The organism is Rhizobium sp. SRI_017, assembly GCF_057586295.1.
This window is the reverse complement of the sequence record NZ_JBYCZP010000023.1, coordinates 1-57671: the sequence shown is the minus strand read 5'-3', so window position 1 is coordinate 57671 and position 57671 is coordinate 1. Positions and strand designations below refer to the sequence as shown.

50 protein-coding genes and 1 pseudogene (1 of these 51 running past the window's edge) are annotated in these 57671 nt (G+C 57.6%); 26 read left to right on the top strand and 25 right to left on the bottom strand.

The features are described from left to right. The 7 genes from AC2YI2_RS31340 to groEL form a co-directional block, all read left to right on the top strand. Positions 1–804, top strand: the end of a protein-coding gene (locus tag AC2YI2_RS31340; RefSeq protein ID WP_487390462.1) for an aromatic/alkene/methane monooxygenase hydroxylase/oxygenase subunit alpha. It extends 864 nt beyond the left edge of the window; 804 of the gene's 1668 nt are visible here — the last part of the coding sequence; the start codon falls outside the window, past its left edge; the stop codon is at positions 802–804. A gap of 98 nt (positions 805–902) precedes the next feature. Beyond that, the gene (locus tag AC2YI2_RS31335; RefSeq protein ID WP_487390461.1) at positions 903–1988 is read left to right on the top strand and encodes a 2Fe-2S iron-sulfur cluster-binding protein; all 1086 of its coding nucleotides are present in this window, start codon (positions 903–905) and stop codon (positions 1986–1988) included. 69 nt (positions 1989–2057) lie between these two features. Further along, a complete protein-coding gene (locus AC2YI2_RS31330) occupies positions 2058–3116 on the top strand; it encodes an aromatic/alkene monooxygenase hydroxylase subunit beta (RefSeq protein WP_487390460.1) in 1059 nt (352 codons plus the stop codon). Between the two features lie 17 nt (positions 3117–3133). Continuing rightward, on the top strand, positions 3134–3502 hold the full coding sequence (locus AC2YI2_RS31325; protein ID WP_487390459.1) for an MmoB/DmpM family protein: 369 nt from the start codon (positions 3134–3136) through the stop codon (positions 3500–3502). 69 nt (positions 3503–3571) lie between these two features. After that, a complete protein-coding gene (locus AC2YI2_RS31320) occupies positions 3572–4594 on the top strand; it encodes an amidohydrolase family protein (protein ID WP_487390458.1) in 1023 nt (340 codons plus the stop codon). Positions 4595–4599: 5 nt separating this feature from the next. Further along, on the top strand, positions 4600–5409 hold the full coding sequence (locus AC2YI2_RS31315) for an iron-sulfur cluster assembly protein (protein ID WP_487390457.1): 810 nt from the start codon (positions 4600–4602) through the stop codon (positions 5407–5409). Positions 5410–5472: 63 nt separating this feature from the next. Continuing rightward, on the top strand, positions 5473–7104 hold the full coding sequence (gene groEL / locus AC2YI2_RS31310; protein ID WP_487390456.1) for a chaperonin GroEL: 1632 nt from the start codon (positions 5473–5475) through the stop codon (positions 7102–7104). 65 nt (positions 7105–7169) lie between these two features. Here groEL and AC2YI2_RS31305 read toward each other — a convergent pair whose 3' ends face one another. Continuing rightward, positions 7170–9242 carry a sigma-54-dependent Fis family transcriptional regulator gene (locus tag AC2YI2_RS31305; RefSeq protein WP_487390455.1) on the bottom strand — a complete coding sequence of 691 codons (2073 nt, stop codon included), beginning with the start codon at positions 9240–9242 and terminating at the stop codon, positions 7170–7172. Between the two features lie 76 nt (positions 9243–9318). Further along, positions 9319–9801, bottom strand: a complete 483-nt coding sequence (locus AC2YI2_RS31300) for a hypothetical protein (protein ID WP_487390454.1) — start codon at positions 9799–9801, stop codon at positions 9319–9321. A 541-nt stretch (positions 9802–10342) separates the two neighbouring features. Here AC2YI2_RS31300 and AC2YI2_RS31295 point away from each other — a divergent pair. Next, a pseudogene (locus AC2YI2_RS31295) lies at positions 10343–10786 on the top strand (sugar phosphate isomerase/epimerase family protein); the annotation flags it as partial. A gap of 43 nt (positions 10787–10829) precedes the next feature. Here AC2YI2_RS31295 and AC2YI2_RS31290 read toward each other — a convergent pair. The 3 genes from AC2YI2_RS31290 to AC2YI2_RS31280 form a co-directional block, all read right to left on the bottom strand. Next, entirely contained in the window at positions 10830–11612 is a 783-nt protein-coding gene (locus AC2YI2_RS31290; protein WP_487390497.1) for an ATP-binding cassette domain-containing protein, read from the bottom strand. After that, the gene (locus AC2YI2_RS31285; RefSeq protein WP_487390453.1) at positions 11612–12607 is read right to left on the bottom strand and encodes an ABC transporter permease; all 996 of its coding nucleotides are present in this window, start codon (positions 12605–12607) and stop codon (positions 11612–11614) included. The genes AC2YI2_RS31290 and AC2YI2_RS31285 overlap by 1 nt, the downstream gene beginning before the upstream one ends. Positions 12608–12677: 70 nt before the next feature. Next, positions 12678–13634: a substrate-binding domain-containing protein gene (locus AC2YI2_RS31280; protein ID WP_487390496.1), complete on the bottom strand. Its 957-nt coding sequence runs from the start codon at positions 13632–13634 to the stop codon at positions 12678–12680. A 412-nt stretch (positions 13635–14046) separates the two neighbouring features. Between AC2YI2_RS31280 and AC2YI2_RS31275 the strand changes: the two genes are divergently transcribed. The 4 genes from AC2YI2_RS31275 to AC2YI2_RS31260 are packed head-to-tail and all read left to right on the top strand — an operon-like array spanning position 14047 to position 18590. Further along, entirely contained in the window at positions 14047–16509 is a 2463-nt protein-coding gene (locus tag AC2YI2_RS31275) for an alpha-ketoacid dehydrogenase subunit alpha/beta (protein ID WP_487390452.1), read from the top strand. Between the two features lie 23 nt (positions 16510–16532). Further along, positions 16533–16766, top strand: a complete 234-nt coding sequence (locus AC2YI2_RS31270; RefSeq protein WP_487390451.1) for a lipoyl domain-containing protein — start codon at positions 16533–16535, stop codon at positions 16764–16766. Between the two features lie 3 nt (positions 16767–16769). Beyond that, positions 16770–17534 (top strand): alpha/beta fold hydrolase, encoded by a 765-nt coding sequence (locus AC2YI2_RS31265; protein WP_487390450.1) that lies wholly within the window; start codon positions 16770–16772, stop codon positions 17532–17534. Between the two features lie 48 nt (positions 17535–17582). Next, complete coding sequence (locus tag AC2YI2_RS31260) at positions 17583–18590, top strand: sugar-binding transcriptional regulator (RefSeq protein WP_487390449.1); 1008 nt, start codon at positions 17583–17585, stop codon at positions 18588–18590. Here the strand turns inward: AC2YI2_RS31260 and AC2YI2_RS31255 are convergent. The 5 genes from AC2YI2_RS31255 to AC2YI2_RS31235 all read right to left on the bottom strand — a co-directional run bounded on the left by AC2YI2_RS31255 (position 18572) and on the right by AC2YI2_RS31235 (position 24278). Next, entirely contained in the window at positions 18572–20041 is a 1470-nt protein-coding gene (locus AC2YI2_RS31255; RefSeq protein WP_487390448.1) for a mannitol dehydrogenase family protein, read from the bottom strand. The genes AC2YI2_RS31260 and AC2YI2_RS31255 overlap by 19 nt on opposite strands. A 50-nt stretch (positions 20042–20091) precedes the next feature. Further along, positions 20092–21090: an ABC transporter ATP-binding protein gene (locus AC2YI2_RS31250; protein WP_487390447.1), complete on the bottom strand. Its 999-nt coding sequence runs from the start codon at positions 21088–21090 to the stop codon at positions 20092–20094. Positions 21091–21099: 9 nt separating this feature from the next. Continuing rightward, positions 21100–21930: a carbohydrate ABC transporter permease gene (locus tag AC2YI2_RS31245; RefSeq protein WP_487390446.1), complete on the bottom strand. Its 831-nt coding sequence runs from the start codon at positions 21928–21930 to the stop codon at positions 21100–21102. A gap of 4 nt (positions 21931–21934) precedes the next feature. Beyond that, entirely contained in the window at positions 21935–22804 is an 870-nt protein-coding gene (locus AC2YI2_RS31240) for a carbohydrate ABC transporter permease (protein WP_487390495.1), read from the bottom strand. A 166-nt stretch (positions 22805–22970) separates the two neighbouring features. Beyond that, on the bottom strand, positions 22971–24278 hold the full coding sequence (locus AC2YI2_RS31235; RefSeq protein ID WP_487390445.1) for an ABC transporter substrate-binding protein: 1308 nt from the start codon (positions 24276–24278) through the stop codon (positions 22971–22973). 295 nt (positions 24279–24573) lie between these two features. Between AC2YI2_RS31235 and xylB the strand changes: the two genes are divergently transcribed. Next, positions 24574–26025: a xylulokinase gene (xylB, locus tag AC2YI2_RS31230; protein WP_487390444.1), complete on the top strand. Its 1452-nt coding sequence runs from the start codon at positions 24574–24576 to the stop codon at positions 26023–26025. 39 nt (positions 26026–26064) lie between these two features. Here the strand turns inward: xylB and AC2YI2_RS31225 are convergent, their stop codons facing one another. Then, entirely contained in the window at positions 26065–27033 is a 969-nt protein-coding gene (locus tag AC2YI2_RS31225) for a sugar-binding transcriptional regulator (protein WP_487390443.1), read from the bottom strand. Between the two features lie 679 nt (positions 27034–27712). Here AC2YI2_RS31225 and tal point away from each other — a divergent pair. Together tal and AC2YI2_RS31215 are read left to right on the top strand one after the other, a co-directional pair. Continuing rightward, positions 27713–28669 carry a transaldolase gene (tal, locus tag AC2YI2_RS31220; protein WP_487390442.1) on the top strand — a complete coding sequence of 319 codons (957 nt, stop codon included), beginning with the start codon at positions 27713–27715 and terminating at the stop codon, positions 28667–28669. 42 nt (positions 28670–28711) lie between these two features. Then, positions 28712–29482 (top strand): L-iditol 2-dehydrogenase, encoded by a 771-nt coding sequence (locus AC2YI2_RS31215; protein ID WP_487390441.1) that lies wholly within the window; start codon positions 28712–28714, stop codon positions 29480–29482. Between the two features lie 520 nt (positions 29483–30002). Here AC2YI2_RS31215 and AC2YI2_RS31210 read toward each other — a convergent pair. Continuing rightward, positions 30003–30863: an SDR family oxidoreductase gene (locus tag AC2YI2_RS31210; RefSeq protein ID WP_487390440.1), complete on the bottom strand. Its 861-nt coding sequence runs from the start codon at positions 30861–30863 to the stop codon at positions 30003–30005. Between the two features lie 76 nt (positions 30864–30939). On the opposite strand from AC2YI2_RS31210, the gene AC2YI2_RS31205 reads away from it, so the two are divergent. Next, positions 30940–31839: an AraC family transcriptional regulator gene (locus tag AC2YI2_RS31205; RefSeq protein WP_487390439.1), complete on the top strand. Its 900-nt coding sequence runs from the start codon at positions 30940–30942 to the stop codon at positions 31837–31839. A 342-nt stretch (positions 31840–32181) separates the two neighbouring features. Here AC2YI2_RS31205 and AC2YI2_RS31200 read toward each other — a convergent pair whose 3' ends face one another. After that, positions 32182–33609 carry an aldehyde dehydrogenase family protein gene (locus AC2YI2_RS31200; RefSeq protein ID WP_487390438.1) on the bottom strand — a complete coding sequence of 476 codons (1428 nt, stop codon included), beginning with the start codon at positions 33607–33609 and terminating at the stop codon, positions 32182–32184. Positions 33610–33775: 166 nt separating this feature from the next. Beyond that, entirely contained in the window at positions 33776–34186 is a 411-nt protein-coding gene (locus AC2YI2_RS31195) for a winged helix-turn-helix transcriptional regulator (protein ID WP_487390437.1), read from the bottom strand. A 648-nt stretch (positions 34187–34834) separates the two neighbouring features. Here AC2YI2_RS31195 and AC2YI2_RS31190 point away from each other — a divergent pair. Beyond that, entirely contained in the window at positions 34835–35647 is an 813-nt protein-coding gene (locus tag AC2YI2_RS31190) for a sugar phosphate isomerase/epimerase family protein (RefSeq protein ID WP_487390436.1), read from the top strand. After that, positions 35644–36471: a shikimate dehydrogenase family protein gene (locus AC2YI2_RS31185; protein ID WP_487390435.1), complete on the top strand. Its 828-nt coding sequence runs from the start codon at positions 35644–35646 to the stop codon at positions 36469–36471. The genes AC2YI2_RS31190 and AC2YI2_RS31185 overlap by 4 nt, the downstream gene beginning before the upstream one ends. 52 nt (positions 36472–36523) lie before the next feature. Here the strand turns inward: AC2YI2_RS31185 and AC2YI2_RS31180 are convergent, their stop codons facing one another. Both AC2YI2_RS31180 and AC2YI2_RS31175 read right to left on the bottom strand, forming a co-directional pair. Next, a complete protein-coding gene (locus tag AC2YI2_RS31180; RefSeq protein WP_487390434.1) occupies positions 36524–37333 on the bottom strand; it encodes a shikimate dehydrogenase family protein in 810 nt (269 codons plus the stop codon). Next, the gene (locus tag AC2YI2_RS31175; RefSeq protein WP_487390433.1) at positions 37327–39300 is read right to left on the bottom strand and encodes an FG-GAP repeat domain-containing protein; all 1974 of its coding nucleotides are present in this window, start codon (positions 39298–39300) and stop codon (positions 37327–37329) included. Before AC2YI2_RS31175 ends, AC2YI2_RS31180 begins: the two co-directional genes overlap by 7 nt. A gap of 86 nt (positions 39301–39386) precedes the next feature. On the opposite strand from AC2YI2_RS31175, the gene AC2YI2_RS31170 reads away from it, so the two are divergent. The 4 genes from AC2YI2_RS31170 (at position 39387) to AC2YI2_RS31155 (ending at position 42885) form a co-directional block, all read left to right on the top strand. Next, a complete protein-coding gene (locus tag AC2YI2_RS31170) occupies positions 39387–40325 on the top strand; it encodes a dihydrodipicolinate synthase family protein (protein WP_487390432.1) in 939 nt (312 codons plus the stop codon). Between the two features lie 141 nt (positions 40326–40466). Further along, positions 40467–41354, top strand: coding sequence for a ribokinase (locus tag AC2YI2_RS31165; protein ID WP_487390431.1), 888 nt, complete (start codon positions 40467–40469; stop codon positions 41352–41354). Positions 41355–41429: 75 nt separating this feature from the next. Continuing rightward, the gene (locus tag AC2YI2_RS31160) at positions 41430–42002 is read left to right on the top strand and encodes a LysE family translocator (RefSeq protein ID WP_487390430.1); all 573 of its coding nucleotides are present in this window, start codon (positions 41430–41432) and stop codon (positions 42000–42002) included. Positions 42003–42108: 106 nt separating this feature from the next. After that, positions 42109–42885, top strand: a complete 777-nt coding sequence (locus AC2YI2_RS31155; RefSeq protein WP_487390429.1) for a 2-keto-4-pentenoate hydratase — start codon at positions 42109–42111, stop codon at positions 42883–42885. 21 nt (positions 42886–42906) lie between these two features. Here the strand turns inward: AC2YI2_RS31155 and AC2YI2_RS31150 are convergent, their stop codons facing one another. The 4 genes from AC2YI2_RS31150 to AC2YI2_RS31135 form a co-directional block, all read right to left on the bottom strand. Then, positions 42907–43839: an SMP-30/gluconolactonase/LRE family protein gene (locus AC2YI2_RS31150; protein WP_487390428.1), complete on the bottom strand. Its 933-nt coding sequence runs from the start codon at positions 43837–43839 to the stop codon at positions 42907–42909. A gap of 190 nt (positions 43840–44029) precedes the next feature. Then, positions 44030–45022 (bottom strand): dienelactone hydrolase family protein, encoded by a 993-nt coding sequence (locus AC2YI2_RS31145; protein WP_487390427.1) that lies wholly within the window; start codon positions 45020–45022, stop codon positions 44030–44032. Positions 45023–45161: 139 nt separating this feature from the next. Further along, the gene (locus AC2YI2_RS31140) at positions 45162–46241 is read right to left on the bottom strand and encodes an aldo/keto reductase (RefSeq protein ID WP_487390426.1); all 1080 of its coding nucleotides are present in this window, start codon (positions 46239–46241) and stop codon (positions 45162–45164) included. A 139-nt stretch (positions 46242–46380) separates the two neighbouring features. Then, a complete protein-coding gene (locus AC2YI2_RS31135; RefSeq protein ID WP_487390425.1) occupies positions 46381–47688 on the bottom strand; it encodes an ABC transporter substrate-binding protein in 1308 nt (435 codons plus the stop codon). A 428-nt stretch (positions 47689–48116) separates the two neighbouring features. On the opposite strand from AC2YI2_RS31135, the gene AC2YI2_RS31130 reads away from it, so the two are divergent. Both AC2YI2_RS31130 and AC2YI2_RS31125 read left to right on the top strand, forming a co-directional pair. Further along, positions 48117–48923, top strand: coding sequence for an SDR family NAD(P)-dependent oxidoreductase (locus AC2YI2_RS31130; protein ID WP_487390424.1), 807 nt, complete (start codon positions 48117–48119; stop codon positions 48921–48923). Next, positions 48916–49992, top strand: a complete 1077-nt coding sequence (locus AC2YI2_RS31125) for a Gfo/Idh/MocA family protein (RefSeq protein ID WP_487390423.1) — start codon at positions 48916–48918, stop codon at positions 49990–49992. The genes AC2YI2_RS31130 and AC2YI2_RS31125 overlap by 8 nt, the downstream gene beginning before the upstream one ends. A gap of 222 nt (positions 49993–50214) precedes the next feature. Here AC2YI2_RS31125 and AC2YI2_RS31120 read toward each other — a convergent pair whose 3' ends face one another. From AC2YI2_RS31120 to AC2YI2_RS31100, 5 genes are all read right to left on the bottom strand, one after another. Continuing rightward, positions 50215–51510, bottom strand: a complete 1296-nt coding sequence (locus AC2YI2_RS31120) for an ABC transporter substrate-binding protein (protein ID WP_487390422.1) — start codon at positions 51508–51510, stop codon at positions 50215–50217. Positions 51511–51545: 35 nt separating this feature from the next. Beyond that, positions 51546–52394, bottom strand: coding sequence for a carbohydrate ABC transporter permease (locus AC2YI2_RS31115; protein ID WP_487390421.1), 849 nt, complete (start codon positions 52392–52394; stop codon positions 51546–51548). Positions 52395–52407: 13 nt separating this feature from the next. Continuing rightward, positions 52408–53346 carry a carbohydrate ABC transporter permease gene (locus AC2YI2_RS31110; RefSeq protein ID WP_487390420.1) on the bottom strand — a complete coding sequence of 313 codons (939 nt, stop codon included), beginning with the start codon at positions 53344–53346 and terminating at the stop codon, positions 52408–52410. Positions 53347–53412: 66 nt separating this feature from the next. Continuing rightward, complete coding sequence (locus AC2YI2_RS31105; protein ID WP_487390419.1) at positions 53413–54471, bottom strand: ABC transporter ATP-binding protein; 1059 nt, start codon at positions 54469–54471, stop codon at positions 53413–53415. A gap of 140 nt (positions 54472–54611) precedes the next feature. After that, positions 54612–55442 (bottom strand): IclR family transcriptional regulator, encoded by an 831-nt coding sequence (locus AC2YI2_RS31100; protein WP_487390418.1) that lies wholly within the window; start codon positions 55440–55442, stop codon positions 54612–54614. Positions 55443–55682: 240 nt separating this feature from the next. Between AC2YI2_RS31100 and AC2YI2_RS31095 the strand changes: the two genes are divergently transcribed. After that, the gene (locus tag AC2YI2_RS31095; RefSeq protein ID WP_487390417.1) at positions 55683–56693 is read left to right on the top strand and encodes a Gfo/Idh/MocA family protein; all 1011 of its coding nucleotides are present in this window, start codon (positions 55683–55685) and stop codon (positions 56691–56693) included. A 46-nt stretch (positions 56694–56739) separates the two neighbouring features. Next, the gene (locus tag AC2YI2_RS31090; RefSeq protein WP_487390416.1) at positions 56740–57540 is read left to right on the top strand and encodes an alpha/beta fold hydrolase; all 801 of its coding nucleotides are present in this window, start codon (positions 56740–56742) and stop codon (positions 57538–57540) included. Positions 57541–57671 lie beyond the last annotated feature (131 nt).

The following is a 57671-nucleotide window of genomic DNA, read 5'->3' as shown; positions in this document are numbered from 1 at the left end:
AATCGCGACAAGAATAAGGAATCCTATGCGGAAATGTGGCACCGCTGGATCTTCGAGGACTACTACCGCACCTATATGCTGCCGCTGGAAAAATACGGCATCAAGGTTCATCACGACGACGTTCACGAAGCCTGGAACCGCATCACCAAAAAGCACTACGTCCACAAGGTCGCTCAGTTCTTCGCAGTCGGCTGGCCGGTCAACTTCTGGCGCATCGAGGCCCAGCGCGACGCCGATTTCGAATGGTTCGAGCATAAGTATCCCGGCTGGTACGCGCAATTCGGCGACTTCTGGAAATGGTATGACAAGCTCAGCCATCGCGGCGAGAAGGTCGTCACCTTCAACGAGGAAGTCGGCTATGTCTATCCGCATCGCTGCTGGAGCTGCCTCGTCCCCTGCCTGATCCGCGAAGACATCGTCGTCGATGAAATCGACGGCCAGTTGCATACCTTTGCCCACGAACTCGATCGCTGGACCGCCGTCGAAGCCTTCTCGGACGAATACCAGGGACGTCCAACGCCGGCGATGGGCCGTTTCAGCGGCAAGCGCGAATGGGAGACCCTCTATCACGGCTGGGATCTCGCGGACGCAATCAAGGACCTGAACTTCGTTCGTTCCGACGGCAAGACGCTGGTGCCGCAGCCGCATCTGCGTTTCGACGGCAAGGACATGTGGACGCTGGACGACGTGCGCGGCCACACCCTGATGTCACCGCTGAAGATTCTGCGCGACATGACACCAGACGCCCGTGAAAAGCACCTCGCCGAATATCGTGCAGGCTTCACCATCACGCCTTTCAATTAAGACGTCGACCCGCGGGGGCCGGTTTAGGCCTCCGCGACCTCATGGGAAGAGGCCGTTTCCTCAACAGGGAGACGCGCAGCAATTGGGAGATTGGGTACATGGCTGACGCACAAAAAGCACATCAGCACGCGCATACGGTGCGTCTCGAACCGGTCGGCGTCGAATTCGAGGTCGAAAACGGCGAGACGGTTCTGAACGCCGCCTTTCGGCAAGGCATAGCGCTGCCGCATGGCTGCAAGGAGGGGCAGTGTTCCGCGTGCAAATGCGTGCTGCTGGAGGGCGAAGTCGACATGCTGAAATACTCGACCTTCGCACTCAGTGAAATTGAAAAAGATTCAGGCCATATCCTGCTGTGCCGGGCGATTGCCTATTCGGACATGGAGGTCGAGCTCCTCAACTACGACGAGGAACTGCTCGCAAAGGCGATTGCTGTCAAGAGTTACAGCGGCCGGATCTCACGTTTCGAGAAGCTTACCCACGATATCAGAGGCATCGAAATCGAACTCGGTTCGCCAATCAAGTTCTGGGCGGGACAGTATGTCGACATCACGGTCACCACGGAAGAGGGGGAGACGATTACGCGCTCGTTCTCCATGGCAAATACGCCGAGCGAAACCCAGAAGCTCTCCTTCATCATCAAGAAATATCCCGAAGGAAAATTCTCCGGCGAGCTTGATTCCGGAGGCATCCGGGTTGGAGCCGAAGTCAGCGTTGTCGGACCCTACGGAACCTGCTTTCGACGAGAAGACCGGCAGGGACCATTAGTGCTCGTGGGAGCGGGATCGGGCATGTCGCCGGTCTGGTCGATTCTTAACGATCATCTCGCCAGCGGTGAGAAGCGGCCCGTCTATTTCTTTTACGGTGCTCGGACGGAGGATGATTTGTTCCATCTCGACCGGATCGCGGCGTTGGTCGGCCTCCATCCTGAACTCACCTTCATTCCGGTGCTGTCACATGCCCCGGAAGACGGCGGCTGGACTGGCGAGCGCGGCTTCGTGCACCAGAGCGTCGATGCCAAGCTGAAGGAACTGGCGGTGGATGGAGAGGGCGACGTCTACGCCTGCGGCCCGCCGCCGATGATCGATGCGCTGCAGCCTGTGCTGTTCATGAACGGCTTCGAGTCAGAGCGCATTTTCTTCGACAAATTCACCACTTCGTCCGGCGGAGGAACCCCAAGTCACTAGGGGTTGGCCATTGAGGCTGGACGAAGCACGGACAGCAATATCAGCAACTGCAACAAGGGAGTGAGAACTATGGCAGCATTATCGAGTTCAGTCGGGTCGGGCGCGGCGGGGGCGGCAATATTCGCCGATTCCGACAGCCGGAAATACCGCTACTTCGACCCGAAGGGTCAGCGGGCCACCCATTATGAAGACGTCACGGTCGATGTCCAGCCGGACCCCGAACGCTATTTGATCCAGAATTGGATCATTTCGTTCGCCAACGGCAAGGGCGCCTATGTCAAGGACAACACCGCAGCTCAGAGCTCCAACTGGCACGCCTTCCGAGCGCCGGACCAGGAGTGGGAACGTACCCACTATCAGCGTCAGTCCAAGATCGAGACCATGGTGCAGAGCGTCATCACAAACGCCCGCCGGGCCGGAGCGCCAAAAACCTTCGACAAGGTCTGGGTTAAGATCCTGCAGGCCCATCTGGGGGCATGGAAACATGCCGAATTCGGTCTGGGCACCTCGCTGATGCAAGCGCAGCGCTATGGTTACACCCAGATGATCAACAATGCCACGCTAACCAATTCCTCCTACAAGCTCAGGCTTGCCCAGGACATCACGCTTTATCTCGCCGAAATCGGCATGGATATTGCCGGCTGGGACGATGAACTCGGCAAGAAGCATTGGCTCGAGGACGGTGTCTGGCAAGGCACGCGCGAAGCCATCGAGACGATCATGGGCACGACCGATTATCTCGAACAGTATTTCGCCATCAACCTCATCTTCGAACCGCTGGTGGGAGAACTGTTTCGCTCGGGCTTCCTGATGCAGGCAGCTGCCGCCAACCATGACTTCATCACCCCGCCGGTAATTTCGGCCGCCGAGGCCGATTACGAACGCAATCTCGCCAACACGATCGACCTCGCCTACCTGCTGGTCCACGACGAGACATATGGCGCGGCCAACGCCAAGCTGTTCCAAGGCTGGGTCACCAAGCATGCCGCACTCGCCGACAAGGCGGCGCTCGGCCTGCAGCCGATCTGGTCCATGCCGCATTCCAAGCCGATCTCGTTCCCCGACGTCCGCGCCCAGTCCGAAGAACGGCTCGGCAAGATCCTCGGCGAACTCGGCCTCAAGCGTTAAAACCAGGAGATATCAATATGTCATCAGTCGCACGCGACGCGTCGCAGTCCAACATCTTCAAATCGATGAAGGACATCACTTTCGAACAGACGATTTCCCACCAGTGTGGCGTGACCATGAGTGACTCGGTCGAGGCTCGGGCCATTGCCGAATTCATGGGCACGAAGCCAGGCGTCACCGTTACCTATGCGCCGGCAATGATCCGCATCGACGGCAACGGCAAGCTCATCTTTAAGATGGACGATATCAGCGATTATCTCGGCCGCGAAATGACCGCCGAGATCTTCGAAGTCAACACCTCGACCCACTATGGGCGGATGGTTCGCATCGACGACAACGAGGTCATCCTGTTCGGCGATATGGACGAAGTCTTCAAATATATTTGAGGCAACCAGGCGGGCGGCGCGCTGACATATCGGCGCGCCGGAATTTCAACGATTGCAGCGGAGGCAACAATGTTCATCACACCAGAAGGCAAGGAAATATTCATCGTCGACGGCCACACCCATTTCTGGGATGGCAGCCCGGAAAACCAGCGCAATATCCACGGCAAGCAGTTCGTCGAGTGCTTTTATGGCTACCACACAGCGTTGAGCCCGAAGGAGCAGCTCTGGGAAAAAAGCAAGTTCGAGAAATACAGTGCCAATGACCTCTATCAAGACCTGTTTATCGATGGCCCGGATGACGTGGCGATCATTCAGTCAACCTATCTCAAGGATTTCTACAAGGATGGCTTCAACACGATCGAGCGTAATGCCGAGGTGGCCAAGCGGTACCCGGAGAGGTTCATCGTCAACGGTTCGTTCGATCCGCGCGATGGTGACAAGGCACTCGAATATATCCACTGGATGAAGGAGACCTATGACATCAAGGGCGTGAAAATGTACACGGCCGAATGGAATGGCGCTTCCAAGGGATGGCGCCTTAACGATCCAGCCGCCTACAAGTGTTTTGAGCTTTGCGAAAAGCTGGGTATCAAGAACATCCACGTCCACAAAGGACCGACGATCATCCCGCTCAACAAGGACGCGTTCGACGTTCATGATGTCGATTACGCAGCCACCGATTTCCAGGGCCTCAACTGGATCGTCGAACATTGCGGCCTGCCGCGTCTCGATGATTTCTGTTGGATCGCGGTGCAGGAAACCAATGTCTATGGCGGCCTCGCCGTCGCACTGCCCTTCATCCATTCAAGGCCGCGGTATTTCGCCGAGATCATTTCCGAACTGCTGTTCTGGGTCGGTCCGGAAAAGATCCTGTTCGGATCCGATTATGCGATCTGGACGCCGCGCTGGCTAGTCGAAAAGTTCTGGGCGTTCGAATTGCCCGAAGATATTGCGAAGGAGCGAGGTGTGCAATTGACACCGGAGATCAAGGAAAAGATCCTCGGCCTCAACGCAGCGCGCCTCTACGATATCGATATCGAGGCAAAGAAGGCGGCGCTTGCCAATTCACCCTTCAGCGTTGCTGCGGAGTGATCGAAATGACCTCTGCCACTTTGTCAGAAAGCCGCCAGGGAGAACTCTGGCGGCGCCTCGAAGAGGTAAACGACCCGGAACTGGATGAGCCGGTTACCGATATGGGTTTCATCGAGCGCGCCGAGATTGCCGCCGATGGCCGGGTCGATATCGGATTCCGCCTGCCGACCTACTGGTGTTCGCCGAACTTCGCCTTTCTGATGCTCGACGACGTCAGGAACGCGCTCGAGGCCCTTAGCTGGGCGCCAGCCTATCGCATCAATCTGCATGACCACATGTTTGCTGAGGAAGTGAACAAGGGCATTGCGGAGGGCAGGGTCTTTGCCGAGATTTTCCGGGGACTTGCGGAGGACACGAATCTCGACGAATTGCGGGAGAAGTTTCGCCTCAAGGCGTTCAAGCGCAGGCAAGAAGCGGTCATCCTCGACCTTAAGGGTATTGGTATCGCGGATAGCGAGATCATCAGGATGACGCTCTTCATGCTGGACGCCATCATCACCAACAGTGAACGGGCGCGCAAGAACAAGCTCCGCTATCGCCAGGCGTTGATGCAGCGCTGGCCCGATCTTGGTCCGCGTGATGCGGTTATCGTCGACTATGACGGTAAGCGGATCGCGCGCGACGCATTGCCAGCGCATATCGCCGATCTCCGCAGTGTCCGGATCAATATGGAGTTCAACGGCGCGCTCTGCCGGGGACTCAAGCAGACACGCTATAAGGAAATGGAAATGGTCGATGGCGAGCCGACGCTCGTCGATTTCATCCTCGACCGGGTTCCCGTTTCCGAAACGTGTGCATCACCGAGCCGCAACTGAATCAACGGCCTTACCGAAGAAGGCCCAAATCAACAAACCGCCCGTCAGGCGGATGGAGGACTTATGCCCAAATTGATGTTGCACAACTCCGAAGCACGTCGCGCTCTGGCGCGAGGGGTAGCCAGGCTGGCAGCCGCGGTCGAACCGACCCTCGGTCCAAGAGGCATGAATGCGATGATCGACCGGCCGCTAGGCACGCCGATGGTGACCCGCGACGGCGTCAGCATCGCCTCAGAGATCGAACTGCATGACCGCTTCGAGAACATGGGTGCACAAGTGGTCCGTGAAGTCTCGATGCAGACCAACGAGATCGCCGGCGATGGTACCACGACGGCGATCGTGCTTGCCAATGCGCTGGTGCAACGCGGCATCGAGGCCAATGAGCGTGGAGTGAAGTCCGTCGATCTCTGCAAAGGGATCGATCTGGCGGTGGACAAGGTGGTCGAGGCGTTGAAGGCCGGCGCCAAGCCGGCCAAGGGCAATGGTACACTCGCCGCCGTCGCCAATATTGCCGCCACTGATCCGAAACTCGGCGCGTTGGTCGCGGAAGCCTATGAACGGGTCGGTTCAGACGGCATCATCACAACGGATTTCAGCGTGACCACCGAAACGGTGCTGGACGTGGTCGAAGGCATGTCCTTCGAGCGTGGTTATCTCTCACACCATATGGTCACCAATCAGGAAAAGATGGAGACTGTTCTCGAACGCCCGCTGATCCTGATGACCGATCTCAAGATCCGGGAGCCTGCGTCCCTGGACGCCGTGCGCAGCATCGCCGACAAGGCTGAGCGCCCCTTGCTGATCATAGCGGAAGAAATGTCCCCCGAAGTTGTCGTCACGCTGCTCGGCAAGCAGGGGCCAGGAAAATACCTGGTCGTTCATCCGCCGGAATACGGCCATTGGCGCAAGTCGATGCTGGAAGACCTGGCGATCCTGACCGGCGGCAGGGTGATCGCCCGCGATCTCGGTGGCCGGATCGAGGATGCGACAGCTGAAGATCTCGGCTCCGCAGAACGTGCCATCACCAGTTCGACCTATACGACGATCGTCCGTGGGGGTGGCGATCCCGCGGCCATCTTTGCGCGCCGAGCGCAGGTTCAACGGCAGTTCGAGGCAGCGCCACCGAATATCGAGCAGGACAAGCTGCGCGAGCGTTTGGCAAAACTTTCCGGCGGTACGGCGGTTCTCTATGCCGGTGGGGTCACGCCGGTCGAGCAGAAGCGCACGATCCAGCTGATCGAGGATTCGCTGCATGCGGTGCGCGCTGCGGCCGAGGAAGGCGTGGTGGCCGGCGGTGGTTCGGCTTTGGCCCAGGTCGCGCCGGTGCTTGACGCATTACTCTCGACAGTGACTGGCGATGTGGCCGAAGGCATTCGCCTCGTAAGGTCGGTGCTGACACGACCATTGTGGCGGATCGCGACCAATGCCGGTGGCGATGCCGATGCGATCATTGCCGAAGTCACGCGTGTCAACAGCGGCTATGGCTACAATGCGGCAACGGGGACATACCAGAACATGATCGACGCCGGAATCATCGATCCGGTGCGCGTAACCTACACGGCGCTCCGCAACGCTGCCTCGGTCGCAAAACTGATCCTGACAACAGAAACGCTCATCGGCGATCTCGCCGAGAACGAGGATCCGACAGCAGGTCCGGCACTCGGCGGCGGTGCAGAGAAGCTCGGACGCGCTTAAGGAACAGGCGGTGTATTCGATGAGACCCGTGGCATGCGTTGCCACGGGATCCGCCGATGGCACGTTCAGACGAAGCTTCGTTTGATTCCAAACTGCTCTAGTTTGCGGTAAAGCGTCGGGCGCGATACGCCAAGCCGTTGGGCGACTTTGCTGAGATTGCCGTGTTCCGCTACTAGCGCATTCCTGATCGCTTGCCGTTCCGCATCCTCGAAGCTGTGAACCTGCTGTTCGGAGTCTGACGCGGCGCCGGCCGTTTGTGCGGTCGCGGCATGATCCGGTCGATCGATGATGTCGGCAGGCAGGTCATCGAGCCCGACGAAGCCGTGGCGGGATAGGATATGCAGCCTTTCGACGAGGTTGCGTAATTCCCGTACATTGCCCGGCCAGTGATAGGCAAGCAGCGCATCACACGCCTCGTTCGAGAAATGCAGTGGAGCGCTGTTCTTGCGGGCTGCCATTTTCTGGTTGAAGTGTTCGACCAATAGCAGGCTGTCACTGCCACGGTCCCGCAGCGGCGGCACGTGGATCGACACCGTACTAATGCGGTAGAATAGATCGCGGCGAAACCGACTTGCATCCACTTCGCGCTTCAAGTCGCGATTGGTGGAGGCAACCAGCCTGACGTCAATCGGTCGCGACCGGCTCTCGCCCAGGCGATTGACTACCCGCTCTTCGAGGACGCGCAGCAAGAATGGTTGGATGTCCAGTGGCATTTCGCCGATTTCGTCGAGGCTGAGTACGCCGCCGTTGGCGAGTTCGAAAACTCCGGGCTTTCCCTCGCGCGATGCGCCGGTGAAAGCGCCGCTGACATGGCCGAACAACTCGCTTCCGAACAATTCCTTAGTGATGGCGCCGCAATTTAGGGCGATGAACGGGCTGGCCGAAGGCTTCGTGTTGCCGGCATGGATGAGCCGGGCAAATAGCTCCTTGCCGACGCCAGTCTCGCCTTCGATCAGAAGCGATGTCACATCTTCGGTCTCCGCCACCCGGCAGGCGATATCGACGGCTTCACGCAAACTATCGCTCTCGCCGATAATCAGGGCGGCCTCATCGTGAAGTCGCCGCGATTCCCTCCGGCTCGACAAGGCAGTTCGGCCGACCGTCTTGGGGAAGACGAGAGCCGCGCCGCGAACGTCGCCATCGAGTTCGAGCGCGCAGACATGACAAGATTGCATCTCCTCCGGCAGCGCGATCGCGACACTGTCGAGAAAGCCGGAGTTGCTCAACTCCGGCAACCGACAGTTTCGATTGCCCTGGCGCAGAGTTTCGCCGAACCGTGTTCTCTCGGCGATCGGAACATTGTTACTGTAGATTGCCCGCCCGTGCCGATCGACAATCATCAGGCCGTCGCTGGAACGATAGTTGCCTGCCGATGCGATGAAGGCTTCCAGCAGCCGCATGCGCTCCTCGTTCTGGGAATCCGAGAGCGCCCGCTCGATTTCGCGCGCCGCAGCCGCGACAAGGGCAATATTGTGCGGTCGGAAGATGTCGGGGTGCCCGGAAAGATCGACCACGCCGATGATCTTGCCGTCGAAAGGATCGCGGATCGGTGCGCCGGCGCAAGTCCAAGACTTTATGCCCGCGCAGAAATGCTCTGCGGCGTGAACGAATACCGGTTCGCCCGTCCACAGCGCCGTGCCGATGCCGTTCGTGCCAACGACATCCTCCGTCCATTTTCCTCCTACTCCGAGGTGAATATCCATACCATCATAGATCGTCCGCTTGTCGCCAATGGCATTGATCAGTACGCCCTCGCTATCGGCAAGCACCAGCATGGCGCCAGTTCCTTCAAGCATTCGACCGATCGCAGAAAACGGCCGTTGCGCGGCATCGAGCAGTTCGGAATTGCCTCTCGTCAGGGCCTCCACCGCATCCTTGTCTGTTTCGAGCGGTGCGTCGTGGCGTTGAGCGTCGATACCACCGGTCGCGCACCGATGCCAGGAATCGTGGATGGTCGATCTCACAAGGGGTGACGACCTGGATGGCTCTGCACGACCTTCCAGCAGCGTCTCCCATGCCTTCATAGTCTGCAACTCGTCGTAAGCCTGGTGCAGCACAACGTCGCCAGAGAAAAGCCCTGCCAATTGCGGCGGCGGAGCGTTATCGGAATTTCCTGGCGTGTACGAATTGTGTCTCATGCGATTACCACACTCCACGCTCGAGGGAACTGGACGTCAACACGCGGTCTTGAGCGCGAGAACAAGCCTCTCATTCTCAGGTTTCGGGAGGAATATCGAGCCGGAGACCGATGTCGGTGGCCAAATCCCTGTTGCTGTAGGAAGAGCCTAGTGGGACGCCATCGATATCGCCAAGCGTCTCGATCGTCGCTTCGTCCAGCGGCGCAATGAAGCCGTTGGCCTTCGTTGCCAATCTGAAGATCTTCAGGCCACGTCCCTCGCGGATGTCTCCGAAATGCTGCAACTGCCGTCCCGAACCGACATCGACCGATATCACCCGGCCATTGGTGGTCACCCGGATTTTCGGCTCTGGTGCCGGCGCGGTTTTTGCAGCGCCGCCAATATGGATAATGAGCCCTTCGGCCTGCGGCGCCACTTTCGGCTTTCTCGATTCCGAGTATCGACCGCCGCTGAACTGGTCGGCCAGCTTTGTGATGATGCCGCGGTTCTGCTGTATCAGCCGTTTGAGTTGCGCATCCTCCCGACGCGGACCGTCCTTTTTCGAAAAGATCTCGACCATGAATCCTCCCAGATCCTGTCAAATTGCCATTATGCACGAATGTGCTCAATGGCATAACAGATTTTCTTACATGCGCTCCTGTAGTCTATTCTACGCGGCGACGGGGGCACCGTGGTAGTAGCCTGGTGTGGCGACCCATATGAATTCCACGATCTATGTCGTCCCAACTCGCCTCATTTGACGCTGCTGATCTTGGAAGGGGCTTGATGAGGTGGACGGCCTCCGGCGCCGGCACGTGACGTGCCACGATGCGGTTGTTAGGACCCGCAATGGGGGGAGCCGTCCATGAAGGAAGTTATCACAGTCGAAATTGACTTAGCCAAGAACGGCAACACATCGACATCGGCGCGGCGTTGGGCGCTCCTCTGATGATCCTGACAACTCCGTTTTGGGGTTGGGAGCCTCAGGGCGACAACCTTGTTCATACGGCTTCGAAACAGATGGGACAGGTTATCGAGTCATTCTCCGTTGCTCGCCCGCAGGGCGCGGGACGCAGGCATCGACCTGGCTGTCGAGCCTCTGACCGCATTGGAAACGAAATCTTGTCGAAACCCTGGACGACACTCTGGCGATGCTGGAAGGCGTTGGCTCAAGCCATCTCAAAGTGATGCTGGATACAGGGCACCTCAACGTCACGGCGCGAAAGCTGGGTGTCGATTTGATCGACTATCTTTCGGACAACATAACCGCCCTCGGCAGCAAGCTTTGCCACATCCATATCAGTGACAATGCCGGCACGCTCGACAGCCGTCTCCTGCCCGGGGAAGGCAGTTTCGATTTCAATCGTGCGATTGATCCCCTTAGCAAGACGGACTACGACGGTTTCCTGTCTGCAGATCATGATCTTCGGGCAGAATCCTGTCCCCCCGACACCCGCCTGACTTCTTGCGCAAACGAAAGAATATCTGAACAAGGCTGCAGAACGCATCGATCGCCCGTAGCGCTGAAGCAGAGCGAGTCTTCGCCCCGTCAGCCAGCCTTTTGATCGCATTTGCCCGTACCCGATCGAGACTGACGAGGCACGCGCCTTATGCGGTCTCGATTTCAAGTGGCGGCAACGCTCCAGTCATGATACCTACGACCTCCTGCATACTGTGTTCCGCCGGGGAGGTTAGTGCCACTCTTCGGCCCAGTCGCTGGATATGAATCCGGTCCGCGATTTCGAAGACGTGAGGCATATTGTGGCTTATGAGTATGACCGGAAGGCCACGGTCGCGAATGTTCCTGATTAAATCGAGAACCCGCCCGGACTCGCGTACGCCGAGCGCTGCGGTTGGCTCGTCCATAATCACCAGCCGTTTGCCGAAAGCGCCCGCGCGCGCCACCGCCACCCCCTGGCGCTGGCCGCCGGAGAGCACCTCGACCGCGTTGTCGAGCGATGGAATATTGAACTTGAGCCTCTCCATGTTCTCGGCGGCAATCTTGCGCATCAAGGGCTTGTCCAGCATGCCGAACCATCTCCCCATGAAGCCCGTCCGACATAGCTCGCGTCCGAGAAACAGATTGGCCGCAATGTCGAGTGCTGGGGCGACTGCGAGTTCCTGATAAACTGTCTCGATGCCTTTCGCCCGCGCATCGAGCGGGCTTCGGAAGTGAACTGCTTCCCCATCCAGGATCATCTCGCCTTCGTCGGGTCGGAGCGCGCCGGAGAGCGCCTTCACCAGGCTGGACTTTCCGGCACCGTTGTCGCCGATGATGGCCATCACCTCGCCTTGACGCAGCTCGAAGTTGGCGCGGTCCAGAGCTGTCACGTGACCGTAGCGCTTGGTGATACCACGCGCTTCGAAGACGATTTCCCCCAAAGTCTCCATCACGCTTTCCTCCTGTATAGCTGATCAACGGCGACGGCCAGGATGACAAGCACGCCCGTCACGAGGTCCTGCCACAGGGGATCGATCCCTTGCAGCGTCAGGCCGTTTCTGAGCACGGCGACGATCAGTGTACCTATCAGGGTCCCCGTCACGCTTCCGCGGCCTCCGAACAGACTTGCGCCACCGATCACCGCGGCAGTGATGCTGTCCAAGTTTGCCGTTTGAAGGGCGTTCGGGTCAGCGCTCGGTATCCGACCCAGAGCAAACCAGGCGCCCAGGGCATAGACAGCCCCGGCGACCGCATAGACGGAAAGTAGTCGAGCACGGACGTTGATGCCCACCAGCTTCGATGCTGGCGCGCTGTCGCCGATAGCATAAACGTGCCGACCCCATCTTGTTTGCGTGAGCGCGAACGACATGACTGCGTAGAGCAGCAACATCGAGACTACCCCGAGGGTTATCTTGGCACTTCCGAAAGTTACGCTGTTCGAGAAGAACGCCACAATGGGATCGTTCACCGGATAGGACGTGCCCAGCGAGAAAAGTCGAGTGGCCGCCGTCACGATCCCGAGCAGGCCCAGTGTCACAATGAATGGCGGAAGTTTGATAAAGCTGACCAGGCTCCCCGACACCATGCCCAGCAATGTGCAGACGACGAAGCACAGGGCAATGCATAGGACGGGGTCGTAACCGGCAAAGACCAGACGGCCGATGATGATCGTCCCCAGCACCGCGATGCCACCCGCCGCCAGATCGATGCCGGCCGTCAGAATGATGATCGTTTGGCCGATCGCAAGTGTCCCGAGGATCACGCTTTGCTGGAAGATCAGGGAGATGTTCCGCGGCGTCATGAACGGCCCGGTTATCGTCGCGAAAATCACGCAGAACAACAGCAAGACCAGTAGTGGGCCCACGCTTGGGAGCAACAGGATGGACTTCACCATCGATGTCCTTGGCGACTGAACGTCGGGAATTTGTTTGGTTATGGCAGTCATCTCGAAGCCTCCAGTGTAGGGAGCGGGACCCCAGCGCCCGGCAGTAGCCGAGCGCTGGAATGATTGCGAGTCAGCCCCAGCAGGCCTTCGCGCCGAATTCGGTATCCTTCGAAGGAAGTTCGGTGAACGGCTTGTCGGTGATCACCTCGGAACCGGTGTCGACGAATCCGGCCGGCTTCTTGCCTGTCTTTGCGTATTCGACGATTGCAAGAACACCCATGGCAGCCATCTTGCGGGGGAACTGCATTACGGTAGCCTTGGTCACACCGTCCTTGACGTTCTGGACGCCGGTGCAGCCACCGTCGATCGCGGTGAGCACGATCTGATCTTCCAGGCCGGCGGCCTTGATGGCGGCATAGGCTCCGGCGGCGGCAGTTTCGTTGATGGTGTAGACCGCGTTCACGTCAGGATGGGCGGCGAGGAGGTTTTCCATTGCGGCCTGTGCCTTATCAGTCGCGCCGTTCGTGTATTCCGCACCCATGATCGCCGGATCGCCGTCCTTGAGGCCAAATGCCTTGAGGTACCCGTTATGGCGCAGATCGGAAACTGTGCTGCCGGCGGTGCCGTCGAGCATGATGAGCTTCGGCTCCTTACCCGCAAGCGAGAGCTTCGCATAAGTGCCCTGATACTCTCCGGCTTTGAAGTTGTCGGTCGCGAAGGTCGCATCGACTGCGTCGGCCGGATCGGTGGCCGTATCAAGAGCGATAACCAAAATGCCCTTTGCGCGGGCTTCCGCTACAGCCGCCAAAACGCCGGTCGAATTGCTGGGAGTGATGAGGATACCCTTCGCACCAAGGCTGATCAGGTTCTCGATCGCAGCGACTTGGGACTCGTTGTCGCCGTCGAACTTGCCTGTGCTCGCGACGAGCTTCACGCCGAGCTTGGACGTTTCCTCTTCCGCGGCCTCCCTCATTTTCACGAAGAATGGGATCGTATCGGTTTTCGTGATGAGGCCGATGATCATCTGGTCCTCTGCGAAGGCATTTCCGCCGAGCGCGCCCGTGGCTGCGATAATTGCAGCACACAGACCCGATGCGAGAACCGCACGCCTACTAACCAAGCGTGCGCCTACCTGTTTGAATGTGCTCAACAATTTGTATTCCTCCAGTTGTTACATCGACGCCGAACCTTGCGGCGCGCTCCTCCTGGCCTCCGATGACGAAGGCAATCTGCTCGATCAGATCACGCGGATTTATGGACAGATCAGCATCAGTGGCAACTATATTTGCGTAATTAAATAAACAAATGTGTCATTCCTCGTTGATGTCATGATCAATGCGGGAACGTCGCCGGAGCCCTTTCAACCCCGCATCCGAGGAGAGGTTGATCCGCAGCAAGGACCCCGAAAGGATCGAATGAGATCATCTTTTGAGTATTTGATTTGACAAAAGTAGCATCAAGACTATAGGTGTGCTCACAGAAAGCTCATGGAGGATGGAATGCCCAAGGAACTCGTGGTCGACCCCGAAAAGATGTCCGTGAAAGGGGAGCTCAAGTTCGCGTCGATCAAGCTGCACGACTATTCGAAGCCGTTCTCGGCGGAGCGCGAGGAGTACGGCGACGCGGTACTGAGGGAAGTGCTCAGGCACATGATCATCGTGCGCGAGTTCGAGACAATGCTTGGATCGTTCAAGGCCACAGGCGCTTATCGGGAAATTCCCTATGCGTATAAAGGGCCCGCGCATCTCTCCATGGGACACGAGGGAGCGGCAGTCGGCGCCGCGATGTCACTCACGCCGGGCGATCATATTTTCGGCTCGCACCGCAGCCACGGCGAGTTCATCGCCAAGGGCCTTGCCACGATCCAGAAAATGGACATGCCGAAGCTTGATGCGATCATGGCCGAGCATCAGGGTGGCGCGCTGCGTGACAATGTGGCCAAGCACATCGGCGGTACCGGCAAGGACTTCGCCGAGAATTTTCTTTTGTTTGGGCTGCTCGCTGAAATCTTCATGCGGTCCAATGGTTTCAACGGCGGCATGGGCGGCAGTATGCACGCCTTCTTCCCGCCCTTCGGCGCGTATCCCAACAACGCGATTGTCGGCGCCTCGGCGGGAATCGCCACGGGTGCGGCGATGCGAAAGAAGCTCCTTCGCGACGGTGGCATCTGCGTCGCAAACGCTGGTGACGGCTCAACTGGCTGCGGTCCGGTCTGGGAGGCGATGAACTTCGCATCCATGGCGCAGTTCAACACCCTGTGGACAGACGCGCAAAAGGGTGGCCTCCCCGTCCTGTTCTTCTTCAACAACAATTTCTACGCCATGGGCGGCCAGACAATTGGCGAGACCATGGGATGGGAGCGGCTGTCTCGCATCGGCGCCGCCGTGAACGCGGATTCCATGCATGCGGAGACCGTCGACGGTACGAATCCGCTGGCGGTAGCCGACGCGGTCAAGCGCAAACGGGCGCTTTTGCTTGACGGCAAGGGTCCGGCGTTGCTGGACGTCGAGTGCTACCGCAACGGCGGCCACTCGACCACGGATGCCAACGTCTACCGTTCCCGCGACGAGCTGAAGCTCTGGGAAAAGCGCGATCCGATCGTCCAGCTCGAAGCGAAGATGCTCGAAGCCGGCGCAATGACCGAATCCCAGATCACGGAATTGCACGACCGGGTGGTTGGGGTGATCGAGGCGGTCACGCGCGCCGTCGTGCAAACCGACGCGGCGCCCATCGTCGACGTCCGCGCCGATCCGACCCTGATTGGAAAACTGATGTTCTCCAACGAGGAGATTGGTGTTCCCACTCAGAAGGCCCGCCTTCTGCAGGAGCCGGAGAAGTCGGCCGCCATTCGCGGCCTGGCCCGCAAAGCTCGGTTCGGACTTGATGACGACGGGCAGCAGCTGTCTGGCATGCGGGCGATCACGCTCCGGGACGGTCTGACGGAGGCGGTTCTCCATCACATGGTCAACGACGAAAGCCTCCTTGCCTATGGCGAGGAGTGCCGCGAATGGGGTGGCGCTTTCGGGGTCTATCGCGGTCTTTCCGACATTCTCCCCTACGAACGCCTGTTCAATTCTCCGATCTCGGAAGCCGCGATTGTGGCGACTGCGGTGGGATATGCCCTGGAGGGCGGACGCGCACTTGTCGAACTGATGTATGGCGACTTCATCGGACGCGCCGGCGACGAAATCTTCAACCAGATGGCCAAGTGGCGATCCATGTCCGGCGGCACGCTCAAGATGCCCGTCGTCCTGCGCTGCTCGGTTGGCAGCAAATATGGCGCCCAGCATTCCCAGGACTGGACCGCGATGATCGCGCACATTCCGGGACTCAAGGTTCTGTACCCTGCGACTCCTTACGATGCGAAGGGATTGTTGGCTTCAGCTCTATCGAGCAATGACCCCGTCGTTTTCTTCGAAAGCCAGCGCCTTTACGATCACGTGGAGCAGTTCCACACGGAAGGTGTTCCGGCCGATTACTACCGTATTCCGATGGGCGAGCCCGACATCAAGCGGGCGGGAGACGATGTCACTATCCTGACGATCGGCCCGTCGCTCTATCCTGCACTGAAGGCGGCGGAAGAGATGGCCGAACTCTATGACCTCTCGGCCGAGGTGATCGATGCGCGGTCGCTTGTGCCCTTCAATTACGAGGTTCTGCTCAAGTCCGTGAAGAAGACCGGCCACCTGCTGATCGTGTCCGAGGCCTCGGAACGTGGAAGCTTCGGCATGACGCTGTCCAGCAATGTCACCCGGTTTGCCTACGGCGATCTCAAGGCCGCGCCGCGTGTCCTCGGTTCGCCGAACTGGATCGTGCCCGGCGCCGACATGGAGTCCACCTATTTCCCGCAGGTGGGCGATATCATCGACGTCGTGACGGGTGACTTCTATCCGTCGAAGAAGGTCAACCGCCGCGGCATCCGCGACTGGAACGACCTCGAACTGGCCAAAGCATCGCTTTAGTCGCGAAATCAAGGAGCGCAACGATGTCGACCCCCATTCTCCTGCCGCAGCTCGGCAATGAAATCACGGAAGCCGAAGTCACCGAATGGCTGAAGGCCGAAGGTGACTCGGTCGAGCAGGACGAACTGATCCTGATCATCACCACAACGAAAATGAGTCTTGAAATCGAAGCGCCGGTGGCTGGTATCCTCAAGAAAATCCTTGTCCCCGAAGGCGAACTTGCCGAAGTCGGCACTACTCTCGGGATCATCGAGTAAAGCATGGCAACTGTTACGAATGCTCGGGCGGAAGCGAAGCTCTTCCGCCTGGGTGGCCCCGAGGGCGCACCAGACCTTCTTCTCGTCCATGGGTTCGGTTCCGACCGATTCTCATGGTCTGCGACGGCTCCTGCTTTCATGGGCAGTCATGCCGTCTGGGCAGTCGAACTGCCCGGTCACGGTGACTCAAAGTTGGGCGCCGAGACAGACATGATGACAATGGCCGCAGCAGTCGCCGAAGCTGTTCAAGACAAACTGCTCAGGCCGTTTCCAATCGTAGCTCATTCGCTGGGCGGCGCCGTCGCCCTGGAGCTTGCGAGACTGCATCCGGATATGGTCTCCTATGCGGTGCTGCTCGCGCCTGCGGGACTTGGGCAGCGACTTGACGGCGAGTTCCTGACGCGCTTCCCGGAGCTGAACACGCCGGAGGATGCCGAGGCCCTGCTGCACAAGCTCGTATCCCGACCCCGTCTCATCAGTTCCCAGATGGTCAACCATGTCTTAGCTTTCCTTGGTAAGCCACGCGCACGGGAATACCTGCGGTCCATTGCCGGGACACTCCTCGGCCTGCGACCCGTCGCAATTCCCGAGCAATTGGCGACATCGATCGTCTGGGGAGACAAGGACGAAGTCAATCCGTCCGACCCATCGCGGCTCGAAGCCCTGACGGCGGAAATTCACATCATACCGAATACCGGCCACATGCCGCATGTCGAGGCAGCTCGCAAGGTCAACGCAATTATCCTTGAAGCCATTTCGAGGAAATAACGAGCGTTGCCGGCCTGTATGGATGACCACAATGTTGGGGAGCAGTGTATGGACAAGGTCACGCCGGACAGCGGGAAAACTGCATCCGGATCGCTTCGCATCCGCGCGGCATGGCTCTATTACAGGCACAACACAACACAACGCGAAATCGCCGATCGCCTGGGTGTGAGCCGAGCCACAGTTATCCGCTTCCTTGATGAAGCCAAAAAGCGAAACGAGGTCCAAATATTCCTCAGCGAAGGGACGAATGAATGTGTGGAGTTGTCGCTGCTGCTCGAGGAGCGATTTGGGTTCAGCGAAGCGATCGTGGTGCCGTCCGATCCGCAGAACGATGACATCGCCCGGACGGTCGGCGCAGCACTGGGTCGTTTCCTCAGCGAGGTAATTTCGGACGGTATGAAAGTTGGCGTAGGTTGGGGACGAACCCTCGACTCTTCGTTGTCGAGCTTTCACCCTATGCGCCGTAGTGGAGTGACAGTGGTTTCCCTGATGGGCGGGATTGTCGAGCCAAGTCAGGTCAATCCAGTGGAGTTCGCTTGGCGCCTTGCAAGTATGATGGACTCTACCTGCATGCTATTCCTTTCCCCCCTCATCGTGGATTCCGCAGAGACGAAGCGAGCTCTTATCGAACGTTGCGGGCTGGAAAAGCTGATCATTCAGGCGCGTGACCTGGACATCGCGGTAGTCAGTTGCGGTAGTTTCAGTTCCAGTGGCGCGTCGCTGGCCCGGGACCATGTTCCAAAGGAAGCTCTTGCGGGTCTGACCAGCGCTGGCTGTGTAGGGGATGTCATGTGCAATTTCCTCGATGGCGAGGGAAACTCCCTCGACCATGCGATCAAGGATCGCGTGATGTCGGTGGACCTCGACACCGTCGCGGCCGCCAAGCATTTGGTATTGGCTTCCGGAGGCGAGGATCGTGCCTTGGCCATCAGAGCATCGATCCTTCGATTGAAGCCTGATACTTTCATCACCGATGAAAGGGCAGCCGCAGCCCTTGCCCGCCTGGCCTCGGATTCAGACCTGGGGACCCCGCGTTCTCAGCAGTCCGCGAGATAAGCCCCAAGGGTATTCGCCGTCCCGCGCTCCCAGAGCATGGGGAGCCACTTGGCAAAGGCCGCTGCAAAGCGACCGTCTGTCGCGACGTTTCCGTACACCTCCTTAAGTGAAAGCCACGCCAGAGGCTCTGCGCGGGCTTGGAGAGACAATTGCTTCAGGCGGTCCCAGTCCGGGTCGTTTGCAGTGATGCTTACTCCGCTGTCGGTCTTGCCTGCGCAGTAGCGCGCCCAGCACGCGGAAACCAATGCAAGTCCGGTGACGGGCGATCCTGCCGCAAGTCCATCCGCTACGGAGGAGAGGATGAATTTCGGTTGCCGACTTGAACCGTCGAAGCCAAGACGCCTCGTGGTGTCAACAATCGCCGTATTCGAGAAGCGGCCGTCGATGAGGTCCAGATATTTGGCTGGAGTCATGTCCGGGATCGGATCAACATGCGGAAGCACTTCGGTCGTTTCAACCTGTCGAAAGAACGCATGTATTAGCGGATTGGCCATCGCATCCGAAACGATCTCCAGGTCCATCAGGGCGGAGGGATAGGTGATGATTGCGTGACCCCCGTTCAAAATTCGAATCTTCATTCGCTCGTATTTCGCGACATCGTCGCTGAAAGTCACCCCGACCTTCTCGAGCGACGGACGCCCGGCTGCAAAGCGGTCCTCAACGACCCATTGACGGTAAGTTTCGGAGGTCACGGGCGCGAGGTCCATGATTCCGAATTTATCCAGGACCAGTTGCCTTTCGCGATCCGACGTGACCGGCACTATCCCGTCTACCATGCTGTTTGGGAACGTGACGTATTGGGAAATCCAATCGGCAAGAGCGGGGTCGCTCATCCGCGCAAGTTCCACGACAGCATTTCGCGTCACGTCGCCGTTACCTTCGATGTTGTCGCATGACATGATGGTAATCGGACCGGTGCCATTGTCCCGCCGTGTCGAAATGGCGGCGACAATCGCCCCGAACACCGTCCTCGGCACTGAGGGATTTGCGGCGTCGTGAATTATGTCCGGGTGAACGGCGTCCAGTCCGCCCTCGGAGTCAAGAAAATACCCTCCCTCTGTAACCGTGAGGGATACGATACGGATTTCCGGCGCAGTAATCTTGGCGATCAACCCTCTGTTCCCTTCCTCCACGGGAAGGTAATCGATCATCGAGCCGATGACCCTTGCCCGGGCGCCCGCCGGGCTGAGTTCGACCGACGTCGTCAGATAGTCCTGTGACGCAAGCTTCTGCCGCATAACATCGTCAGTTGGTCTGACGCCCGCGCCGACAATTGCCCAATCCTGGTCGAGACCGAGGGCAAACAGATTGTCGAGGTAGAGCGCCTGGTGCACCCGGTGGAAGCTTCCCACCCCGATATGCACGATCCCAGCCGTCAGCTTGCTGCGATCGTATCGCGGAGTTTCGACTTCACTCGCCAGAGCGTGCAATGCATTGTTCGAGAGTTTCATGTTCAATCTGCCATCATTTGGGCTGAGCACGAAGTAAGGTGGACTCGCCTTTAACCGAGCGCGATGCCTGACGCATCGAAACGGTGGATGTTGTCAGCGTTGGGAGTGAGCCAGACCTCGTCTCCGTGATGGATATTGATCTCGCCGGGTGCACGGACGTTGATGGTTCCTTGATCGGTGGAGACATGGAGATATGTATCGGAGCCAAGATGCTCAGACACTCCGACGAGCCCCTTCCACGTTCCGGCCTGCTTGCTGACGGACATATGTTCCGGCCTGATCCCGATCGTCGACGCTCCGCGCTTCTCAGCCTCGGGGCCTGTAACCAAGTTCATTTTCGGGCTTCCGATGAACCCGGCAACGAAGAGATTCTTCGGCTTCTTGTATAACTCCAGCGGACTTCCGACTTGCTCAATGCGGCCGGCATTCAGGACCACGATCTTGTCCGCCATCGTCATGGCCTCGACTTGATCGTGGGTAACGTAGACCATCGTCGTCTTCAGCGCATGGTGCAGTTGCGTGATCTCGATGCGCATGTTGACGCGCAGCGCCGCGTCGAGGTTCGACAGCGGCTCGTCAAACAAAAAAGCATCTGGCTCGCGGACGATGGCCCGGCCGATAGCCACGCGTTGGCGTTGCCCGCCTGACAGTTCTTTCGGTTTTCTTTCGAGGTAGTCGACGAGATTCAACGTCTTGGCGGCGGCCATCACCTTCGTGTTGATCGCGTCCTTGCTCTGGCCGGCCATCTTGAGCGGAAAGGCAATGTTCCCGCGGACAGACATGTGTGGATAAAGCGCATAACTCTGAAATACCATCGACAGGCCGCGTTTGGCGGGCGCCAGGTCGGTCGCAACTTTCCCGTTGATAAGGATTGAGCCACCCGACACGTCCTCCAGTCCGGCGATCAAGCGGAGGAGCGTTGACTTGCCGCATCCGGAAGGACCGACGAAGACCACGAAGTCTCCGTCGTCGATGTCGAGGTCTACGCCCTTGATGACGCTATGCGCGCCAAAGGTCTTCGTTACGTTTCTGAGCGAAATGCTTCCCATGACAATATCCTATTTCACGGCGCCGAAGGTCAGGCCGCGGACGAGTTGTTTTTGAGAAAACCATCCCATGATCAGGATCGGTGCGATTGCCAATGTCGAAGCCGCCGACAGCTTTGCCCAGAACAGGCCTTCAGGCGAAGAGTACGATGCGATGAACGCCGTAAGGGGAGCGGCTTTGGCCGCGGTCAGGTTCAAAGTCCAGAACGCCTCGTTCCAAGCCAGAATGATATTGAGCAGCACTGTCGATGCGATGCCCGGAACGGCCATGGGGGTGAGGACATAGACGATCTCTTTGTACAGGGTCGCGCCGTCCATCCGCGAGGCTTCGAGGATTTCGTTCGGTATCTCCTTGAAGTACGTGTAGAGCATCCACACGATGATCGGCAGATTGATCAGGGTGAGGATGACGACCAAGCCGACCTTGCTATCCAGCATTCCGGTGTCCCTGAACATGAGATACATCGGAACGAGGACCCCGACCGAAGGCATCATTTTCGTAGAAAGCATCCACATCAGGATGTCTTTGGTCCATCGTGTCGGCGCGAAGGCCATGGCCCATGCCGCTGGCACCGCGACTATCAACGCGACGAATGTGGAGCCGAGTGAAATTACCGCCGAGTTCCAGACGTGCTTCAGATAGTCCGAGCGCTCCTGCACTTCGCGATAGCTTTCCAGTGTCCAGTCGAAAAAGAGGAAGACGGGCGGGTTTGCGATCGCGTCGCCTTCGGTTTTGAAACTGGTAATCACCGTCCAGAGGATCGGGAAGAAAATCAGGAAAGCGATCGCCCAGGCCAATGCCGACAGCAGCCACCGACGCTTGTTTGAGATTGCTCGCGCCATGATCTCAGGTCTCCAGATTCTTGCCGATGATGCGGATGAGGAAAAACGCCACGATGTTTGCGAGTATGACGGCGATGATTCCACCAGCCGAGGCGCCGCCGACGTCGTATTGGAGGAGCGCCTGGGCGTAGACCAGATAGGAGAGGTTGGTGCTCTCTAGGCCGGGACCCCCGTTCGTGGTGACGAGGATTTCGGCAAATACGCCGAGGAGGAAAATCGTCTCGATCAGGATCACGACAGTGATCGCGCGGGCCATATGCGGTAGCGTCAGGTAGAAGAAGCGGGAAACAGGGCCTGCGCCGTCCATCTCGGCTGCTTCCTGTTGCTCTTTGTCCAGCGACTGCAACGCGGTTAGCAGGATGAGCGTCGCGAACGGCAACCATTGCCAAGCAACGATGATGATGACCGACATCAAGGGTATTACGGTGAAGAAGTCGAACGGCTGAATTCCAACCAGTCGGCAGAGCCATGCGAAAATCCCGTAGACCGGATTCATCAGCATGTTTTTCCAGATGAGTGCCGAAACTGTCGGCATCACGAAAAAAGGTGCGATGACGAGCAATCGTATGATGCCTTGTCCAAAAATAGGCTGGTCCAGAAGAAGAGCCAGAAAGATGCCGCCGATAACAGAGATGAGCAGCGCGCCACCGACCAGCAATATGGTGTTCAAGATCGCAATCGAGAATGCAGGATTTGTGATGAAATAGTAATAGTTGTTGAATCCGGCAAAGCTGACGACCGGATTGAGAAGGCTGTACCTCAGAAACGAAAAATAGATTGTCATGCCAAGCGGAACGATCATCCATACGAACAGCAAGATAACAGCCGGAGCCATCATGATTCTTGCGGTGGATCGCGTTTGTATGGTCGACATGATGTCTTCCGTTCCTGTCAGTTCTTGAGGGTCTGGTGGTCGCAACAGCGCTCGCGGTTTTTCGGCGGTTCTGCGAACATGGTCAAGGATGCCCGTCGGTAAGGCGGCGGGCATCCTCGTTGCCGACTGTCTCTTGAAGGAAAAGGTCGGCTCGCCCTTGGGAGGCTTACTTGATGTGGCCGGCCTTCTGCATCTCGCTGACCGTGAAGTCCTGAGCGTTCTTCAACGCCTCGTCCACCGTCACGTCGCCAGCGAGGGCAGCGGAGAACTGCTGACCGACATAGGTGCCAATGCCTTGGTATTCGGGAATGCTCGGGAAATTGCCAACGTCGTGCGGGATATCGTTGGTGACGGCATTGATCGCTTCGAGGGTGTATTTGGCGAAGGGAGCGGCTTCCAGGTACTTCGGATTCTCATAAAGAGATTTGCGGGTGCCGGGCGGCACATTCGCCCAGCCTTCCTTGCTGGCGACGAGCTCGGTGTAGTGCTTACTGGTCGCCCAAGCGATGAACTTCTGGGCGGATTCGACCTTCGCAGAACTTGCCGGAATGGCCAGGGACCAGGCCCACAGCCAATTGCCACGGTTGTTGATGTCGTGCTCGTTCGGCGCGAGCGCGAAGCCGACCTTGTCCGCGACCTTCGACTGCTTCGGATCGGAAACGAAGGACGCTGCCGATGTCGCATCGACCCAGATACCGCATTTGCCCTGCTGGAACAGTGCGAGCGTGTCGTTGAAACCGTTGGACGAGGCGCCCACTGGTCCAGCGTCCTTCATCAGGTCGACGTAGTAGCTGAGGGTTTCTTTCCAGATCGGCTTGTCGAACTGCGGTGTGAAGTCTTCCGCGAAGAAGTTCGCGCCCATCGAATGACCGAGAGTGTTGATAAAGCCGAGGTTTTCGCCCCATCCGGCCTTGCCGCGCAGGCAGATACCATTGATGTCATTTGCGCGATCCGTGATCTTGCGAGCAGCTTCTGCGATAAATGTCCAGGTCGGCTTTTCCGGCATCGTCAGACCTGCCTTCTCGAACAGGTCCTTGCGGTACATGACCATTGAGCTCTCGGCGTAGAAGGGCGCCGCGTAGAGCTTGCCTTCGTAGGAAAGCGCCGTACGGATGGATGGCAATACGTCCTCCACGTCGTAGTCGGCGCCGAGGTTTTCGAGGGGCGCGAGCCATCCCAGCTTCGACCACAGCGGGGCCTCGTACGTGCCGATCGTCAGGACGTCGAACTGGCCGCCCTTGGTCGCAATGTCGGTCGTCACCTTCTGACGGAGTACGTTTTCTTCCAGGGTAACCCATTCCAGATCGATATCAGGATTCTGTGCCTTGAAGTCGTCCGTCAGCTTTTGCATGCGGATCATGTCGCCATTGTTGACGGTTGCGATCGTAATGGTTTCCGCAATTGCCGATCCCATGAAGCCAGTTACGGCCAGCGCGGTAGTGAATAGACCTGTGATGTAGGCTGATGTTCGCATTGTTCGTCCTCCTCTTCGAATAGCTTGACGATGGAGAGCAGTGAACGGCCAGCGGCCTATCTTCGTATTCGGCACCACTCCCCGTCAGCCGCCTACGATCGACTGCATCATGATCCGGACGGTCACGCCCGGGCATCACTAAGCATACGCCAAATGTGCATGCTGATACACATAAGTCAACAACTTTTGCCTAATCAGTTTGACAAAAGTCCCATCTACGCGGCAAATGTGGACAGGGCACGTGACAACGTCCTGTGTCGATGGCACGGATATGGCGGTTTCTCGGGAGGGCATCATGTTCATAGGACTTGATCTGGGCACGTCGGGGCTGAAAGGCGTTCTGGCAGACGAGCGCCAGACTCTGATCGCCACGGCCACCGCGGCCTATCCCATTGTAAACGTCCGGCCCGGTTGGTCGGAGCAAGACCCGGCAACATGGCTGGCTGCGGCGAAACAGGTCCTCGATGAACTTCGCGCCAGGTTTCCGAACGAATTCAAAACGACGATCGCCATAGGCCTTTCGGGGCAGATGCATTCGCTCGTCATGCTGGACCATTCTCATCGGCCCGTTCGGCCCGCCATCCTGTGGAATGACAGTCGCGGCATTGATTGGTGCGATCGTGTAATTCTCGACCACCCGGAGGTGAGCACCATTACCGGAGTACGCCCAATGCCGAGTTTCACGGCAGCCAAGCTGTCGTGGATCAAGGCCAACGAGCCGGAAAACTTCGCCCGAATCTCACAGATCGTTCTTCCCAAAGACTATCTTCGCTTGTGGTTGACCGGAGATATCGCGACCGATGCGTCGGACGCGGCTGGCACGCAGCTACTGGACGAAAAGACCCGGGAATGGTCACCTCTCGTGCTATCGCTTCTGAATCTCGACGCGGAGCGTCTGCCGAAGGTAATGGAGGGGTCGGACATCGGTGGGCGTCTTCGTCCCGAAATCGCCGATTTGTTCGGCATCGGCCAGATTCCGGTGATCGTCGGCGGCGGGGATGCTGCAACGAGCGCGCTCGGCACAGGTTGCGTGGACCCGGGCGCGTCGATGATTTCCCTTGGAACCGGGGCGGTCTATCTCGGAGCCAGGGCGAGCTACACCTCGTCCTCGGACGACAGCATTCACTACTTCGCTCACTGCCTTCCCGATCGTTGGTACCAGATGGCCGCGTTGCTGAACTGCGGAAGTGCGCTTGACTGGGTTTGCCGATTGACGGGGATGTCGGATACGCCAGCTGCGATCAACGCAGTGGGAGCGCGCACCAATGGACCGTCGGCACTGATGTTTCTGCCCTACCTCGATGGAACCAGAACCCCATACTGCGACCCATCGATAAGGGGTGCGCTTTTTGGACTTGATCGCGCGGCATCACCGGACGATCTCGTCCATACAGTGCTTGAAGGCGTCACTTACTCTCTTGCGGACGCCGATCGAGCGTTGCAGGCGGCCGGTGAAACCGGAATGAGCCCTATCCTGATCGGCGGCGGCACGAAGAGCATGTACTGGTGCCGCCTAATCGCAACCGTGTTCGGCCGACCGGTCCGACGTGCTGTAGCCGCCGAAAGTGGCTCTGCTCTCGGTGCCGTGCGGCTTGCCATGTTAGGAGTGGGATTTGGCACTCTCGCGGAAATAGCGCGGCCACCCAATTCCGAGACGATCGAACCCGAGACAGCTTGGATCGACGAGTACCAAGAGCGCCTTCAAAAGTTTCGAGAGATGCACGCGTCAGCGAAAGCCTACTCCTGAAGCGCGTGAGTGCCTCTGGATAGGAGGTTGGCTCGCCTATCAACCGATCTCCAGCAGAGTCCTGGCTGCGGCTTCGTCCGTCACGAGCGTATGGCACCCGGTTCTCTTCATCGTTGCCCGTATGGCGGGTGCCCTATGGCGTCCACCGGACGCTAGAATAATGTGCTTGGCAGACGAAACCGCTTCCAGTCCCACCGACATCACGCGGTCGTGGATAGGCGAGTCCACCGTCCGGCCCTCGGCATCCAGAAAGTGGCAAAGGGTGTCGCAGACCGCTCCCGACTTCAGGAGCGTCCGTTGATCTTCCTCAGACAAGAAGCCGCGCGAGAGCGAAGTTCCTTCTGGTCCGAAGTCCCCGCAGCTGATCACGGCGACGTCCAGCTTGCTTGCAGTTTCGAACAGTCTGTCCAAGCCGCAACGTTCGATGAGCCTCGTCTTGGTTTCGAGGGAATCCACCACAAGTGGCGCAAGGAACAGCAGGCAGTCAGCGCCCAACAAGCTCGCAAGGCGCCAGGAATACTCGATCGGATTTATAGTGGTCGCCTCGAGCAGGCCGCCCAACAGCGACACGATCTGAACCTTTTCCTTTCGCGGCGGGCGGAACGTTTGAAGGGATGCGTTCAGCGTCCTGCCCCATCCGACGCCGACAACTGCACCGTCCTCGATGACTTCCGACAGAAACTTGCCCAGAGCGGAACCGACATCTCTGGCGGTTTCGTCGGGATCACCTTCTCCCGGAACCACAATCGCCTCGTCCAGGCCAAATTCCTCCTCGAGCTGCAATGCGAGATCGGTGCAATCCCCTGGCTCCTCGTTGATCCAGATTTGGACCTCGGCTCGTTTGACCGACTCGTCGAGCATCCTGATGACTGTCGATCTGCTGACACCCAGGTTCTCTGCGATATCCTTCTGGGTCAGTCCTCGCTTATAATAGAGCCAAGCGGCCCTCAATCGGAGGGAGCGCGTATCGAGCAAGATCGTCTGGTTGTTCCGTGTAAGTTTAGTCAATCCTCAGCTCCCAAAACACTCGTCGCCACCCAGGTCATGCTGGGGTTCCAATCACACCAATCCGCTATGCTGTCAATTTTTAGCCGCTTGAGCCAACATTTGAGGCGGGCAGCTCATCCACAAATGCTAGGACTTCGCTTAGAGTTGGCGGGTTCGCACCCTCGCGCTGGCAAGTGACGGACGCAACGGACACGCCAAAAGCGATCACATCTCGCAGCTCAGCGTTTGTCACTCGTTTGAGCCTATCTTTATCCATCAACCCCGTCTGCAAGATGCGGTAAAGCATGCGTTCAAGCACGATCCGCCGACCCTTGAAAGGTAGGCCGGGCCTGCGTGTGAAGTGACCGGGACCATGTCAATCAGTGCGTCGCCACAAACCAAGATCATGAAAGGGCACCGAGCGCACGGCCTGCGCGACAAACTTCAATGGAATCCACTCGCGCCATGCCGATTTTCTCCTTCTGACCGACACTTGAAGAGTGAGGAGCCCACAAACTTTTGTCAACAACATTTGCATAAATCATTTGACAAAAGTTTCATCGCTGAATGATACCTCTCTGCAAGGTGGCGCTCGAAGAATGACACTTCGCACGCACCTCAGATTGCTTGTGTCGGCACCGAAAAGTCGTGTCGAACGGGTGGATGCGACCTTGGTTCGTATCAATTGGGAGAAGCATAAATGACCTCGAAACTTGAACAGCTTCGTCAGATGACGACCGTCGTCGCCGACACAGGTGATATCGAAGCTGTCGCGCGACTGAAGCCGGTCGACTGCACAACAAATCCCACGATCGTTCTCAAAGCCCTAGGAACACCGCCCTTTTCCGAAACCGTTGCAGAGGCCGTTGCCTGGGGACGTAAGCAAACAGGGAGTGCGGAGGGGGTGATTTCCGCGGTTGCAGATCGATTGGCGATCTCCATCGGCACCGCTCTTTCGAAACTTGTTCCGGGGCGCGTTTCCACGGAAGTCGACGCGGACCTCTCGTTCGACACGAAGGCCTCGGTGGAAAAGGGGAGGTCCATAATCGCCGCTTACAATGAGCGCGGCATCGAAAGGGAACGGATTCTCGTCAAGTTGGCATCAACATGGGAGGGCATCCGCGCTGCTGAAGTCCTGCAGAAGGAGGGCATCGACTGTAACCTGACGCTCCTCTTCAACAAGGCCCAGGCGATCGCTTGCGCCGACGCTGGGGCGTTTTTGATTTCTCCCTTCGTGGGCCGTATTCTGGATTGGCACGTCAAGTCCACGGGCCAGCAATTCACCGCGGAAAACGACCCGGGAGTCGTGTCGGTCAAGGACATCTATTCGTATTACAAGGCCCACGGCATAAACACCGTCGTGATGGGCGCGTCGTTCCGGAATACCGGAGAGATCGAAGAGCTCGCGGGTTGTGATCGACTGACGATCAGCCCGCCGCTTCTCGACGAGCTATCAAAGGCCGACGGAACACTGACCCGAAAACTCAGTCCAGAGCACAATCATCCGGTAGCACGGATCGTGGTCGATGAGCCTAGGTTTCGCTGGATGATGAACGAAGACTCCATGGCGACCGAGAAGCTCGCGGAAGGAATAAAGGCTTTCGCAAAGGACCTCACTGCGTTGAGACTCATGGTCCAGAAGGAATTGACGAAATAGCCTTCGTCCGACACCGGCGCAACTCATACGGCTGGAATCACGATGAGATTGAAAGACAAAGTCGCGGTTGTCACGGGCGGCGCGCGCGGCATAGGCGCCGCTATCGCGCGCGCCTACATAGCTGAAGGCGCTCGGGTAATTATCGCGGACGTCGAAACCGATGCGGCCTCGGCGCTGGCGGTCGAGCTTGGGGGTGGAGCGAAGGCGATCTATCTCGATGTCCGCAATGAACAGTCCATCCGATCGATGGTCGCCGAAACTGAGCAGTCGTTTGGGAGGATCGACATCCTCGTCAACAATGCCGGCGTTTTCGATATGGCACCATTGACCGAGATTTCGAACGACATGTACAGGCGACAGTTCGACGTCAACGTCGGCGGCCTGATTTTCGTAACGAAGTATGTTGCAGAAAGCATGAGAGCGGGCGGAAAGGGCGGCGCGATCATAAATATGTCGTCGCAAGCCGGAAGGCGCGGCGAGGCAAATGTGATCCTGTATTGCGCTGCCAAGGCGGCAGTAATCAGCATTACTCAGTCGATGGCATTGGAACTCATCAAGTTCGGCATTCGCGTGAATGCGATTGCTCCGGGCGTTGTCGATACGCCAATGTGGGACAGGGTCGACAGCCTGTTTGCCAAATACGAAGGGCGACCGATCGGCGAAAAGAAGCGCTTGGTTGGAGAGGCTGTTCCGGCGGGTAGAATGGGCGAGCCGGAGGACATGGCGGGTCCGGCGGTCTTCCTGGCAAGTGACGAAGCTAGGTATGTTCTCGCGCAGACCTTGAATGTGGATGGCGGCAACTGGATGAGCTGAAGGCGTCATCTTATCCGCGCCGTAGTTTGCGGGACGGCTCGACGAAGAGATCGTCACGATCGAAGCGACCTTGCTGGTGGCGGACGACGCAAGTGGTGAGGCCGTCTCCTGTTCCGTATCAAGTCTGGGAATGGCCGGAAGTGCCGATGACGGGTGGCACTTTGATAGGCTGATAATCAAAAAGCCCGCAAGAGACAGGGAACATTAGTGCACGCTTTTGGCCTCCCGAAATCCCGATCACTGGATCCTGGCCTACCTTCAGAGTTGGATTATCGGGCCTGCCCGCCCCAATCGACGTACGGCCGCGATTGAACACTTTGTGACGGATGGCGAAAACACGCGGAGCGGCACAGGCTCCAGCTTGGCGCGTGCGGTGTTCCTCCAGATGCATAGCTTCGGAGCGCCGGTGTCGACAGCGGACATCGATTATCCAAAAATGCTTATCATACTCTGGTGTGAGACTGGAGAGATCATCGCCCACCAGTCTCTTTCGCCCGAATGGCTGAACCGGGCGCTAGTCTTAACGGAAGCGCGGGGCGTTGTCGGCGATATAGTCAACAAACCGGCGAGGCAGGCGCCCTGTGAGGCGTGCGGTGTTCCCGCTATCGGCGCTCGTCCAGCCTTGGGCAACAGGGTAAAAAATCGGCGCAAGCATTTGTGCATGTGTTTCTGAAAGCCCCAACTTTGCAGCAAGGTTGAGGAATCCTGTTGTGTCGACGGCTTCGTAGCGGATGGTGCGGCCCAGCACCGCAGAAAGTATTTCGGCTGCCTCGGCATAGTTGAAGCTTTCGGCGCCGGTGAGCGTAAACGCCTGTCCGTCATGGTCCGAAGTGGTCAGCGCGGCAACCGCGGCGTCTGCGATATCACGTGCGTCGATAAAGCTCGTCCTGGCATCGCCAGCGGGCAAGGCAATCAAGCCGTGACCGAGGATACCCTTGAGCCAATAGGTATGGAAATTGTCGAAGAACCAGTTCGGGCGCAGCAAGACGTAGGGCGTGCCGGACTTCTCGACGAGCCGTTCAAGCTTGCGATAGGGTATGTCCTCGCTGGCATCGACGCCCATAGCCGACTGCATAACCAGCTTCACGCGGGCAGCCGCGGCAGCGTTGATGAAGCCACCGAGCGCCAGGGGGTCTGCGGTTCCGGAGGGAATCACGAGATATGCAGCGTCCACGCCGGCCAGAGCACTTTCAAAGGTTTCCGACCTTGCGAAATCGAGCAGGACCGAATTGTCCTGGCTGCTTGAGGCGCTCCGCGAACCTGCCTTGACGGTATGCCTGTGGGCCAGCAGTCTCGGGACCAGGTGTTGGCCCACTGTGCCAGTCGCTGCAGTTACCAATATTGTCTTTGTCATATAGGCCTCCATGATGTTGAGGTTCAAATTTGCGCTGGAACTGGAAGACGCTCAATGATAGAGACGCTCTATATGATTGCAGATCGTCTTAAGAAAGGGCATTATGAACGTGCTTGATGACTGGCTGCGTATATTCTGCCATCCCAAATATCATCTGGCGCGGAGTGTGACTTGCGGCCGTTGGGGCTTTCGGCTCGAAGGCGGGTCGGTACTGGTCTTCCATATGATCCGGCGAGGCGGAGCCTGGTTGCGGATTGAAGGGCGTCCCATGACCCCCCTGAACGAAGGGGACCTGGTTGTCCTGAGTGATGGCGTTGCTCACGAAGTCGTCGATAGTCCGCAGACAACGGCAGAACCGGTGGAGCAGTTCGCTCGCCGTCAATTCGATTTGGCTGCAAATGACAGTTCGACGGAAATCTTTTGCGGACAGTTTCGGCCTGACACGATCCGTGCCCAGATCGGTGTGTCCGCCCTGCCGCCCTTTGTGCATCTCAAGGCCGCCGACATTGAGCAGGATCGCGGAATCGCGGCACTCTCGGCACTTCTGACAGCCGAACTGGATAGCGATCGCCAGGGCAACGAGATGCTGGTCGAAAGACTGGCCGACGGCTTGCTGATTTACGTCCTGCGCAACGCCGCGGCACAGGCAGGACACGGCCCTGGCTGGCTGGCAGCAATGCATGACCCGCAACTGGCCCGGGTATTCCGCGCCATTCACGCCGCCCCACAGTCCGATTGGACCGTCGCGACGATGGCTGGGCAAGCCGGACTATCCCGAGCGGCGTTTGCACGACGGTTCACCGAACGTGTTGGCGACACGCCGCTGGGCTACCTTACAGCTTGGCGCATGACCTTGGCCGCACGGCGTTTCGAGGGTGGCAAACTACCACTCGGGATCGTGGCATCGGAAGTCGGCTATCGGTCCGAGGCTGCATTTAGCCGGGCCTTCACGAAGTATCATGGCGTGGCACCCGGCAAATATCGCATCACTGCGGGCGCCTGACAGCCGGTAGCCGATGGCGGCAATCCGACCTAGACTTGGACCGCCAGCATCTTCTTAAGCAATTCTCGTAGGCGAGTTGTACATTGCCGTCGTGACCCTGTCGCAGAGAGGGCAGGTCGGAAGACTTTGATGGCCGGAGGAAGGCCTGAGACTCCGACTTCAATGGGCGGGGGAACCTTTCCCGGTCCTGCATTCTTTCGCATCGTCTGCAGGCTCCTCCACAACGAAGCCACCACCGGCATTACCAATGCGTCTGGCAAATAAGGGAAGGAGCACGGAGAAATTCGCAGGATGCCCGGATCAACCCAATTCCGGACATCCACTTTCAAAGCGCTTGGGCTGTCAAGCCGCCTCGCGGAAACCGATGATGGCCTTGATCTCAAGGAAGTCGGCGATTGCCATCGGACCCCATTCACGTCCGTTGCCGGACTGCTTGTAGCCGCCGAAGGGCGCAGCCAGATCAAGATTAACATTGTTCAAGTAGACTTGGCCGGCACGCAGGCGACGCGCGATAGCTTCGGCCGCAACCCGCTCACCCTGAACATAGGCAGCAAGGCCATACGTCGTGTCGTTGGCGATCCTCACCGCTTCCTCTTCGTCGGAATAGGCGATGATGACCAGGACTGGCCCGAAGATTTCTTCACGCGCGATCGTCATGTCGTTGCGCACACCGGCAAAGATCGTGGGCCGGACGTAAAAGCCAGCATCAAGTCCATCGGGACGGCCGAGCCCTCCAGTCACAAGCGTGGCGCCTTCATCGAGACCCGACTGGATCAGACGCTGGATCTTATGCCATTGCGCTTCCGAGGCCACCGGTCCCATCTTTGCATTGGAGGAAGGATGGCCGACCGACCAGGTTTCGGCGGCCGCCTTGGCAAAGCTGATTGCTTCGGCAACCTGATCGACATGGACCAGCATCCGCGATGGCGCGCTGCAGTTCTGTCCGCTGTTGAGCATCATCTGCGCTACGCCCCCTTCGACCGCAGAAGCGAGGTCCGCGCTACGCAGAACGATGTTGGGTGACTTCCCCCCCAGTTCCTGGTGCACCCTTTTGACTGTGAGCGCACCGGTGCGAGCCACCTCGATCCCAGCCGCAGTTGAGCCGGTGAAGGAGACAAGGTCCACGTCGGGATGGCTCGTCAAAGCATTGCCGACAACGCGTCCATCTCCATGAACAAGGTTGAATACGCCCTTGGGTGTTCCGGCGTCATCGAGGATCTTTGCAAGGATGGTACCCGAGAACGGCGCGATTTCAGACGGCTTCAACACGACGGTGCAACCCGCAGCAAGCGCAGGTGCCACCTTTGCGGCCATCAGCATCAGCGGCCAATTCCAGGGCGTGATCAGAGCACAAACGCCGATGGGCTCGCGCACGACTTCACTTGTGCCAAGCGGCTCATCAAAACGGTAGGTCTGAAGCGCTGCTCGTGCAATCTTGAAGTGGGCAACGCCGACGGTCACCTGCAATTGCTCTGAAAGCCATTGCGGCGCGCCCATTTCATCCGTCACCGCAAGGGCTAGGTCGTTCGCTCGCTTGTCGTAGGCAGCAATAATTCGGTCGAAGAGCGAAATTCGCTCCTCAATCGAGGTGAGAGAATATGTCTCGAAGGCTCTGCGCGCAGCTGAAACCGCGTCGTCCACGTCACTCGCATCGCCCAGCGCGACCTGACCAACGACGGTTTCGTCCGCGGGGTTGATAACATCGATTATGGTTGTGCTTTTGGGCTGTACCCAGGTTCCGTCGATATAGAATTGAAGATTGTTACGCATGAGAAAGCTCCATCATTGTTGATGGAGCCATAGGTATCTTTTGTAAACTTGGCGTCAATCAGGCACCTGAAGTCGCGCTGGTAGGGCAGAGTATACTTGGCACGGATTCATCATTGCGGGCACGATGGCGAACCGTCTATTGAAGGCTTCCGCCGCTTCGTTCGTGTCACAGGCGTAACTGTATCAGCGACCTGTCCGCTGCCTTCTGCCCGCCATCCTTACCGTCGAAAACCTCTCTCGCTTCGGTGACCTCCGGCAGTTTCACCAACGTCCACTTGTGCAGTTCTTGAAGGGGCTCCCGCAAGGTATGGCCGAGTGGCGTCAGCTGATATTGCACCGCCACGGGGGAGAGTGAAATTACCTCTCTCGTTATAAGACCGTTGCGCTCAAGGCGGCGAAGGCACTGAGTGAGAGCCTTCTGCGTCACCCCTTGTAAGCGGCGGCGGATGGCATTGAAGCGCTGCGGTCCCTCATTGAGAACCGCAATCACCATCATCGACCATTTGTCGGCGATCTGATCGAATAGAGCCCGGCTCGGGCATTCGGAAGAAAAGCAGAGCGGTTGCAGTTCGAGCATGATGGTTTCCTTCGATATACCTAGGCGACTTGAAGTGCCTTATTTACGCTAGGTTTATATCGTATACCTGAAAGACTGTTAAACACAACGGAGCTCTAGTTGTGCCCAGTCCGATACAAGCGGCCTATTCCTTCCTTTCACCATTCGGTGGCTTGATCTCAAAAATCGACAAGTACCGGTACTGAACGGTGCACGCTGGTGTCTGGCATGCTGCGATTCCCAAAGTGATTCTCTTGACGAAGAACGAAACACAGCTGCATCGACGTGGACCTACGGCACAAGCGCTCTTGCAGCGCCAACTGCGGCCGCCCTCTTACCCACTGCAGCCAAAAACACTTGGCTTGAACATGCGAGCCGACAACATTATCGAAAATAGCCATCATTGTCGGAACGCTATTCCAATAACAAGTGAACTGTAGTAGACGTGCATTGGGAGGAAGCGGGTTCGGAGACCAACATTCAGCTTCCTTGAGATATCTAGCAAGTCCGAAGGAGGGAAGATCACTTCTCGCCAATCGTAAGACTATTGGCCGTGTGTAGGCGCCCGCGCCGTGCCCATCTGGGCGAGTATCCCGCTTTCGCAAAATACGCCGAGAGAATCCACCAGATCTTCTCCAGTCTCGGCGTATGCAAGTTCTGAGAGGTCTGATGACAGAGATCGTATTCAACCACGCTACCGTCCGTGAACGCGCGGATATGTTGACGTTCCTACGTCTTTCTTCAGACAGGGGGCTAAAGACAGTGTCAGTCTGGGGTGACGAAATCGCAAAAGTTGGCGAGTCCGATGCGCTGTCGGCACTTGATGACTTTGGCATGACAGTCTCGGGCTACAATCGCATCGGCCCGTTCGTTCCAGAGTACTTGGATCGCGCAGAGGCGGAACTGGAGCGAGCGGCGCGTTTTGGTGCCGATCACGTCTTCGTCTTCACCGGCGGCCTCCACGAAACCGAGAAGAACCTATATGCGGCCCGGCGGCGGGTGGAGGATACGTTCGGCCGGTTGCTCGATATGGCGCGAACGATCGGTATAAAGCTGGCAATCGAGCCGCTTCATCCCATGCTTGCGGGCGATCGTACAGTCATCGCAAGCTTGTCCCATGCCAATGCGCTGGCCGAAACTTTGGGTCCGGGAATTGGGGTGGTCGTCGACGTATACCACGTCTGGTGGGATGAGCGTCTTGCGGCGGAGATCGAACGTGCCGGCCGCGCGGGAAGGCTTCTAGGCTTTCACGTCAACGATTGGCTCGTACCTACCCGGCATATATTAACGGACCGGGGTATGATGGGAGACGGCATTATCGATCTGCTCGCTATCGAAGGTATGATACGGCGTGCCGGTTTCCAAGGGCCGGTCGAGGTGGAAATTTTCTCAACAGATTGGTGGTCACGGGATCCTGGCGAGGTGATGGACATCGCCATCGCCCGGTGTCGGCAGCTGTTCGGCCAGGAGGCGACATCATGAAGGCAACGATCCCAAATCTCGACGGGGGGTCGCGGATCTATGCCGTTTTCGGCGATCCGATTTTCCAGGTACAGACACCACATCTGATCAATCCCATCTTTGCCGCTTCTGGCAAGAACATCTACGCGGTGCCGTTTCACGTAACGGCCGAGCGTTTCGCGGACGCATGGGACACGTTCGCTGCCATGGCGAATGTTTGCGGAATCAGCACCACCGTGCCACACAAAGTGGTGGCCGCGAAACGTTGTGACACTCTAACTCCGACTGCCAAGGCGGTTGGCGCTGTGAACTGCGTGCAGCGGGGCACCGATGGGCGTATGCATGGCGCACTTTTTGACGGAACTGGCTTTGTCGAAGGTCTTGGGGAGGCGAAGGCACGAATTAGGGGCGCCCGCGTGCTAATCGTCGGAGCAGGAGGTGCGGGTCGCGCCATTGCGTTTTCGGTTGCGGAAGAAGGAGTAGGGCAGCTTGGTCTGATGGATCTTTCCGCTGACTCAATCGCGTTCACCGCAAGCATGGTTAATTCGGTTACGGGGCGTGAATGCGCGCGTGCGGTCGATGCATCGAGCGGCTGGGACTATGATATAGTGATCAACGCTTCACCAATCGGCATCAAAGGAAGTACTGTTTTCCCCATGCCGGATGCAGCGATGCGACCGGACATGCTGGTTGCCGATATTGCGAGCCTCACTGGAGAGACGGCGCTCTTGCGCGCCGCGCGTGCGGCAGGTGCTGCTACCTTCGACGGCAATGATATGCTTGGTGCACAGATCCGGCTAATGGCCGGTTTTTCCGCAGGACTTCCTGCGGGAGCGGCATTGTAATCATCAGAACGACGCGCGGCATGGTAAGCGCGGCGTTAACGTGTCAGCTTTTCTATCCCCAAAGTTCGCAAAGGTGGTCGGCAATTAGTCCGACCTGCCCGGTGATCATGTGAATTCCCGAATGGACTTGCACCCCTCTCTTCTCGGCAAGCGATAGGAGCTGAGTGGTCTCAGGCTGGGCGATGACCTCCGCAAAGGTCATGCCAGGTTGCAGAAGTCCGGCATCGAGCGGCAGGGCATCCGTTTCCTTGAGGCCCAGGGACGTCGCATTGACGACCAGTCCGCCCGCCTCAGGCTCCGCCTTTCCCGCCTTCGCAACGTTGCCGGCGAAGGCAGCGTTGACTGTCGTGGCCAGAGCGTCCGCTTTGTCCATTGTTCGATTGGACACGGTGATGGCTCTAGCGCCGGCTTCGACGAGCGCGAACGCAATCGCCACGGCGGCACCACCTGCACCGACCAACAACACGTCACGGTCTTCTATCACGATACTTTCCGCCCGAAGGCCCCTGACGAACCCTTTTCCATCGAACTGATAGCCACGGAAGCTGCCATCCCTTTCGCGCCGAACGACATTGACCGCCCCGACGCGTGCCGCCACGGGATCAAGACTGTCGCAGAGTTCGACCGCTGTCTGTTTATGGGGAAGGGTAATGCCGAAACCCACGAGATTCGGCATTACCTTCAATCCAGCCCAGATGGTCGACAGATCGCTCGCCGGTACATGCAGCGGGACGCAGGCAATATCGGCGCCGCGTGCTGCAAACAAGGGATTGATGGCGGCAGGCGTCTTGGCTTGGGCAATCGGATCGCCGATCACGCCCATCAGACGAGTGGTCCCGCGAATTTCGAAGCTACCTACCACGACAATTCTTCTCGCTTCAACCACACGATGGTCCCGTCCTCGACCCCGACGATCAGGTCAAGAGCGCCGCGTCCGGCCCAATCCACCGCTTCAGGAGAGGCGACGTGCATGGCCATCGCAATGGTCTCGCCTTTGAACCTGATGGGGAGCGGGAAGGCAAACCGAGGATCTTCCGGCGTCCCTACGTTCCGGGACAAGAACAAGCCGGCTTGCCTCGTGGTATTCCGCGGAGCGCCGGTCTTTGGGTCGGGCGGGACGCAGGCGCGGGCATGGGTTCCGAAAATAAGGTCCATGCGTCCGCTATCCTCCCAGTCGCAGAGGCAAAGCTTCACCCGGCCGCGACCGCCGCCGACATCGACAGTGAATCTTATCGCATCGCCATTTTCCCACCGGACGTGTCTTTTGTTGACCAGTTCGGTGTCGGACGCGCGTGTCCAGTCGCTGAGAACGCCGTCCTCGTCCAATGCGAGATAGTGCAGTTGGCCATTCTGCTGCCAGTCAACGACCGCCGGACGAACCCGCCAGACAGTTTTCAGCGGCTTGCCGTTATAGTTGAGAAACTCCTCTTCCGCGAAACGCGGTGGGATCGTCTTCTCGCCAGTATTGCGGAACAACCGATGACGGCCCGTGACGTCGCTGACCAGGAGATCCATTTGTCCGCTGCCGGTCCAGTCGGCAATCGTCGGGCAGGAATAGCCGAACATCTTTTCCGACGGCCCCTGGATCGAGCCGTCGAGTCCCGCCGCGATCCTGACAGGTTTGCCGCCAGCTTCGAGCATTTGTTCCTTGCCGAGATAAATAGAACCGTTCTCTTCCCGGCTGGGATAGAAGAGCAGTTCGCCGCTGCTGTTTCCGACCACAAGATCGAAATGTCCGTCGCCGCTGAAGTCATAGGCAGCGGGGCTTGGCAGAACGCCGGCATGGATCAGAGGTTTGGTGGTCTCCACACGTCCACGCTTTTCGAACCTCGGGAGTCCGTCCGCTCCCTCGCCGCAGTTCTTAAGAAAGGTAATGTAGCCGTCCTCGGCGCCGACGAGAATATCATCACGCCCGTCTCCGTCCCAGTCGACCACGCAAGGCAGGTGGATGCATTGATCAAGTTCGAGAACCTCGTCGTCCGGCGTGCGTAGAAGGCTTGTGGGTTCGAACGACCCGTCCTCGCGTTGCCGCGCGATATGCAGAATATTCCAGAATTCGCCGGCGATCAGGCTGTCTCTCTGTCCCCCGAACCGGCCGAAAGCGGGCGCAAGCTGTCCGTAGACCTCGAGTGCCGTTTCGCCGGCTATCAGAGCTTTTCCCTTCTCCAGAACCGGATTGGAAAGTGTTCCGGTATTCTTGAAGGCGTAAAGGAAGCCTCGCAACGGACCGCCCAGCCAACGCCCAGCATCGTCATAACCGCGATAACCTTCGTCGTTCCATTCAAGCCCGTTCGGCCAGTAGTCGTCCCAGTAGTCGCTGCCCACGATCAATTCGGGGACGCCATCACCATCGATGTCGTGGAAGCGGGCCATGTGGAAATATTCGTTCCCCTTGACCCAGTCAGCGTCCAGATCGAGCCGCACGGGTTCGCCGAATTCCGGCGCTCCCTTGGAACCGATATTCAGGAAAACATAGATCTGCTTGCGCATGCGCGATGCTGACACCAGGTGAAAGGTGTCGCCGTCCTGCACGGCCGTCACATAGCCGCGGACGCCCTCGATGAGCTCCTCCTCACCCAAAACCGGCGTTCCGTCTTCATTTGTTCCGATCTGGCGTCGCAGAAAGACCCGGCCATCGTAACAAGGATCCCATGCCGAAATCAAAAGGTCTCTGCTTCCCGTTCCGGTCCAGTCGACCACTTCGACGCAGGTGATGATGCGTCCAGCCACAGCGGCGGAATCGACCGTCGGATGATAGTGCAGCACCTCAGCGCCATAGTCCGGACCATGCCAGACTGTCGCATCGTCCTCCCACCTTTTTACCCTCACGCGCCTAATCTCCCTATTTCAAATTCCTTAGTGGAATGCTATTCTAATATCAAATCATCACGTAAATCCATATGAAAGAAACACTGATGAACAAAAATGCGCACGGAATTGTCCCGGTCATGCTGACGCCGTTCACACCGGACAACCAGATCGACTGGGACGGACTTGAACGGCTGGTCGAATGGTATGTGGACAATGGCGCCGATGCGCTCTTCGCAGTATGCCAGTCGAGCGAGATGCAGAGGTTGTCCCTCGACGAGCGTGTCGCTCTGTCCAGGCGTGTCGTTTCCCTGGCAGGGGGCCGCGTATCCGTGATCGCCTCCGGGCACATCAGCGAAAGCGCGGACGATCAGCGCACCGAACTGAAGGCAATGGCCGATACGGGTATCGATGCGCTGGTGCTTGTTACCAACAGGCTGGACGCAGGTCATGCCGGAACGGAGGCGTTTCGCGCCGGCATCGAAAATGTCTTAAGCTGGGTGCCGGGCGATATGGCACTCGGGCTCTACGAATGCCCTGCGCCGTATCGCCGCCTGCTTAGCGACGACGAATTCAAACTCTGCCGCGATACGGGTCGTTTCGTAACGCTGAAGGACGTATCCTGCGATCTTGAAACCATCCGGCGACGTGTGGCGATGTCAGGCGATTCCGGGTTTGCCGTGGTCAACGCCAACGCCGCAATCGCTGCGGCGGCAATCCGAGTGGGATCGAAGGGGTTTGCCGGGGTCTTCACCAATATCCATCCGGATCTCTACGCATGGTTGTACGAGAACGCTTCCGAAGACATCCCATTGCGGCGTGATCTGGAAATATTCCTTGCCCTTGCTGCCATGGCGGAATCAATGGGCTATCCAGGCCTTGCGAAGACCTATCATACGCAGCTTGGGACGTTCCCGAGCGCCTACTCCCGCGTCACCGATTACGACATCACCGAGCGCCATTGGGCCGTTCTGGATCTGCTCAACCATATTCACGAGGGCACGATCCGGTTCCGGGAGGCGATCGCTCAACGCGCCGGACACTAACGTCGGCATTTCAACTTCAGCCAAGACCCACGACTTTGGCTGCCATGGACGGCGGCGAAGTCGTGATCATGTCCGGGCTTTCCACATTCGGGCACGCGTAGGCAACCCGCATCAGCCGCTTCATGTCAGGAAGGATTTTTCGTGATTGTCACGTTTGGCTCCATCAATGCCGATCTGGTTTTCTCGGTTAAGGAGATGCCGCAGCCAGGCCAGACGCTTCTGGCCGATCAGTTCCGGACCGAAGCGGGCGGTAAAGGCGCCAACCAGGCCGTTGCTGCCTCACGCGATGGCGCAACCGTCGTCATGGTCGGGGCGGTCGGGCAGGATGCCCTAGCGGACGTCGCGCTAAGAAATTTGACCGAAGCCGTGGACCTCAGTCGCGTGCGCCGGGTCATGGAGCCAACGGGCTGCGCTTCGATCCTGATTGATAGCCACGGCCGGAACATGATTGCGGTCGCCTCCGGTGCCAATCTCGTCGCGTCCTCCGAAGACGTCGAAGACGCACTTATCCACGACACGCGCATCGTCCTTATGCAGATGGAGAACGACCCCGCCGAGATCGAGAAACTCCTTCGGCGTCTCAGCCTCACGAACGCCATGTCGATTCTCAATCTGGCGCCGGCCTTGCCTCTCGAAAGAGAGGTTCTCTCGCTTTGCGCGCTCATCGTCGTGAACGAAGATGAGGCCGAAGCACTTGCGGGCTGGCTGGGCTCCGGATCATCCGCAATGGATCTGTCTCGCACGCTCGGAACAGGCGTTCTCAAAACGCTCGGCGATGATGGAGCGGAGGCGAGCGTTGCGGGGGAGAATATCAGAATCTCGGCTTTCTCGGTTGAAGTCAAGGATACGACTGCAGCAGGGGATTGTTTCGTTGGCGTTCTGGCATCGGCGCTGGATCGCGGACTCTCATTGACGGACGCCATGAAACGGGCCGCGATTGCGGCGGGTCTTTCCTGTTCCCGCAGCGGGAGCCAATCCAGTATTCCCTTCGCCGCGGAGACGGACCAGTGGTTGGAAATGCCGCAATAAGTTGGTGTGCGTGCCCTGCATGCAGGCTTTCGATCGTTTACAGGCATTGTCCATTATGTTTCCCCAGAGGTTAGCATGAGGTATTCGACGTTCCTTTTCGCGGTTCTTGCGCTTCTGCTTACGCCGGGACCGACGAACATGCTCATTGGGCTTGCTGGAGCTCAACGCGGTCTGCGAAGCCTTTGGCGTCTTCTGCCGGCTGAACTCATCGGCTATCTGACGATGATTTTGCCGGCCGCGTGGTTCGGGGCGATGATGATCGAACGCTGGCCCATGGCGACGGTTGTTCTGAAACTCGTTGCTGCCGCATGGGTGATGTATCTGGCGATCAGGCTATGGGCCCCGCGATCCGCTGTCGTTCGCCATGACGAGGTGACGGCAAAGCGCGTCTACATCACCACGGCCCTCAATCCAAAAGCCCTTATCGTCGCGTTCGTCCTCTTGCCGGCTCCAACGGATGAGCAATTCCTGCTGAAGCTTGCGCTTTTCTGCGTTACCGCAGCTGGCGTGGCACTGGTGTGGGCTGCGTTTGGAACGGCTACTCGATCAAAGGTAGACGGTGGCGATCGCTTGACGGCTATCCGCCGCGTGGCGTCGATATGGCTCGCGATCGTGTCCGGATCCCTGTTCCTCGCCGCTCTTTCCTAATGAAGACGAGGCGGCCGTCGAGAGGGACGGTAGCCCATCAACCGAGAGTACGCTTCCTTTCACCAATCCCCGTGAGCGACGAGCCGCAAGCGACAATGGAGACGGCATGAACCACTTGAGATCAACCGCCGCTATCAATGAAGTGGCTCGGGAGCTGGTGAAACTACGGAGCGAGGGAAGGCAGCTGCGGGCCGCACGTTTTCCGATACGTCCGACCGACCTTCGAATGGCAATGGAAACGCAACATCTCGTTTCGGAACTGGAAGGCGTTGACAGTGGGGCCTGGAAGGTCGCGGGCTCGCCGGCCGGAAATTTCGTCGTCGCACCCCTTCATCCCTTTATGCATAGTGTCTCGAAACCCAGTTTACTCTGGCGGCCAGGCATGAAGCTCGAGGTGGAAATCGCCGTAAAGCTAGGCCGGGACCTCCCTGTCTTGTCCGAAGGCACTTATGACCGTTCCGGGATTTCGGAAGCGGTATCGGAAGTTTATCTCGGCGTGGAACTGGTTTGGTCCGCGATAGAAGACGGCGCGGGAGTGTCGTATCCTCTTTTCTTGAACGACAGGCTTGGAAACATGGGTTACGTGCTCGGACCGCTTCAGCCGGCTTCGCTCCTGGATTCGTGTGCGGGAACGCCGCTTCATGTGTCAGTTGATGGGCGTGTGCTGTATGAAGCCGGAGCGCGACATCCGACCGGAGACGTACTTACATGGCTTCTCGGCTATGCAAATAGTAGATCCGGGCCGCCGGCGAGCTTGACGGCGGGTTCGGTGATTACCACGGGCAGTCTTTGCGGGGCGTTCGAGATCGCGGAGCCGGGGAAGATTGAGGTCAAGCTCGGCTCGGGAGCAAGCTTCGATTTTCTGCTATCGGCCGAATTGTAATCCATTGAGGCGAGGCCAAAGTTACCTCGCACCTTGATGTTGTAGTTTCAGCCCTTTCTCCCCCCAAAGAAGTCTTCCGACGCGCCCTGTCAGCGACAGGGTCACGACGGCATTTTGCATCTCCGCTCCTACAAATGCGAGATTTGTCGGGTAGATCTCTGGCATCCAAATTTGGTCGAGTAGTTCGCCTTTAGGCGAGACCACCGTTATGCACCCGGTCACTAAAGTAGAGACGCAGATGTTGCCTGAAGCTGCGATCTTCAGGCTGTCGATCCGCTGGAAGCCGCCTAGCCCGATGACGAGTTCACCGCCGCTTTGGCTCGGGAAAGGCTTTTTAAGGACCGCGCCCGGTTCAGCGATGGTGTAGCTCCATAGTCGGGCTGTTTCCATCTCCGCGACGTATAATGTTTCAAGATTGGGTGATAAGCCAATGCCATTCGGCGCCAAAAGAGGAAACACTACCCTCTTTAGTAAACTGCCATCAGATTTTCCGTAAAACACCGCACCGTGGTCGCGCTGGAACTCCCGAACCCTACCCGTGTCAGTGAAATAAAATCCCCCGTGATTATCGAAAACGATATCGTTTGGCCCGTTGAGTGGTCGGCCCTCGTATCGATCATACAACGTTGTGACCTCGCCGGTAGACACCTCAACCCGTTGAATCGTGCCTCCTTTGTAGTCCGGCGCCAGACCGAGGGGCCGCAACCAGCCGCCCTCTTCTATCCAGGAGAATCCGCCATTATTGCATACGTAGAGCGCCCCGTCCGGTCCTACAGCCATCCCGTTAGGGCCGCCATTTGTTACAGCCAGTTGTTCCTGTTTGCCGCCTTCCCTGATCCTCACAATCCTGCCGCGGCCGATCTCAACGACTGCAATCGAACCGTCAGGGAGTTCAACCGGTCCTTCTGGAAAGCGAAGTCCCGTCGCTATGATCTCGATATGGGGTTTCGTCATGGGATCACCCCTATGGAGAAAAATCTGATGCTTAGAACCAGGAAAGACATTTGCAGTTTCTCCCCGTCGGGCCGCCCTCTCCCAAACGAGTTACAACGTCTTAAGTCTGGAGGCCCATGAGGAGTCCGGTTTGCTCGCGATGGGATGTAACCGTGTCGCGAGCGCCCGGAAACTGCAAGCACCGTTTCAATCAAAGCTTCAGAGTAGATTTGACAAATTCCGTGATCGCCTCTGTCGATGCGCGAGTCGCTTCGGGGTCGTGGCCAACGACCGGCTTTAGTCTTACACAGGCATCTTTGTAGCTGAATGGCGCGTTGGTCTCCACGTTCATCAGGATACACTGATCGTTTTCTCTGATCTCGCAATCACGCACTGATTGGTCAGCCTTCGTGGGCATGGGAGGATTGGCGCCGAGGGGATTATCAAACGCGTGCGCCGCATTCGGATATTCACTTATTGCGATGTCAGCCCCACCATTCTTGAGCCGTTCGGCATAAGCCTTGCAGGTCCGAACGGGGTTATAGTCGTCCAGAGTTCCATGAAAGATGCGGATTGGACGTTGCTGGACGCTCCAGTCGTGGCGGTAGGTCGTTCCGCAATCGGGATAGAAAATCACATAGCCCGCGAAATCAACGCCGCTCTTGTTCCACATTTTCTGAAACCGCGAAACGCTCGAATAAAGGGCGCCTTGGCCACCGCGGGAGAAGCCCATCAGAATGATCCGATCTGGGTCGACCCGGGGATGCTTTGCCAAGATGTTAAGCGACCGAAAAATGTCGAGAGAAAAATTGAGGCGGCCCAACAGAGCCTGATTGTCGCCCACGCTGCTCAAACCCCACCCAGTCATCCCGTCGATGATAAATGTCGAAATCCCCATGGAGTTGAAATGGCGACGCCAGTATTGAATATTGGGACCCGGGCCTCCCGAACCATGCATTAGGACGACAACAGGGAGCGGCCCCTTACCTTGGGCAATCCTCAATTCACCGCCAAGGATAACCTCCTTACCATTAGCATCGCCGTTCAGATATTGCGTATAAGTGATTGTCAGCGAGTGTATTGAGTGGAGTTCGACCCGCGCCGGCGACGATTTATCTGCAAGTGCCTGAGCTCTGCTCTGCCCATGCGCAATAGATGCCAAGAGCGCGATGGCAAGCAATGCTTGCAGAAGTAGTCTTGTCATGTTGCCTCCTCCCGTGAGCGCTTTAGGGTTTAAAACGTTGATTCCTTGCTGAATTCTTCCCGAATTCCAACAGTTAGTCGATAATGCAGACCAATCGGCTCTGCTTCCTTTGCCATGGGTACAGGACCCTGTTCAGCCGCTATGCAGCCTTGCCGGAACCAGCGCCCGCGTGTCGACGGATCTCTGGCACTAACCATGGCGAGACGTAGCCGCGATCAGCTTCTTCGATAAGTGCGCCGGGAGGAACGAGCGCGTCGATTTGGTCGAGCGTCGAATGATCCAGTTTCGTCTCAAAGCCAGCCTCCATTCCAACGAATTGGTCGATCGTCCGGGGGCCGAGGATCACAGCCGTCACCGCAGCATGCGCAAGCGGAAACGCCTGCGCCATGTGTATCAGCGACAGTCCCGCCTGCCGCGCTATCGACTCTAATTCGGGAAGCAATTCGAGCTTCTTGAGGTTGCCGGGACGCTGCATGTCGAAGCGCGATTGTAGAATGGGATAGTGCTTGCCCCACTCACCCTGGACGCGGTCCGCACGCGATCCAGCCGGTGCACCAACGTCAGATGTATATTTGCCGGTCAGCCACCCCCCGTTCAAGGGGCTCCAAGCCGTGAATCCCATCCGGTAGTGTTGAACGGCGGGCAATGTCTCGCGCTCGACAGACCGCTGAAAAATCGAATAGGGCGACGTCTCGTTGATAAATCGGGAGAGCTTTTGCAGGCGACTGACAGCCTGTGTTTCGGCAAGATACCAGGCGGGGGCCGTAGAACAGCCGAGGTATCGAACCTTGCCTTGGGTTACGAGATCGCTCAACGCGCCGAGCGTTTCTTCAAGATCGGTCTGAAGATCGGGGCGGTGCATCTGATAGAGATCGATGTGATCCGTCTTCAGCCGGCGAAGGCTGTTTTCGACCTGTTTCATGATCCAGTAGCGCGATCCTCCTTGATCATTATGGCCATCGCCTGCCGAAAGCCTAAACTTTGTTGCAAGAACGACCTTGTCGCGGCGTCCTGAAATCGCCTTGCCGACAATATTCTCCGCTTCCCCGTGGGAGTACGTGTCGGCTGTATCGATAAAGTTGATGCCCCGGTCGAGGGCACGATGCACGATTTCAACGCATTCGCGTTCGTCGGTATTGCCGTCCGATCCGTAGCTCATGGTGCCGAGCATATATTCACTGACCTGAACCCCGGTCCGGCCAAGGTATCGATACCTCATGACATGGCGTCTCCTGCGCCAAACTCTGGTTCATCGACAGGATGATCCCGAAAAGACTGCTGTAAGATCCGTTATTGGTCCCGCTAAGTGCGGGAATGGTCGCACCGCATCCCAAGTCTGGGATGCGGTGCTTGAAGGCTCAAGACTTCGAGAGAGCCTCGGAATAGCGGGATTTGATCTGGGAAACGACGCTCTCAGGCGTAGTTCCACGCAGGATCATGCGCTGGAATTCCTCGCCGGCAATCTGATTGAATATCGATTGAATGACAGAGTAGGTCACCAGACGGCCTCGCTCCCGCACGAGGGTCTTCCAACCTGACTGATCCGCGGCTTCAGGCGTTGAAAAATACGGATCATTGTAGACGCTTGCCCGCGCCACGACTTCCCCGCCACGGGCGGCGAGAATCTGCGCTTCCGGGCTTGTCATGAATTTCACGAATTCCCACGCGGCTTCCTTGTTTGGGGAATTTGCGTTGATGCTCAACTGGAAGCCATAAGCGGTAAGCTTGTCGTCAGGCCCAATGGAAGGCGCCGGAGCCCAGGCGAGATCATTGTCGGCAACTGCCTTTTCGATTCCCTTATATCGGTAGAGGCCAAACGAGGCGGAAGCGACCGTTCCCGAACGCAGACCGTCCTGCAACTCATTATATCCGTATTGCAAAGTGACAGGCGTGGAGGCCTTTTTTGCAAAAAGGTCTGACACGGTAGTTGCCGCCAGCAGAAGCCGATCATCAGCAAAAGCGATGTTGCGTCCGTCGGGAGCGAAAAGTGGACCGTCATTGCCGGCGAGCATCGAACTGATGATGAATTCGTTAAATGCTTGAGCACCGCCAATCCCGCCCGTAACGCCGATCGGAACAGCATATCCGATTGTTGCTCCCTTGGTGAGTTTCGGCCCCAAAGCTCCGACTTCCTCGTAGGTGCGCGGAGGTGTCGAAATCTGGGCCTCGGCAAACCGGCTTTTGCGGTAAATGAGGATCGGAATGCGAAGGTCTTGCTGCAGGCCCCAAAGCTTCCCATTAACCTTCGTCTGGTCCAACGGAATCAGCCAATCCTTGGTGTCGATGCCATCGCGAGCTACAAGGTCATCGATTGGCAAGATAGAACCGGTGGACGAATATTCTGGCTGCTGGGAATTCGAGACGCGTATGACGTCGGGCGCACCGGCACCGGCGCGCGCCGCTCGGATTCCATTTGCACCTGATGGGTCGACAACGACCTTGATCCTGATCGACGGATTGGCCTTTTGAAAAGCTTCGATCATGCGGTTTTGCGCCGCTGCTCGGGGGTCTTTGGCGTTTGCCGGATCCAGGAAGCCGTTATAGCTCACCTCTGTTGTAGTGCCGGATTGCGCCGATGCCTTACGGATTCCAACGCTGGCAACGACTGATGCAGCGGCGATGCCGCCCATCAGTGACCGGCGCGATAGTTTCAATTTTTCGTGCATGTGCTTACCTCCCTGTTGCACTTCTTCGCTGTCGTGCGCGCAGCGCGCCACGTCAAATAATCCCGTTATCGATGCGGCAAGATTCTTCCGAGACCAGCGTTGCCATCATCTCATGGCTATTGAAGTGTTATTGGAACATCATTCTATCTAGGAAAATGTGCTTGTCAACTGCGGCTGAATCTAGGCTCCAGGACGCGAAATTGCCTCCGATCGTGCCTTGACAGACGACACGCGCCTGTATGTGATGGAATATCATTCTGATAGCAATTTCCCCAGCGGGCGATTAAGCTTGTTTCAAATTACAATCGGATTGCGGGGACGGCTGGGTAGCTCAGGATCCCGTGCGGCAGCGTCACTGACCGCGTCAGGAGCGAAGACGACGTTCCATAGCGCCTTCAAACGGGCGCTGAAGGAAATGGGGGTAAGATATGCGTGTTCTCGTGACCGGAGTGAGCGAGGGGATAGGCGGTACGATTTGCCGCGAAATCGCCAAAAGACCAGATTCAGGCGTCGCAATATGCGTTCGAAGGAACCGCGGGTCTGTGGAGAGACTTGCAGATGACCTGCGGCATCAGGGCTGCCAAGTCCTTGTCCTTGAGGGTGACCTTCGCGATCCCACGGTGCCCGACTACTTCGTCGGGGCGGCAACGGACGCGTTGAAAGGTCTCGATGCGATTGTTTCCAATGCGGGCGCAGTCGATCCCACATCTTTGGAAGATATGCCGCTCGAAGTCTGGGAAGAGATGTTCGCGTTGACGTGCCGCGCGAGCTGGCTTCTGGCTAAGGCGGGATTCCCGCACCTCAAGAAAAGCCAGGGCGCCTATGTCGCGATTTCATCGCAATCCGGCGTTCATCCGCATCGCCAGACCGGGGCCTATAGCGCGGCGAAAGCGGCGCTCATTATGCTGTGCAAGCAAATGGCGCTCGAATGGGGGGAGCACGGCATACGGGTTAACAGCATTTCTCCCGGGATGATCATGACACCCATGACGCGCTCGATATACGACGACGTCGACATCATGCGCCAACGAGAGGCCATCGTCCCGCTGAAGCGGATTGGCGCGCCCGTCGATGTCGCGCGTATCGTCGATTTTCTGATTGATCCCGACAATCGCTACATCACGGGCGAGAACATCATGGTTGACGGCGGCCTCACGCTTTCTGTTCTCGACCGGATCCCCGGCATCGCCCGTCGCAAGGCGGATACCAGCCCAGCGGGGGCAGAAAATGCCTAATGTCGCAAGCAGCCCGACAAGACACGCCGTGAGGATTGGTGTCGTTGGCACGGGCGCCATCGGGCGTCGCCACGCCCTTTTCTGCATGGACGAGCCGACTGTAAGCCTTGTCGGCATTGTCGATCCGGCGGAAAGCGCCGCCGGCTTCGCCGCGGATCTGGGTGTCGACCACTATCGATCATTGGAGACGTTGCTGGAACGGCAGAAGGTGGACGGGCTCATCATCGCGGCCCCGACACAGCTTCACCGCGACATCGCGATCATCGCCATAGCGCGTGGGATTTCCGTGCTCATTGAGAAACCGATCACAGTGCTGCCGGGCGAAGCCGCTGAATTAATCTTGGCCGCACAGGCGACCAACGCGAAAATACTGGTCGGCCACCACCGGCGACACAATCCCATTGTTCAACTTGCGCGAGACATCGTCAGGCAGGAGCTTGGTCGTCTGCTGGCAGTCAACGTGATCTGGGCCCTGCTGAAGCCCGCAAGCTATTTTATACCGGACTGGCGGCGCCGCGTCGGCGCCGGTCCGATCCTGACGAACCTAGTGCATGACATCGATCTTCTCCGATTCATCTGCGGAGAAATCAGCAGCGTTACGGCGCAGACGAAAGCATCGGCTCGAAGCCATGAGGTTGAAGACACGGTCGCCGTCTTGCTCGCTTTCGAAAGCGGCGCGTTGGGTACGCTAATCGGAAGCGACGCTAGTCCGTCACCTTGGTCCTGGGATCTGAACTCGGGGGAAAACCCATTGTTTCCCGTCAGTCGGGAGAACTCCTTTCACTTTTTCGGCACAGAGGGATCGCTTGAGTTCCCTGACCTGCATTTGTGGCGTTACCGCGTCGATGGGGAAGCCGGATGGACGCGACCGATCAGTCGCGAGGGCCGAGTTGTACAAGCCACCACTGACCCCTACCGCCTGCAATTGCAGCACTTCGCGCGCGTGATCACTGGCGAGGAAGAGCCGCTCGTGAGCGGCGAAGACGGAATGCGAAGTCTTCAGGCAACCGCTGCCATTTTGCATTCCGCCACGACCGGCCGATCCATCGATCCTTTGCAGTTGGCCTGATCGCCAAGCCGCAAAGGGGTAGCTGATATAGTTGCAGGTTTCGACCGCTCCCGCTGGCAGAACCTTGTGCAGGTGTGATCCGCGGAACCAGTCTCGGATGTTCCCAATATGTGCGTTTCCCGGCTATTGCTGACAAACATCCTGAGCTCACGGTGCAAAAAGAGGCGGGGCGGAACTGAGAATACTCCCCGTTCCGCCCCGCCCGTCTTGGGAGGTAGTTGATCACTGCGCCTTGCTTAGCGCGGCATCATAACGCTCGACGACTTCGTTATAGGCATCCTCGGGCGAACCATCGCGAAGGATCATTCTCTGGAAAGCCTCGCCGACGATCGTGTGGAAAGTCGACAGGATCGGCGTATATGCCACGGTGCGGCCACGTCTTCTGATGAGATCGGCCCACTGTACCTGGTTCTGAGCCGCTTCATTCTGGAAGTACGGCGCGCTGTACGCCGATTTCCGCGAGACGACTTCGCCGCCTTCGGCCGCGATGGCCTGCGCCTCGGGTGAGACCATGAACTTGATGAAAGTCCAGGCAGCATCCTGCTTCTCGGACTTTTTGTTCATGGCAATGTGATAGCTGTAAACCGTCTGCTTGTCTGTGTCCGAGAAGGTAGGGGCGGGTGCCCAGCCTAGATCGTCTCCACCACCTTGCTGCTGAACGGTCTTGAATCTGTAAAGGCCGAACACCGTCATCGCCGCCGTTCCCGACCGGATTCCATCGTGAACTTCGTTGATACCCATCTGCGCGCTTCGCATCGGCGTGACCTTGCACGTCGTGAAAAAGTCCTTAATGGTTTTCGCAGCGCTGACAAAAGACTCCTTCGAGAAGGCGATCTTGCCATCCGGACCAAAATATTGGCCTTCATTGCCGGGAAGCATGGAGCTTAGATAGAACTCTCCGAGCCCCTGCGCGCCGCCAAGACCACCTGTCGCCCCCAGCGGCACTGCAAATGGAGTGGTATTGGCTTGCGTGAATTTCGGACCGGCCGCGCATACGTCCGCCCAGGTGTTAGGCGGGGTAACACCAGCTTCCCGCAGGGCGCCCTTGCGATAGAACAGGATGGGAATACGGAAGTCCTGAGGAAGGCTGAACAGATGGCCGCCGACCTTGGCGCTGGAAAGCGGAAGAAGCCAATCATCATCGGCAATCGCTTCCTTCTTCACGAGATCGTCCAACTCGACGAGATTGCCGGTCGATGCGAATTCAGCAATTGCGAAGCCGACAATGCGCACAACGTCAGGCGTCTCGCTACCGGATTTGATCGAGCGCGATACCGTCTGACCCGTCGGATCGACGAGCAGTTTGATCTTGATGTCTGGGTTCTTCGTCTCAAAGGCCTGGATCATCTTCGTTTGAGCGGCGGCTCGAGGATCCTTGGCATTGTTGGGATCGAGAAACGTGGAGTAAATGATTTCGCTGCTCTGGGCGAAAGCCTGTGTGAGGGGCGAGAGTACCCCCGCGCTAAGGCCAAGTACCGCTGCCGCTGTGAGCAGGGCACGTCTTGATTTAGAGTTCATAATGATACTCCTCCTTGTTGTTTGGTGAATTTCGTTCAGCCTTTGACCGCGCCCGCGGTTAGGCCGGAGATGAACCATTTCTGCATGAAACCGAACATGATGATGACAGGCATGGATGCGATCATGACAAAGGCCATCATGTAGGACCACGAGATGCCGATCGCGTCGAACACCTGGTTTACAAGAGCAACCTGGAGCGTTCTCTTTGCCACGTCAGGCGCAAAGACCGCGACGGTAATGTAATCGTTCCAGGTGGTAACTATGCCGATGGTGGCAACGGCGGCGATGCCCGGACGTATCAGCGGAAGGATGAGATTCCAGATGATATCGAACCGGTTCGCTCCGTCCATTATGGCCGACTCTTCGATTTCGACCGGGACCGCCTCGACGAAATTGGCAATGAACCAGACCGTCTGCGGGATGATTCTCGCGGAGAGAATGATCGTCACCACGATCCCGCTATTGAGCAGGCCTACCGAGTCGAGCAGGTAATAGGTGGGAACTAGCAATGCCACACCTGGGACCATCGAGGTCGCCAGAATGACCATCATCAACGCCCGCTTGCCAGTGAAATCGAAACGCGCGGCAGCATAGCCCGCAGGTATTCCAACAAGAAGGGCAATGACGACAGCGCCGACGGCGTACGCGACTGAATTCCACAGATCCTGCACAAAGGACTGATCTTGAAAAACCTTGATATAGTTTTCGAGCGTCGCCGAACTCGGCCAGAGCGTTGGTGGAACTGCTACTGCTTCGACTTCCGTCTTAAACGAAGTTGCCAATGCCCACAAAATTGGGCCAAGGACGATGAGGGCGATGAACAGGGCACCCAGTATCGCAGCGAGCCTTCCAGCTGGACGATCAGAGGATAGAGCGGTACTCATACTTTGGGATCTCCTATCCGGTAACACGGCCGGTGAGGCGTGTGTACAGCGCGCCAAGAGCGATGTTCATGAAAAGAACGACGATCGAGACGACAGCGGTGGGGCCAATGTTAACGGCTTGAATGGTGCCGCGGAACGCTTCGAAGCTCAGCGTGGTGGTCGAACCCAAAGGCCCGCCGCCCGTCATGACGATAATCAGCGTCATCAGCGTCAGGTAGATGATCGAAAGGGTGAGAGCCGTGCTGCCGAGCGTCGGAATGATATGCGTCAGAGTGACATATCGGAATTTGACGAAGGGACCGCCACCGTCGATCTCTACGGCTTCATACAATTCCTTCGGAATCGACTGCATCGCGGCCGTGGCCATCACCATGACGTAGGGAAACGACCACCAGGCGGTGACCAGCGTGATGAGAGGCAATGCCAGACCCGGGTCGCCCAACATCAGGCCGGGATCGAACCCAGCCGCCTGAATGAGGTACGGAATAGGTCCAAAGGACGGGTTGAGAAGCCAGAGCCAAATGCTGCCCACCACCGACATGGAAAGCGTCCAGGGGAACAGAATTAAGACACGCAGGGCCGAACCGGTGACGCCGGCGCTATTGAGCACAAGCGCCGCCGCCATGCCAAGGATCAAGGCACCTGCGAGTGATCCGAAAACGTAGATCAGCGAGATGAGGGTGGTGTCCCAGAATTCAGGGGACGTCAGAACCTCGCGGTAATTGGCGAGCCCGACGAAGCCGGCTAGCTCGTAATACTTCGTCTTCTGAAAGCTGAGCCAGGCCACGAACACCGTCGGATACAGTGTTACGAGAAAGAGAATCAGTACCGCCGGCGCGAACCAGAGATATGGCGCCCATGTGAAGCGAGGCACTTCATCGACCTCTGGATCTTGACTTATGAACCCGGCTCCAAGGGGATTGGCTGCGGCTTGAATAGGTTGTGTTGACATATTTGCTCCCGTCCTTACCAACGCTGCGCGAGTACTGACAGCTAAAGGCTGTCGTGCATTCGGTGACTAGGAGATGCGCCGCCCGTCGCTTTCACGGAAAAGGTGGACGCGGGAGAGGTCCGGCGTCACCCGTATTGTTTCTCCGGCTTTCGGCAGGGTCCGGTCACGGAATATGCATACGATGCTCTGGGAGCCATGTCGGGCAATGATCTGCGTCTCTGACCCTGTCGGTTCTACGACGGCGACGGTGAGAGGCAAACCATCATGATCGCTCAACGTGAGGTGTTCCGGTCGCACGCCGTAGATGACGCTCTCGGAGGAGGAATGACCGAAGCTATCGGGTAGAGGCAGCGAAGATCCGTCTTCCAGAACGAAGCGCCCCTGCTCGACCCGACCTTTCAGGAAGTTCATTGAGGGCGAGCCGATGAAACCGGCCACGAACATATTATCGGGGTGATCGTAGAGCTCGAGAGGGGCGCCGACCTGCTCAACGTACCCATCGTGCATGACGACGATCTTGTCAGCCATTGTCATGGCTTCCACCTGATCGTGAGTCACGTACACAGTCGTGGTCTTCAGGCGCTGATGCAGTTCCTTAATCTCTGCACGCATTTGTACGCGCAGCTTGGCATCGAGGTTCGAAAGAGGCTCGTCGAACAGGAAGACCTGCGGGTCCCTGACGATCGCACGCCCCATGGCCACGCGCTGGCGCTGGCCGCCCGACAGTTCACGGGGATAGCGGTCGAGGAGCTTGGTGAGGCTGAGTATCTCCGCTGCCCGTCTTACACGCGTTTCGCGCTCCTCTTTGGAAGCCTTCTTCAGCTTCAGAGAAAAGCCCATGTTTTCAGCAACGCTCATATGAGGATAAAGCGCGTAGTTCTGAAAAACCATAGCGATGTCGCGCTCTTTCGGCGGAATGTTGTTGACCGTGCGTCCGCCAATCTGGATCTCGCCGCCGGTGATGCTCTCCAACCCAGCAATCATGCGGAGAAGGGTCGATTTTCCGCAGCCGGAGGGTCCAACCAACGTGACAAATTCGCCTTCGTTGATGTCGACTGACACGCCATGAAGCACCTTTACCGCTCCATATGCCTTGCGCACTGCCTTTAGCTCAACATTAGCCACTCACACCTCCCATTGACCGTAAAGACGGCCCCTCCTCGACCACGACCGATAACGGTCGTTATCGGAACGTTATTCCATTAAGGATGTCGGGTGTCAAGCTTTGCCTAGGTCATCGAAGAATTCGATGTTATCTCTCGGTCTTAAACGGCCTCTTCAATGCCTTTGGGCACGGCTACGGCTGGGGTTTGCCGACTAGTGAGCGAAATCCGATAAGGCCATAGCTCAGAAAGTTCCTGCGCCGCTGATTTCACCTGCTCTGCGACTTCCGGCACTACGAGAGGCGAAAAACGGTGAATTGGACCGGCAACACTGACCGTCCCAACGACTTGCCCGCTTACTCGTATCACGGCCGCGATTGCGGCGACCCCTGGCTCGGCTTCCTCAATGGCACTCGCCCAACCTTGCTCTTGAGTTTCGTCAAGGGCTGCCGAGAACGTCTGCTTGGTCGTTATCACCCGAGGACCGCCAATATCTGTGCGTCCGAGACCGCTGGCTATTGCACGCGCCAGCGCTTCGTCGCGATCAAGTGTCGCGAGCCACGCTTTACCGTTTGCCGTTGTATGAAGCGGCACCTTCGCGACTAATTCCGGCTGATAGATCAGACCCGAACGAACACCTTGTGAATGCGCAATCCATGTCAAGCCGTCTGGGTCAATGATGGCAATCCTGCCAAGGCCTTTGGTAGTATCTGCCAAACGATCGAGGATCGGCTGACAAATGTCTGGGATCTTCGTCCCGGCCAGCAGACGTTGGCCAACAACAGCCAATCGCAGTGATAAGCGATAATAACCGCTCTCAGGAACTTGTTCAGCCCAGCCCAAGTCGCACAAGCTGGTAAGAAGGCGATGAGCTGCGCTTTTCGGAACGTCTAAGCGTCGACTGATCTCGCCAAGGGACAATCCGCCCGCGTTTTCACTGAGTAGCGTGATGAGATCGAAACAGCGGTCTAGGAGGGATTTGACAAGTCGCATGATACCACGATAGTTAGTTGCCGGAACACAGTTCTGTTAACATATTGACGCCAAGGGCGCAACTTTCCGCTTGTTGTTGTCAGCAATACAGCCAAGCCGCTATGCAACGTTAAAACGGGCTACCACTGCTTCAATCGCTGCGTGAAGTCCGAGCCTGCATAACGGTATGCGGGCAGCATCATAGTGTGAAAGGTGGCTCTGGATAGAGAACTGAATAATATCCTTACCGCGGAGGACAATATGAAAATAGCGATATTCGACGTCAGTCACTGGCACTTTCCTCTCTATCTGTCCGCGCTGCAAGATCCAGGAATAGAGGTTATTGGAATATCCGACTCTGCGTCATTCGCTGGTCAAAAGTTCGCCGACCAACTGAATACGAAACTCTTCGCTTCGAACGAAGATCTCTTTAAGGAGAATTTCGATTTTGCTCTGGTGTTTAGCCGCCATTCAGACATGGCAGAGCTTGCCGATCGATTGATCACGCGTGGAATACCCTTCCTCATCGAAAAGCCTTGCGGTCTCAACCTTCAGGAAGTCAGCCGGATACGCCATCTTTCAGAAGAGCGTGGCATCTATGTCAGCGTTCCGTTCATTCTGCGCGTGAGCGATCTCGCGAGCCGCCTGTCGGTGTCAGAAGGCTTCACCCCTGACGGCTATCAGCACCTTGCATTTCGGTTCATTGTTGGACCGGTCGCTCGATATGAACGGGGAGGGTGCAACTGGATGCTTGAGAAACAGTATGCCGGTGGTGGATCGACGCTCAACGTCGGGGTTCATTTCATCGATCTGATCGCAACATTGACCGACAGTCCGATCACTCAGGTCTCTGCTCAAATGCAGACCTATCGGCCCGATGTCACCGTTGAAGAGCAGGCCGTTTTCACATGCCGAACCGCCGCTGGCCAGATCGGGGTGATTGAGACAGGCTATCTGTATCCGTCAACGGCAGATGATCAACGCGACTTCGATTTTTCGATCTCGCATGCAAATTCGTACGTTAGAGGATTTTCAGACCAGTTCTACAAGAAGCCGCGCGATCAACAGCAGGGGCGATCCGACACGGTAGAATACAATACCGACGCTTACTACTCCACTTTCCTAAGGCAATCGTGGGCAGATCTTCGGGCCGGTCAAAAGCCGTTCGCAGGTCTGCGGGAGGCTGCGCATGCATTTGCCGTTGTCGAGGCAGGATACCGTTCCGCGGCTAATGGCGGTGCGCCTGAAGCAGTGCAGAGCACTCTGAAATAACTGGGCGCTGAGGGCAGGTGCTTAGCGCTGTCTTGGAGACATTATAATGACCAGATCGATATATAAAACCCGTGGAGTTTCCCTTTCCGTTTCTGAGCATGGAGAGGGAATGCCATTCGTATTTCAACACGGGCTTTGCGGAGACGCAGACCAGGTTATTCAAGTCTTCCCTGAAGACACCAGATATCGGTGCTTGACGGTCGAATGTCGGGGACATGGGCAATCCGAGACTGGTCCGCTTGACGATCTGTCAATCCCTATGTTCACTGAAGACGTAGCTGAATTTCTACAACACTTGGGCCGACCGGTTATCGGCGGCATCTCTATGGGGGCCGCGATATCTCTTCGAATTGCCGTACGGTGGCCACATATGATAAGAGCGCTGATCCTAGCCCGCCCTGCGTGGGTAACCGAAGATGCGCCCAAAAGCGCGTATCCCAATCTTTTTGTGGGGCAATTGCTCGCGCAATACGAGCCTCAAGAAGCTTTAAGTCGTTTTGAGGCGTCAGCGGTTGCAAAGGATCTCGCTGAACACGGTCCAGACAACTTGTCGGCAGCCCGCGGATTTTTCACCCGCGAGCCGATAACGGTAACATCTGCCTTGCTAACCTCCATCACTTTGGGCGGTCCTGGCGTAACTGAAGACGAAATCAGGAAGATTTCTGTGCCAACTCTCGTCATTGGAAATAATCGTGATCCAGTCCACCCTATTTCTTATGCGCGCGTGTTAGCCGAACTGATACCTGATGCCTCATGTGTTGAGATTACTTCGAAGTCTGATAGTGTTGAAGCATACCGACGCGATTTTAAGTCTGCGCTCGGGACGTTTCTGAGAAATCTCAATTAACTGGCAGAGGCTGCTGACTACGCGCATGTCGCTGAAGTAGGACAAGGATACCTAGGCTACTCTGGGCGTCTAGTTGACCTGCCACTGCGAATTTCCTTCAGAATTGATTAGCACTACTTTGGCAGATTTTT

Bases quoted from the DNA above. Each gene is read 5' to 3' on its own strand.
- AC2YI2_RS31335 (WP_487390461.1), top strand. From the start codon at position 903: ATGGCTGACGCACAAAAAGCACATCAGCACGCGCATACGGTGCGTCTC.
- AC2YI2_RS31330 (WP_487390460.1), top strand. From the start codon at position 2,058: ATGGCAGCATTATCGAGTTCAGTCGGGTCGGGCGCGGCGGGGGCGGCA.
- AC2YI2_RS31325 (WP_487390459.1), top strand. From the start codon at position 3,134: ATGTCATCAGTCGCACGCGACGCGTCGCAGTCCAACATCTTCAAATCG.
- AC2YI2_RS31320 (WP_487390458.1), top strand. From the start codon at position 3,572: ATGTTCATCACACCAGAAGGCAAGGAAATATTCATCGTCGACGGCCAC.
- AC2YI2_RS31315 (WP_487390457.1), top strand. From the start codon at position 4,600: ATGACCTCTGCCACTTTGTCAGAAAGCCGCCAGGGAGAACTCTGGCGG.
- groEL (WP_487390456.1), top strand. From the start codon at position 5,473: ATGCCCAAATTGATGTTGCACAACTCCGAAGCACGTCGCGCTCTGGCG.
- AC2YI2_RS31305 (WP_487390455.1), bottom strand. From the start codon at position 9,242: ATGAGACACAATTCGTACACGCCAGGAAATTCCGATAACGCTCCGCCG.
- AC2YI2_RS31300 (WP_487390454.1), bottom strand. From the start codon at position 9,801: ATGGTCGAGATCTTTTCGAAAAAGGACGGTCCGCGTCGGGAGGATGCG.
- AC2YI2_RS31290 (WP_487390497.1), bottom strand. From the start codon at position 11,612: ATGGAGACTTTGGGGGAAATCGTCTTCGAAGCGCGTGGTATCACCAAG.
- AC2YI2_RS31285 (WP_487390453.1), bottom strand. From the start codon at position 12,607: ATGACTGCCATAACCAAACAAATTCCCGACGTTCAGTCGCCAAGGACA.
- AC2YI2_RS31275 (WP_487390452.1), top strand. From the start codon at position 14,047: ATGCCCAAGGAACTCGTGGTCGACCCCGAAAAGATGTCCGTGAAAGGG.
- AC2YI2_RS31270 (WP_487390451.1), top strand. From the start codon at position 16,533: ATGTCGACCCCCATTCTCCTGCCGCAGCTCGGCAATGAAATCACGGAA.
- AC2YI2_RS31265 (WP_487390450.1), top strand. From the start codon at position 16,770: ATGGCAACTGTTACGAATGCTCGGGCGGAAGCGAAGCTCTTCCGCCTG.
- AC2YI2_RS31260 (WP_487390449.1), top strand. From the start codon at position 17,583: ATGGACAAGGTCACGCCGGACAGCGGGAAAACTGCATCCGGATCGCTT.
- AC2YI2_RS31255 (WP_487390448.1), bottom strand. From the start codon at position 20,041: ATGAAACTCTCGAACAATGCATTGCACGCTCTGGCGAGTGAAGTCGAA.
- AC2YI2_RS31250 (WP_487390447.1), bottom strand. From the start codon at position 21,090: ATGGGAAGCATTTCGCTCAGAAACGTAACGAAGACCTTTGGCGCGCAT.
- AC2YI2_RS31245 (WP_487390446.1), bottom strand. From the start codon at position 21,930: ATGGCGCGAGCAATCTCAAACAAGCGTCGGTGGCTGCTGTCGGCATTG.
- AC2YI2_RS31240 (WP_487390495.1), bottom strand. From the start codon at position 22,804: ATGTCGACCATACAAACGCGATCCACCGCAAGAATCATGATGGCTCCG.
- AC2YI2_RS31235 (WP_487390445.1), bottom strand. From the start codon at position 24,278: ATGCGAACATCAGCCTACATCACAGGTCTATTCACTACCGCGCTGGCC.
- xylB (WP_487390444.1), top strand. From the start codon at position 24,574: ATGTTCATAGGACTTGATCTGGGCACGTCGGGGCTGAAAGGCGTTCTG.
- tal (WP_487390442.1), top strand. From the start codon at position 27,713: ATGACCTCGAAACTTGAACAGCTTCGTCAGATGACGACCGTCGTCGCC.
- AC2YI2_RS31215 (WP_487390441.1), top strand. From the start codon at position 28,712: ATGAGATTGAAAGACAAAGTCGCGGTTGTCACGGGCGGCGCGCGCGGC.
- AC2YI2_RS31205 (WP_487390439.1), top strand. From the start codon at position 30,940: ATGAACGTGCTTGATGACTGGCTGCGTATATTCTGCCATCCCAAATAT.
- AC2YI2_RS31200 (WP_487390438.1), bottom strand. From the start codon at position 33,609: ATGCGTAACAATCTTCAATTCTATATCGACGGAACCTGGGTACAGCCC.
- AC2YI2_RS31195 (WP_487390437.1), bottom strand. From the start codon at position 34,186: ATGCTCGAACTGCAACCGCTCTGCTTTTCTTCCGAATGCCCGAGCCGG.
- AC2YI2_RS31190 (WP_487390436.1), top strand. From the start codon at position 34,835: ATGACAGAGATCGTATTCAACCACGCTACCGTCCGTGAACGCGCGGAT.
- AC2YI2_RS31185 (WP_487390435.1), top strand. From the start codon at position 35,644: ATGAAGGCAACGATCCCAAATCTCGACGGGGGGTCGCGGATCTATGCC.
- AC2YI2_RS31170 (WP_487390432.1), top strand. From the start codon at position 39,387: ATGAACAAAAATGCGCACGGAATTGTCCCGGTCATGCTGACGCCGTTC.
- AC2YI2_RS31160 (WP_487390430.1), top strand. From the start codon at position 41,430: ATGAGGTATTCGACGTTCCTTTTCGCGGTTCTTGCGCTTCTGCTTACG.
- AC2YI2_RS31155 (WP_487390429.1), top strand. From the start codon at position 42,109: ATGAACCACTTGAGATCAACCGCCGCTATCAATGAAGTGGCTCGGGAG.
- AC2YI2_RS31150 (WP_487390428.1), bottom strand. From the start codon at position 43,839: ATGACGAAACCCCATATCGAGATCATAGCGACGGGACTTCGCTTTCCA.
- AC2YI2_RS31145 (WP_487390427.1), bottom strand. From the start codon at position 45,022: ATGACAAGACTACTTCTGCAAGCATTGCTTGCCATCGCGCTCTTGGCA.
- AC2YI2_RS31140 (WP_487390426.1), bottom strand. From the start codon at position 46,241: ATGAGGTATCGATACCTTGGCCGGACCGGGGTTCAGGTCAGTGAATAT.
- AC2YI2_RS31135 (WP_487390425.1), bottom strand. From the start codon at position 47,688: ATGCACGAAAAATTGAAACTATCGCGCCGGTCACTGATGGGCGGCATC.
- AC2YI2_RS31130 (WP_487390424.1), top strand. From the start codon at position 48,117: ATGCGTGTTCTCGTGACCGGAGTGAGCGAGGGGATAGGCGGTACGATT.
- AC2YI2_RS31125 (WP_487390423.1), top strand. From the start codon at position 48,916: ATGCCTAATGTCGCAAGCAGCCCGACAAGACACGCCGTGAGGATTGGT.
- AC2YI2_RS31120 (WP_487390422.1), bottom strand. From the start codon at position 51,510: ATGAACTCTAAATCAAGACGTGCCCTGCTCACAGCGGCAGCGGTACTT.
- AC2YI2_RS31115 (WP_487390421.1), bottom strand. From the start codon at position 52,394: ATGAGTACCGCTCTATCCTCTGATCGTCCAGCTGGAAGGCTCGCTGCG.
- AC2YI2_RS31110 (WP_487390420.1), bottom strand. From the start codon at position 53,346: ATGTCAACACAACCTATTCAAGCCGCAGCCAATCCCCTTGGAGCCGGG.
- AC2YI2_RS31100 (WP_487390418.1), bottom strand. From the start codon at position 55,442: ATGCGACTTGTCAAATCCCTCCTAGACCGCTGTTTCGATCTCATCACG.
- AC2YI2_RS31095 (WP_487390417.1), top strand. From the start codon at position 55,683: ATGAAAATAGCGATATTCGACGTCAGTCACTGGCACTTTCCTCTCTAT.
- AC2YI2_RS31090 (WP_487390416.1), top strand. From the start codon at position 56,740: ATGACCAGATCGATATATAAAACCCGTGGAGTTTCCCTTTCCGTTTCT.